This window comes from Accumulibacter sp., assembly GCF_023806635.1.
In the GTDB taxonomy this organism is placed as follows: Bacteria; Pseudomonadota; Gammaproteobacteria; order Burkholderiales; family Rhodocyclaceae; genus Accumulibacter.
Map to the genome: position 1 here is coordinate 1 of NZ_JAMTDQ010000118.1, position 43728 is coordinate 43728.

Sequence of the window (43728 nt, forward strand, 5' to 3'; positions counted from 1 at the left end):
CACCCCGGAATAGCTCGGGACGGAGAGGCTTGAATAGGGCGGGACGTAACACCCGGCTGCTCGCTGTGCATGGGCAACCAGGCGCAGATCCGCAAGGGCAGCACGGCGATGTCGACCTCGACGCGCAACTTCCCGAACCGTCTCGGCATCGACACCAACGTGTATCTCGGCTCGGCCGAACTCGCCGCCGTCTGCGCGCTGATGGGCCGCATCCCGACCCCTGCCGAGTATCTCGAGCAGGTACAGGCGGTCAACGCCAAGGCGGCCGACGTCTATCGCTACATGAACTTCGACCAGATCAGGGAGTTCAGCGAGGTGGCGGATACGGTGGCGGTGTAGTCGTCCGCGCAGAAGAGCGGCAGCGCAAACGCCCTGCCGGGCGACCGGTGGGGCGTTCGCGTTCCTGCGACGCCGCCGCTGCGGCGGCGGTGAATCAGCCGCTCACCGGCGCCTCGCCGCCGAGGGCGGTCAGCAGGTCGGCCAGGAGCTGTGCCCCTTCACCGGTCATCAGCGTGAAGTCGATGTCGAAGCGTTCGTCGGCGTCGTCCGTCTGGCTCTCCGACTGCTCCCTGAGGATGTCGAGGAACGCCAGCCGCTTGATCTGCAGCAGGTCGTTGAGAACGAACGAGATACGGTCGTTCCAGGTCATCGCCAGGCGGGTGACGACCTTGCCGTCGGCGATGTGCTGCCGGATCTCCTCGCCCTCGAGCGAGTGGTTGGCGTAGCGCACGCTCGCCTTCTCCGCCGAGCGCAGCTCGAGGTCCTGGTCGAGGGTGAAACCGGCCGGCGCTTCGCCCGCAGCGACCCAGGCGGTCATCGCCGCCGACGGCGACTGCAGCGGCTTCACCACCTTCGCCGGCAGGCTGTCGAGCGAGCGTCGCAGGTGCTCGAGGAGTTCCTCGGCCTTCGCCGGCGAGGCGGCATCGACGACCAGCCAGCCGCTGCCGCGGTCGATCCAGCCGAAGGTCGTGCGGCGGCGGACGAAGGCGCGCGGCAGCAGTTCGTGGGTCATCTGTTCCTGCAGTTCGCGCAGCTCGCGGCGGCCGATGCGACGCCCATCGGCTTCCTCGACTTCCCTGGCACGCTCGCCTGCCAGCCGCCTGACGATCGAAGCCGGCAGCAGTTTCTCCTCGACTCCGAGAGCGATGAGCCACTGCTGATTGACGGCATGCAACAGCGACCCGCCGTCGCGTGGTGCCACCCAGCCCAGGCTGCGCGGATCGCTGGCGCCGCAGCCCAGCAGCGGCAGTCGGGCAAGCTGTTGCTCGAAGCTCTCGGCTTCGGCGTCCCAGCCCTGCGGCAGACGGTAGAGTTGAAGGTTCTTGAACCACATCGGCTTGGGCCTGCAAAAAGCTCGGCATTATAGGGCGGAAAGCGGCCGTTGCCGTGACCGGCAGAGGCCCGTCCCTGTCACCCATTCCGGGGCGCCTGGCGAAGCCACGCAGCAAGGTGGAATGTGCCTTGACCCGTCGCCCGGAGAAGGCGCGTGCCGCGCGATTCTTCTCACCTTCCGGCTGCGGTGGAATGACGGAAAGCCGGCGCGGCCCGTCGCTGAGGCTCCGAGAGCCCACGGTCGTCGGCGAGGGTTCGCGTCGATGACACGCGTGCGATCGTCTTGGCATCGCCCTCCGGCTGCGCTCTGTGGCAATATCCGCTGCCAGAAGCCAGGCGGGCAGCCGCTTGCAGCGACCGCACAGCACACCCTCCGGAGCCCGCCTTGACCACCAGTCTTTCGCTCAGCAGCATCACGTCGGCCGCTGGCATTCCGCGTCCGGCCTGGGAGCGGCTGGGGCCGGCCGGCGACCCTTTCCTGAACGCGGATTTCCTGACGATCCTCGAAACGCACGGGGCCGCCGCCGTCGCATCCGGCTGGACTCCGTGCCATCTCGTGGCGACCGATGCGGACGGGCGCATCGTCGGGCTGCTGCCGATGTATGGCAAGCGCCACTCGCATGGCGACTTCATCTACGACTGGGCGTGGGCCGCCGCCTGGCGCCAGCTCGGCCGTGCGTACTATCCGAAGCTGATGAGCTGTGTGCCGCACACGCCGGTCGGCGGGCCGCGGCTGCTGGTCGCCGACGGCGCGTCGCCGCCCGCTGTGCGGCGGCTGCTGCTCGCCGGGGCGAAGGCGCTGGTAGGTCGGCTTGGCGCTTCCTCATGGCACGTCGCGCTGCCGACCGACGACGAAGCGGAGTGGCTGCAGGGCGAGGGCCTGCTGCTCAGCCACGATGTCCAGTTCCACTGGACCGATCCGGGATGGGGAGACTTCGACGGCTATCTGGCGAGCTTCAGTGCTGCCAAGCGGCGCAAGGTTCGCGCCGACCGCCGACGCGTGGCCGAGAGCGGACTGCTGCTCGAGACGCGCCACGGTGATCAGGTCGAGGCCGCCGAGTGGCCGCTGCTCCATGCCCTGTATGCCAGCACCTTCGAGCGCTTCAGCAATCACGCCGCCTTCTCCGCCAACTGCCTTGCCGATCTCGCGCTGGCGCTTGGCCGGCGGATGGTCGTCTTCATTGCCCGCGCGCAGCGCATCCCGGTCGCCGTGGCGATCTGCTTTCGCAGCGATGAGGCCCTGTTCGGTCGCTATTGGGGGTGCAGCGGCAACCATCCCGGACTGCATTTCGAGCTTTGCTTCCATCAGGGAATCGAATACTGTCTGCGCCACGGGTTGCGGCGCTTCGAGCCGGGCGCCGGAGGCGAGCACAAGCTGGCACGAGGCTTTCAGCCGACCGTCGTCCGCTCGGCGCACTGGATTGCGGATCCCGGGATGCGCCGGCTACTGGCCCGCCACCTGGCACTGCAGAAGGAAGCGGTGGTCGACTACCATGATGCCGCGGCCGACCATCTGCCGTTTCGCCGCGACGCCACGGTGCGGCGGGAAGATTGAAGGATGCGCGAATGGGGGCAGGTCAGCGTTCATCTCGATCGGCAATGGATCATGGTTTGCGCGTGTACCGCCGCCGGCCGGAAACCCGGCGCTCGACGGCTGCCTTGATGCTGGCGATGACGAGATTGTAGCGGCTTTCTGCTCGCGATTCGCCGTACATGCCTGGGCAGGGGCCAGCAGGGGCCACCGTCCGCCCTCCGGGTCCGGTGTTTTCGCATTAAGATCAGTCCCTGCCCGCGGGCGGGGCGCGTGTCGCAGGCCAGCCCGGATCTCGCGAAAGGAGTTCAACCGATGCCGCAGACAAGAGTCCTGGCCGCCATCGTGCTGGCCATCGTCGTTGCCCCCTGGACGCTGGCGCAGACCAGCCTGAAGCTGCCGAGCGGTGACGATGATTTCCGCGAGTTGATCGAAGAGCCGCGCGGCGGGCCATGCGAGCGCTGCGGTGTCGTGACGGCGATTCGCCAGCAGACGCACGAAGGGCCACGGCAGCGCCCGCCGGCGCCAGCGATCGCACCCAGCCTGGTGACCGCGCCGATCATCGGCACCGGCACCGTCGTCGAGGATGCGCGGCAGGTGAATGCGCCGCTGCTCAGCTACGTCGTCACGGTGCGCTACGAGGATGGCACCTACGCCTTCATCGAACAGCACGACGAGCCGACCGTCCGCAAGGGCGACCGGGTGCGGGTCGTCGAAGGGCGCGTCGAGTTGCGCAACGACTGACTGGCTGCGGCAGGCAGCGCGGGCGCGGCTTCATTCCCGGTGTGCGCGATCGCGACCGCCATCTCTGCCACGTCGTCGGCACGGACAGCGAGGGCGCGAAGCGCGATCCGTTTGCACGCGGGCTGGAGGTGCCGCCTCCCGGCGAGTGCGTCGTTCGCAGCAGCGATTTCCCGTGGCACGAGACCGGCTGCGTGACGCCGCGCTGCCGCGATTTCGTCATCTACCACTTGCACGTCGGCGCCTTCCACGCGCCGCGCCTGCCCCGTCAGCACGGCACCTTCCTCGATGTCGCACCGCTTCTCCCCTGCATCGTCGAACGCGGGGTGACGGCGATCGAGTTGCTGTTGATCCAGGAGTTCCACAGACCCGCTTCAGCCAGCGCTGCAACGGCACCGACTGCTTCTCCCGGAGATGGAAGTCGCCGTCGGCGATGCCGAACTGGCGCCGTACGTCGCCGCCCTCAACGGACTGGTCGAAGCGCGGCAGCTGATGCCCTGTCAGGTGGCGGAACTGCGCGGCGAGATGAACAAGTGAAGGCGCTGATCGGCCTTTGTCACGTTGGTGGTGTGCAGGAGGGCCAGGATTGCCTCATTGATCAGTTTCCACTGCGAGTCCGCAAGGGCGTGAAGGGCGTACGCGTGTTGTCGCAAGGTTGCCTCGATGCTGGCGAATGCATCGTTGATCTGCCGGCGATGGCGCTGGCTTGCGATGGCTGATGTCACGCGCAGCGTCGCGACAGCGGCAGCGCGACCGGGCGCGCGCCGGGCGTGGCAACCGTCCGCGGCTCAGTGACGGGCAAACACCTTCGCCTGGCCGTCGCTGCCGATCAGCAGCACATCGTACGGTTCCTTCCGCGCACTCTCCATGCCGGGTGAACCACCGGGCATTCCCGGCGCAGCAAGGCCGACGGCCTTCGGCTTCTCGCGCAACAGGCGCTGCACGTCGGTGGCCGGCACATGACCCTCGATCAGGTAGCTGCCGACTTTCGCCGTATGGCATGAGCCGTAGCGCTCGGGCATGCCGAGCCTGGCGCGGCTCGCCGGTACGTCCTCGACCTTGATCGACTTCACCCGGAAGCCGTGGTCGCGCATGTGCTTTTCCCATTCCGCGCAACAGCTGCAATGCGGGCTCTTGTAGACCTCGACCTCGGGCAGGTCGGCGGCGCCAAGCGGCGTGCTGGCGAGGGTGGTGGTGGCGAGCAGCGCGACGAGCAATGCTTTCATCGTGGACTCCTCAAAGCCTTGCAGGGGTGTCGTCGAGCGCGAAGCGCAGCGTCTTCGGCGGCTTGCCCGGCACATCGAGCGCGGCGACGACCTTGGCGCCCTTGATGTCGAAGCTGCCCTTCGCCTCGAAGCGGTTGTTGCCGGCCGGTACCAGAGTGAGCTCGGTCTTCTTGCCGCCGACGAGCAGCGTCAGCCTGGCCGAGCCACCGGCGGTCGGCAGCGGGTTGCCGTGCTCGGTGACATGGATGGTCAGCGTGTCGCTGCGGGCGACCAGTTCCGCCTGATAGTGACCGGCTTCGGCGACGACACCGCCGAAGCGTGGCTTGCCGTGGTCCTCGTGGGCGACGGCAGGGGTGGCCGCGAAGAGCGCGGCGCAGGCGAGGGGAAGCAGTGTTTTCATTCTGGGGCTCCTTTCGTCAGGAAGTTCACAAGGTTTCAGAAGCTTTCGCCGCGAGGCGCTGCGAGCAGCTGGCCGAGGGGCTTCTCGCCCAAGGTGAGGAACAGCGCCGGCGTCACGAAGGCGTCGAGCAGGGTGGAGGAGATCAGGCCGGAGAAGATGACGACCGCCACCGGGTGCAGGATCTCGGTGCCCGGCGCCTCGGCCTCGAAGAGCAGCGGCGCCAGCGCGAAGGCGGCGACCAGCGCCGTCATCAGCACCGGCGTCAGGCGCTCCAGCGAACCGCGGATGACCAGTTGGCGGCCGAAGGTCTCGCCCTCGAAGCGCATCAGGTTGGCGTAGTGCGAGAGCTTGAGGATGCCGTTGCGCGTCGCGATGCCGGCGAGTGTGATGAAGCCGATCAGCGTCGCGATGGAGAGCGGCTGGCCCGAGAGCCACAGGCCGATGACGCTGCCGATCAGCGCCAGCGGCACGTTGGCGATCACCAGTGCGGCGAGGATTGCCGAGCGGTAGCGGCTGTAGAGCACGACGAAGATCAGGCCGAGCGAGATCAGCGCCAGCACGGCGATGATGCGGGCGGCTTCCTCCTGTGCGCGGAACTGGCCATCGATGGTGATGAAGTAGCCCGCGGGCAGTTTCGTCTCGGCAACCGCGCGACGCACGTCCGTGACCACGTCGGAGAGCGGTCGTCCCTGCGCGTTCGCCGAGACGACGATGCGACGGCGGCCGTTGTCGCGGCTGATCTGGTTCGGGCCGTCGCCGTCCTCGATGTCGGCGACGCGCGCGAGCGGCACGCGGCCATTCGGCGTCTCGATCATCAGGCTGGCGAGACCCGAGAGCCCGCGCGCCTCTTCCGGCAGGCGCAGCACCAGCGCGAAGCGCCGCGAACCCTCGATCACCTGGCCGATCTGCTCGCCATCGATCAGCGTCTGCAGCTGACGCAGCAGCATCGCCGGCGAGACGCCTGTCTGTTCGGCGCGCGCATAGTCGACACGCACCTTGATCTGCGGCGCCAGCACCTGCTTCTCCAGATCGAGGTCGGCGAGCCCCGGGATCGTCGCCAACCGGTCGCGCAGCGCTGCGCCTTCGCCGCGCAGCACGTCGAGGTCGTCGCCGACGATGCGGACGGCGATCTGCGCGCGCACGCCGGAGAGCATGTGGTCGATGCGGTGCGAGATCGGCTGGCCGATGCTGACCCCAGCCGGCAAGGGCGCGAGCCGCGCGCGCAGGTCGGCGTGGATTTGCGACGGTGGACGACCGGGCTCGAGGCGCATGTCGAGTTCGGAGACGTGTACGCCCTCGGCGTGCTCGTCGAGTTCGGCGCGGCCGGAGCGGCGCCCGACGTAGGTCACTTCCGGCACCTGGCGCACGAGCTGCTCGGCGAGCGTGCCGATCTTCACCGACTCGGCGAGCGTGATGCCGGGGTTGAGGCGCAGGCCGACGAAGGCGGCGCCCTCGTTGAAGGGGGGCAGGAAGCTGGTGGCGAAGAAGGGCACGCTCGCCGCCGCCAGCAGGGCGGCGACGGCGGCTGCGCCGATGACCCGCCGACGCTGCGTCAGCGCCGTTTCCAGCCAGCGCCGGTAGTGCGACTTCAGCCAGGCGACGAAGCGTGTGTCGCCGTCGATCGACGCCTCGCCATGGCGCAGCAGGTACCAGGCCATCACCGGCGTCAGGGTGATCGAGACGACGAGGCTGGCGAGGATCGCCGTCAGGTAGGCGATGCCGAGCGGGATGAAGAAGCGGCCTTCGAGCCCGGGCAGGGCGAAGAGCGGCACGAAGACGAGGGCGATGATCAGCGTCGAGACGACGATTCCCGAGCGCACCTCGTTCGAAGCACTGACGATGACCCGCAGCGGGTGTTCCGGTGCGGGCTTCTGCCGGTTCTCGCGCAAGCGGCGGATGATGTTCTCGAGATCGACCACCGCGTCGTCGACCAGCTCGCCGATGGCGATGGCCAGACCGCCGAGCGTCATCGTGTTGATCGACAGCCCGAAATAGCGGAAGACCAGCGCCGCGGTGAGGATCGAGACGGGGATCGCGGTCAGCGAGATCAGTGTCGCGCGCAGGTTGCCGAGGAAGAGATGGAGCACGGCGGCAACGAAGACGGCGGCGGCGGCCAGTTTCCACTCGAGGTTGCTGATGCTGGCCTCGATGAAGTCGGCTTGGCGGAAGGTGACGCGCGGCGCCGCCATGCCGACCGGCAATCCGCCCTTCAGCTCGGCAAGCGCCGCTTCGACCTGTCGTGTCAGCGCGACGGTGTCGGCAGCCGGTTGCTTCTGCACCGAGAGGATCACCGCCGGCTGGCCGTTGAGGCCCGCGTCGCCGCGTCTGATCGCCGGCGCGAAGCCGACCGACGCCACCTGCGCGAGCAGGATCGGCTGGCCGTTCCGGGCCGTGAGCGGCAGGCGCTGCAGGTCTTCCAGCCGACTGGTGCGGCCAAGGTTGCGGATCAGGTATTCGCGCGAATTGATTTCGAGGAAACCGCCGCTGGTGTTTGCCGCGAAGCCGCGCAGCGCGCTCTCGACCTGGTCGAGCGTGATGCCGAGCCCGGCCATGCGCACGGTGTCCGGCTGCACCTGGAACTGCCGCACCTCGCCGCCGATCGGGATCACCTGGGCGACGCCGGGGATCGTCAGCAGGCGTGGGCGCAGCACCCAGTCGGCGTACTCGCGAGCCGCCATCGCCGGCCGCTGCGAGGCTGCCGGCGTGACACCTGGCGCGGGCTCGATCGCTGCCGCGCCGGGCGCAGTGATCGGGATCGCGATGAGCAGGATCTCCCCCATGATCGACGCCACCGGCCCCATGTGCGGCACCACGCCCGGCGGCAGCTGCGACTGGACCAGCGACAGGCGCTCGCCGATCATCTGCCGCGCGCGGTAGATGTCGACCTGCCAGTCGAACTGCACGTAGACGATCGACAGCCCGGCCGACGACACCGAGCGCACCGCGGCGACGCCGGCCATGCCGTTCATCGCCGTCTCGATCGGGAAGGTGATCAGTGCCTCGACTTCCTCCGGCGCCATGCCGCCTGCTTCGGTCATCAACGTGACGGTCGACTTGTTCAGGTCGGGGAAGACGTCGACCGCCGTCTTCTGCACGACGAGCGCGCCATAGAGGATGAGGACGACTGCCGCCGCCAGCACCAGCAGGCGCTGCGACAGGCTCTTTTCGACGATGGTCCTGAACATGGCGTTCTCAGCGCACCTGGTTGAGCAGTGCCGCGCCCTGGACGACGACGCGCACGCCGGCCTCCAGCCCGCCGACGACGGCGATGCGCGTGCCGTCGAGCGGCTGCGTGCGCACCGGGCGCGGTGCGAAGCGTTCGGCGCTCGTCTTCACCCAGACGATTTCCTGGTTGGCGGAGTTCTTCACGATCGCCGCAGCCGGCAGCGGCACGCCGGTGATCGGCGAACGCGTCTGGGCGATCACGCGCAGCGGTTGGTTCAGTGCCAGCGTCGCCGTGCCGCCGTCGACGCGGAAGAGCAGCGGGATCGCCTGCTCGCGCAGCGAGCGGCCGGCGCCGACGAAGGTGAGCAGCACCTCCTGTCCCGGTCCGGCGCTGCCGTAGGCACCGGCAATCTCGGCCGCCAGCCGCGGGTCGTAGGCGAGTGCTTCGACGCGCAGGTTGGCCGGATCGATGATCTCGAACAGGAGTTCGCGCGCCTCGACCACCTGGCCGGCAACGACGCTGGCCGAGGCGACGACGCCAGCGACTGGCGAGCGCAGATCCTCGGGCTGCGAGATGCTCGTGGCGATGGCGGCGAGGCGCTCGCGCAGGCTCTGCACGTCGGCCTCGGCGGCATCGACGTCCTTGCGCGCAACGGTCGCTTCCAGCTCGCGCAGTCGCGCCAGGCGCCTCTCGGCGACGCCGAGCGCAGCGCGCAGTTCGGCCGCCTGCGCCCGCTGTCCGCCCAGTTCGAGCGGCGAGACGGCCGGGTGGACGCGGGCGAGCAGCTCGCCCTTCTTCACTGCCTTGCCGAGCGACGGAATGCCTCCGGCCGGCGCTTCGACGCGGCCGGTATTCATCGCTTGCACGCGGCCGCCGCTCCCCGGATCGAGGACCACCTTGCCGGCAAGTTCGACGGTGACGGGGTGCGCGCCGCTCGCGCTGATCTGCGTGCGCAGTGCGAGCTGGCGCTGGGTCGTCTTGGGCAGGAAGACGCTGCCGTCGGCAAGTCGCTGCGGGCCGTCGCCGCGGGTCAGCGCGGGCGCCGGCTCGTCGCCGTGGACGTGGCCCTCGTGCGCCTGGATGGTGCCGGCGACCAGGCTGGCGGCGAAGAGCAGGGGCTGGAGCGTGCGTTGCACAAGTGCCGGGGCGTTCATGCGGGTTCTCCCTTGCGCCGGCTCAGCCGGACCGCGACGACGGCGGCAAGCAGTGCCAATGTCGCGGCGATGCCGATCTCCCTGATGCCGATTCCGGCCACAATGGCGCCGGTCGCGGCGGAATCGCCGACGACGAGGTCGGTCGCGAGCAGGTCGCTTTGCTCGCCAGCGGTGACGGTGATCGTCAGTGGGTAGGTGGCCGCTCTGGCGAAAGGGGTGGCGTCGAGTGTGTACGTACCGTCGGCCAGGGGCTCGGCAACGAGGGTCTGGCCGGCGAGGTCGACCTCGATCCGCGCGCCGCTGATCGGCTCGTTGCTCGCCCAGTCGTCGAGCGTCAGTGCCAGGCGACCGTCCCTGATGCGGCCGACCAGTTCGAACAGCTCGCTGTGTGCCTCGAAGGAGGGTCGAGCCGCCTCGGCGGCGGATGCAGGCGGGGCCGGCAGAAGCAGGGCAGTCGCGCAGACGAAGGTGGCGATGGCGTGTCGCAGGGGGTTCATGGCAGGACTCCGATGGCCTGGTTGTAGCGCGAGACGGCACGTGCGCCTTCGAGGCGGGCGCGCGCGGCGGCGAGTTCGGCGGCGAAGGCGTCCGCTTCGACGCGCAGGCGCTGCGGCAGGTCGATCTGGCCGAGCGCGAAGGCGCGGGCGTACTCGCGGCGCATTTCGACGGCCAGCGTACGCCTGGTCTCGGCGAGGGCGATGGCTTCGTCGGCCCGCTGCAGTTCGCGCTCGGCGGTATCGCGTTCCGCTTCCACGCGCTGCCGCTCGTAGAACAGCAGCGCCTCGGCCTCGACCAGCTCGGCGTTTGCCGTGGCAACCCGCGGGCGATTGCGCGTGTCGCTGGCGAGCGGAATGCGCACGCCGACAATGGTCGAGTTCTGCCAGTCGGCGTCGGCGACCGGGCGTTCGCGGCGCATGCCGAGCAGGATCTCCGGCAGGTCACGTGAATTCCTGGCTGCCACTTCCAGCCGCGCGCGGGCGGTGGCGATGGCGGCTTCGAGTGCCGCAAGCTGCGGGTGGGCGGTCGCCGGAGCCAGCCGGCGCTGCTCGTTCATCCCGCCCGGGTCTGGCAGCAGCGGCAAGCCGGTGAGCGCGAGGAAGCTGCGCTCGGCGCGGTGGGCGCGCCCGTCCGCCTCGGCGACCACCGCCGCCGCAGCGGCTGCCGTGGCGCGCGCCTGGTTGGCGTCCATGCGCGGCACCTCGCCGGCCCGCACGCGGCGCTCGACGTCGTTCGCGAGTTGCCGGGCGGCATCGCTGCGCGCTTCGGCAACTGCGCGTTCGTGGGCGGCAAGCATGGCCTGCCACCAGCGTTCGCGCACCTCGCCGGCAAGCTGCCAGCGCGCCAGCTCGAGCAGCGTCGCGTAGGCGGACTGCTCGCGCCCGAGCAGCGCCAGGGTCCGTTCCTGATAGCCAGGCAGCCACAGCGGAAGCGCGATGCCGGCCTCCCATTCGCTCTGCCCGGCATCGCGCTGCAGGCGGTCGTTGCGGTTGGACAGCGTCGCCGTCGGTGCTCCGGAGAGGACGCTGTCGGCGGCATCGCGGCGGGCGGCGAATTCGTCGTGGCGCGCAGCCGCGGTGCGCGCCGTGGGATGGCGCTCCCAGGCGGCGGCGAAAGCCTGTCCCATCGTCGGGGTTTCGGCGGCTGCTGGCGGACCGCTCAGACTTGCGGTGACGAACAGGATGGCGGTGAACAGCCGCGACTGTGTCGATCGGGTGTCGTGCATCGGACTCTCCGTTGCTGCATGGAAGAATCCGGCGGAGCGCGGGAAGGCAGCCGCCGTGCGTACGGCGACGGAGATGAATCAGTCTGCAAGGCCCCGCCGGTCAGGCGAGGCCGGTCCATTTCGGCCGTTCAGGCCGGGCGAGCGTGGCGGAGGGCTTGCCGCGCACGGCGGCGAGGATCATGGCGTCGCTCAGTTGGGCGATCGTCGATGGCAGTACCGACCGGAGTGGCGCGCAGCAGCAGCCATGGCAGTCGCTGCAGTGGTCGTCGGGCTCCTGGCACTGGCTGTGGTCGGCGGCTTCCGCCAGGCCGGCACACGCCTCGACCGAGTGGTGGTCGTGCTGGTCCTGGTTTGCCGCGATGCGCGGCAGCAGCTGGTCGGCCACCGTGCCGACGAGCGCCGACGCCGCCTGGAGCGGCAGAAGGGCGATCAGCAGGATGGCAACGAAACGACGCATGGTGCCACGGGGGATACAGTGGTCGACGCCCGGACTCTAAAGCCTCGCGGTGTCAGGCGTCAAGCGTGTTGGCCGTCCTGTTCAATCGGCAAGGATCCGGAAGCGGGCAAAGGGCAGACCGCGGCTTGTCGCAGCCTGGCGTCGCGTCCCCTGACGCAGCGGCGGGGCGGCATGCGGGGGGCGTGGCAGTGGGTGTGCGGCAGTATCCCGCTTGCCGGCTGGCAGACCAGCGTCCCTCTGGTCGACAGACGCAGGCTGTAGCGCTGGTCCAAAGGCTTGACCCAGGCTGCTGGACGCATACAATCTCCTTGAGGGAGGGCCGCGCCACACCAACGGTTCGACCAGGCGCCTGCGGCGCGGCAGATCAACGGTGTTTTGAGGAACTGCCCCGGCAGCAAGATGGATGGAAACAATGATGGTGTTCCATGCGAGCAGCAGTGGTGCAAGTAGTGGTCCAGAGCTGTCGTGGCCTGATGTCGTGTTCCAACCGGTGGCGCGAGTGCATCGCAGACTGGCGGCTGAGAGCGGCCAGGCTTCTGTTTGCGGGCCGCCACACCTGAAGCGGTTGCAGCACCGGGGCGACTCGACTTGCCGGCCCGAGCGGTCGAACCGCCGTGTACCTGAACCGTCCGCACGGTGGTGCGGGGGGGGCGCGCCGTGAGTCTCTTTCCCCTCCCGGTCATGCAACCCGTCGATTCCGCCCGGAGCATGGTCGCGGTTCTGCGTGCCAACTCCGCGATGGTCCGGGCGCATCGGTTGCAGGCACGCGGCAAGCTGGAGGCGGCACTGGCGCTCGCCCGGAGCGGCTTGGCGGTTCTCAGGAAGCCGTATGTTCGCCGCCGCAACCCAATGGAAGGGCTGGCGCTTGCTTCGCTGACGATCCTGGCAGAGGAGATTTCATTGCAACTGCAAACCAGCGGCGCCACGGCCGACGATCTGGCCGACGCCATTGCATACCTCAAACAGCTCAGCGATGACCCACCGCCCGATCTGTGTTCATCGATCGCGTTCCTCGAGACGCGTCGTGCGGCCGCATCACGACAGCCAAACGCGTGACGGGGCGCTGGCAGCGTCCCGAAGCGGTTTCTCAGTGGCTCTCGGCGTGGCGGATAAGCGTCATTCGTTCCATGGACTAGGCGACACAAATGTTCGGACTGTTCGAGACCCCATCGTTCCCGGATCCAGTGCTCGGGGAGCTTCGCCGCAAGCGAGGCATGTGGCGTGGCGAGATTTCGCTTGGCGGGATCACGGCAGCGCTGGCACTTCCCGGATCCCGCGCGGCTCCCGATCCGCAGGCGCTCGACATCGCTCGCTCGATTCCGACCGACTATCCGGGCTGGCGCGGGCGCATCGCGGCGTCGCTGTTCGAGCATTACGCTCCTTACGCAGAAGCCGTCGCCGCGGGTGAGCCCGAGGGTTCCGCAGAAGATCTGCCTCGCATCGCCCAGCCGGACCAGGTCTGGCAGCACGCCTCGGTCGAATTCGTTGCGGTCGTCACCCTCGATCGCGAGTTGAGTGTCGAGATCGGCTACCGAGTGGCGTGGGACGAAGAACACACTCTCGGCGCGCGGCTGCGGAACGGACGACTGCTTGAACTCAACGGCAGCGTTCTGCCGCCATGACGATGGCGGCCAACACGGCGCGCGGGACGAGCCGGCCGGTGAGCGCGAAGACCTCGATCTGCGGCAGCAGCAAGCAGCGACGATGCACGGAGCCCTGCACGCCATAGCGACGGCAGTCGCGCTGCCGTACGCGCTGCTTGCCGCGTGCTTCGCCATGGTTGGCGAACTGGCTCGGGCACGTGGTTTGTGGGCGGTCGTCGATGCCCTCTTCGCACATGCTGCGTGGTTTGTCGGCTGGGGCATCTACCTCATTCCCCTGGCCGCACTCTCGCTTGCCGCCGCTGGCTTCTGCTCGAGGCTGCGCCGGGTCGCTGCGCTGAGCCTCGCGCTCGTGTCGGGCTCGAGTCTTCTGACGATCGTCCTCCTGCACGCCGGGCCGCTCGAATCAGGTCACCTGCTCTTCCTGTTCCCTTGCGTCGCGGTGCTGCTCGGCAGTATCTGGCTCTTTCATCGGGCAGATCAACCGGCCGGCGCGCCAGCTGCCTGAGCCCGAGCTCGAGTCGACCGGCTGCGACCGGTTCTGCCGCCGCGTTCGCGACGGCGCGAACGGTAGCCCGCACGATCCGGCGGCGAGGACCGCTTTCCGCTCTGAGATTGTGAATAAATCTACTGCGCGACCGATCTGCTGCGTTGCTCAGTCGCTCACTCCTCGCCTATTCACTTGATATGTCTCGTCGTTCGCTCCATCGCGCCTTGCATTTCGGCCTGCTCGCGACGATTTCTTCACAACCTCTCTGCTCGTCGCCGCACGGGCGGTCAGTCGAAGTAGGTGCGCGCGGTCTCGAAGCGCTGTGCGTAGTAACGGGCGCCGAGCTGGTCGATGCGCACGCGGCCGCTGCCCGATGGCGCGTGCACGAAGCGCTCATCGCCGATGTAGATGCCGACGTGCGAGAAGGGTGCGTTGCGCGTGTTGAAGAAGACCAGATCGCCGGGGCGCAGGTCCGAGCGGTCGACCTCGCGTCCGCGGCGGGCGATGTCGGCGGCACTGCCGCTCACCCGGATGCCGGCGGCCCGGTCGTAGATATACGAAACCATGCCGCTGCAGTCGAGACCGGCTTCGGGGTTCTTGCCGCCGAAGCGGTAACCGGTGTCGATCAGGCCAAGGGCGAACATCACCACATCGTGCGCCCTGTCGCTGCTCGCCGGCCGCGCTGCTGGCTGCTGTGGCGTCCGCCCGGGCGCTGGCGGCGTGCTGCTGCAGGCCAGCAGCAGCAGCGGGACGAGACAGGCGAGCAGGGTCCGGACGTGCATGGTGCTTAGTATAAACTGCGGCTTTCGGGATATTGGAGGGAAGAAACATGGATCTGGTCGATTCACGCCTGCTGCGCGCCGAATGCTACCTCGACGGTCGCTGGCAGGCCGCCGACGATGGCCGCACGCTGGCGGTCAGCGATCCGGCGAGCGCGCTGGTCATCGGCGAGGTGCCGCTGATGGGCGCCGTCGAGAGCGGGCGGGCGATCGCCGCCGCTGCTGCCGCGCTGCCTGCCTGGCGGGGGAAGACGGCCAGGGAGCGGGCCGCCGTCCTGCGCCGCTGGCATGATCTGATCGTCGCCAATGGTGGCGACCTGGCGCAACTGATCACCGCCGAGTGTGGCAAGCCACTCGCCGAGGCGGCTGGCGAAGTCGCCTATGGTGCCTCTTTCGTCGAATGGTTCGCCGAGGAGGGCAAGCGCGTTTACGGCGAATCGATCCCGTCGCCGGCGAGTGATCGTCGCCTGCTGACGATCCGCCAGCCGGTCGGCGTCTGCGCCGCCATCACGCCGTGGAACTTCCCGCTGGCGATGATCACGCGCAAGGTCGCGCCGGCGCTCGCCGCCGGCTGCACGGTGGTCGTCAAGCCGGCCGAGCAGACGCCGCTGACCGCGCTGGCGCTGGCGCTGCTGGCGCACGATGCGGGCTTGCCGGCGGGCGTGTTCAACGTGCTGACCGGCGATCCGCTGGCGATCGGCGGCGCGCTGACCGCCAGCCCGCTGGTGCGCAAGCTGTCGTTCACCGGCTCGACCGAGGTCGGCCGCCTGCTGATGGCGCAGTGCGCGGCGACGATCAAGAAGATCTCGCTCGAACTCGGCGGCAACGCGCCGTTCATCGTCTTCGACGACGCCGATGTCGCGGCGGCGGTCGAGGGAGCGATCATCGCCAAGTATCGCAATACTGGCCAGACCTGCGTCTGCGCCAACCGGCTGCTGGTTCAGGACGCGGTGTACGATCGCTTCGTCGAGCGACTCGCCGAGCGCGTGCGCTCGCTGCAGGTCGGGGCAGGCAGCGAGGAAGGCGTCACGCAGGGACCACTGATCGACGATGCCGCGCTGGCCAAGGTCGAGGAACATGTCGCCGACGCGCTGGCACACGGCGCACGCGTGGTCACCGGCGGCCGCCGGCATGCGCGTGGCGGCACCTTCTTCGAACCGACGGTGCTTGCCGACGTGACGCCGGCGATGCGTGTCGCCCGCGAAGAGACCTTCGGCCCGGTGGCGCCGGTTTTCCGCTTCAGCGACGAGGCGCAGGCGGTGGCGATGGCCAACGACACCGAGTCCGGTCTCGCCGCCTACTTCTACTCGCGCGATGTCGCGCGCTGCCTGCGCGTCGGCGAAGCCCTCGAGTATGGCATGGTCGGCATCAACACCGGGCTGATCTCGAACGAAGTGGCACCCTTCGGCGGCGTCAAGCAGTCGGGGATCGGCCGCGAGGGATCGAAGCACGGCATCGACGAGTATCTCGAGATCAAGTACCTGTGCTTCAGCGCCGTCTGACCCGATCCGTGGAGGAAGCGGGATGAAGCTGCTCGTTGGCCTGCTGTTCGTCGGTCTGGTCGCCGCGATGATCCTCTGGTGGCGGCGCGCCCTGCACCGTCAGCGCGTCGATTTCATCGAGAACTACCCGTACGCGAAGTTCCTCGACGCGCGCCTGGCGGCGCGCCGGCCGGAGCTCGGTGCGGCGCAGCGGAGGCAGGTCTTCGAGGCGCTGCGCGATTACTTCCAGCTCTGCCATCAGGCGAAGAAACGGCTGGTGGCGATGCCGTCGCAGGTGGTCGATGACGCCTGGCACGAGTTCATCCTGTTCACCCGCCAGTACCAGCAGTTCTGCCAGCGCGGACTCGGCCGCTTCCTGCACCACACGCCGGCCGAGGCGATGCGCTCGCCGACCGACGCGCAGGAGGGAATCAAGCGCGCCTGGCGGCTGGCCTGCCGGCGCGACGGCATCGACCCGCGCGCACCGCAGTCGCTGCCGCTGCTCTTCGCCCTCGACGCGATGCTCGGCATCGCCGGCGGCTTCACCTACCGGCTCGACTGCCTGGCGGCAGCGCAGGCGGGCGCCGGCAGCGCCTACTGCGCCGGCCACATCGGTTGCGGCGGCGGCTGCAGCGGCAGTTCGGGCGACGGCGACTCGTCGTCGGGCGACGGCTGCGGTGGCGGAGGTTGTGGCGGGGACTGAGGCCGCCGGCCGCGGCGGGCGACCAGGAGGCTAGGCCGCTAGGCGGAGTCGGTTCGGGACGATGTGACGCCGGACCGCAAGCTCCCAAGCAGCATGATCGGCCCACGGGCGCGCCCGGTCGTTGCGGAAAACGACATCCATGCCCCAGTGCAGACTGTCTTCGACACGCAAGAGCTGACGACCGACGCGGTTCATTCGTTCGGCGCCCGGAGCGAGGTTGCCGAGACAGCGGCGACGTGCGACGGAGGTCTTGTCACCGATCGTCCGCTCGCTGGTGATCATCGCGAAGGATTTCAGCCCTGGCCAGGGTTGCGGCGCATGCAGGCAGTCGATCTGGTCGAAGACTTGGCAGCGCAGCGCCAAAGGCGCTGACCAGATCCCCGATCGACCCGGCCCGGGTCGGCTGATTGCCCTCGACCGCCGGAAAATCGTCGGCCCCGCTATGACGAATGGCCTGCGCGATGTTGGGCCGAGTACCGATGACCTTGATCGAGACGGGGAAGCCAACAGGCCATGCCGTCACGAGCCGATCCATCGCCGGCTCCGCCCGGTCGAGAACAGGCCCTGCTTGCCGTCGATGCCGGCCGGCGTCCTGCGGATCGTCCGGCCGAGGATTTCGCAAAGCAAGCGGGCGATGCCGGGAAGGCTGGCGGCATCGTAGGCGACGATGCCCCAGCGTTCGCGGCGGTGGCTCATCCACGCCTGCTTGTACGGGTCGTCGCCGATCAGGTAGTCCACCTCGGCGACGTGATCGACGTCGATGACCTGCTCCATCAGGTGGGCGGTCAGCAGCGTGCCCGGCGCGTGGATCGCCTGCGCCTCGTCGTAGGCCATCTTGTTCTTGTAGATGCTGGCCTTGCCGCCGCTGACGATCCACAACTGGGCGGCGATCGCCCTGCCGCCGATGCGCGCGATGCCGAGACGCAACTTGCCGCTGCCGGCGAGCCAACGCAGCAAGCCGGGAATGAAGGCGGCGTAGGGCTCGTTCCTTTTCCAGCGCTGGCGGTACAGGGCGTTGAACTCGGCAGTGGCCGACTCGACTTCCGCCATGCCGGTGACGATCTCGAAGCTGCCGCCGGCGGCGAGAAAGCGCCGGCGCTTGCGCCGAATGGTATTGCGCAGGACGCCGTCGCGCTGTTCCAGATAGGCGCTCCAGGACCGGTCGACCTTCAGATACCAGTTGCCGAAGCAGTAGTAGCGGAACGGGATGCAGCCGATGCTGCGCAGGGCGACGACCATTGCCTCGTACACGCGCGAATCGACGGCCATCGGATGGAAGTTCAGCACGCGCGCGCGCGCAGTCGGCACGGGCGGCCTGCAACAGCCGGGCGAGGTCGGTCGGGTCGGCGCTCGGCCCGACGAGCGGCGCGTACAGCGAGGTGTAGAAGTTGGCGAGCGACTCGATCTCCGGCACCCTGCGCCCGTCTCCACGAGTGGCGTGCACGGGCAGGATGGCGGTCGGCGAGCCATTCAGCTCGGCGGCGTAGTAACGGACGGAGTCGTCGTCGCCGAAGACCGTGGCCTGCAGGTTGGCGAACCATTCCGGTGACAGTTCCGCTTCGCGACCAGCGGCTGCGTCGAACAGCGAGCGCATCGCCGGCGGCATCTCGGCCGGGTTGCGGTAGGCGGCGACGCTGGTGGCATCGAAGGCTGCAGAAGGCTGTGCCGCTTCGCCACCGGCGAACCGGCAGCGGAGCGCGCGCGCGATGCCGTGGACGTTGGCGACGGTCGTATTGCGGTAGAGCTCGTGGTGGCAGACATGGCGCAGATGCGTCGCCCACTCGGTCTGGTCGCGCGTCGCGTTGGTGTAGAACTCGACCGCGCCGGCCGGCATGTCGGCAAAGGCGACCTGCAGGGCTTCGTAGAGGAGTTGCCGCTCCGGCGCCATGGCGGCGAGCGACTCGTCGTAGGTGGTCTTCAGCATGATCCACATGCGCTCGTGGCAAACCACGAGCCGCGAGGCGGCGAGCCTGTCGTCGAACCAGAGTTCGACGACCAGAGCCTGGCCCGAGCGGACGAAGTCGTGGAGCAGTTGCTCGTAGAAGCGTCCCTGCGGGTTGTCCGTGCCGATCGCCGTGCCGGTGGCGGCCTTCCAGCCGACGCTTTCGACTTCGGCGTAGCGGCTGACCGCGGCACCGATCTCTCGCGGTTCGCGGGTGACCCGCACGCTGACCGCATGATCGCCGCTCCTGCGCTGGTAGCGGCGCAGGTTGCCGCGCAGCTTGCTCGGGCGAGCCTGCCAGTAGTCGGGGAAGTCGCCGCCGGTTGCGACCGCCATCGTCAGTTGGTGGCGAACCATCGTGCGCGGCAGGAGGAGACGGCTCCAGTCAGGCTCGAACGCGGGGTCGATGGCGAGCAGATCGATCGTCCACGCGTACCCGGGCAGCGCCGGCATCAAGGTATCGAGGCAGCGCGCGTCCTCGATGAGCAGTGCGCCGACCGGCGCCTGCGCGGGCAGGAAGAGTGCCCAGCGCCCGACGCCGCGACGGCTGAGGATCAGCGCGCCATCGACAGCCTCGCCGCTGCGGTGGATGCACAGCAATTCGTTGCCGCTGCCGAAGTGGGCGAGCAGTGCGCCGACGAAGCGGCTGTCGAACGCAGGGTGGCCACCATGGAGCGCGTCGTTCAGGCGGTTCCAGTCTCTGGCGAAATGCGGAAAGGCGTGGCCGGCGAGGCGTATCTCCCAGGTCATGCTGGATACTGGCGGCGGTTGCAGGGCATCACCACGCGCCCGGTCCTGATCATGCCTTCGCGCGCCGCGACCCAGGGCGTCGAGTGGCGCGGCCGTTGCAGAAGTCGCGGGCGATGACCGGGCAGCATCGGACAGGGGGCAACTGCCATGCCGTCCCGGGTCCCGGCGACAGCGCCGAGAGGCCTGTGCTGCAAGGGGTACGGGCCGACCCGCTTCACCGCCGGCCACCCTGCTGTGTCGCCGAACCCACTGCATCCCACACTTCCTCGAGCGTGGCGCGCATTGCGGCCGTGTGATCCCGCGGATAGGCCGCAAAGATGGCGATCACCAATCGGCGATCAAAATCGATGTACAGGCTGTTGCCGTACGGACCCAGAACGGCGATTCGGTTCTGTGCTCCGCCAAGGTGGACAAAGCCGTACCGGAATTCGCTGCCTTTTCTCAGACCCGCCAGTTCCAGAGCCTTCTCTGTGCGCAGCCCGGCGGAGGCGGTCAGCGTCTCGATGAACCAGTTCGGAATCCCGCTCCGTCGGCTGCCGTTCCTGGCGTCGATCAGCCATTGTCCGAAACGGGCAAAGTCACGCAGCGAGAGTGCCAATCCGGCGGACAGTTCCGTTCCCTGGACGTCGGTCAGCCAGAGGGCGGCAGTCTCGGGCCGCAGCTTGCGATACATCTGTTCGCAAAAGACCTGCGCCAGCGGCAAACGGTGACTTTCGGCGATTGCCCAGACGAGGAGATCGCCATCAGGTCCGACTTCGCCGAGCGTGGGGACGCTGGAAAAGTCCCTTTCCCAGCGTCCCGGCTGGGCAAGCCAGGCCCGAATCCCGCCGGGGTTCGCGCCGGAGCGCCATCCACCGGCAGCCAGCCAGTCATCGACCTCATGTGACGACCAGTCGAAGCGAGCTTCGCCTTCGAGCAGGCGCCGGGTGGACAGCTTGCGCAGCCCCGTCTGAGCACCAAGGGCTGGTATGTGGCGAATGATCGACCGGTCCGGTGAAATCTTGCCCTGGGCAACAGCCATGGCCGCCATCAGGGAAAGGAACGGCCGCGTTGCACCAAGCAGCAGTCGCTGGTCTTTCGCTTCCAGTCCGTTCCAGTAGCGCTCGCCCGCGATCCTTCCGTCACTCAGCACCACCACGCCATCAGCATACAAGCGGGTGACCAGCAGGAACCCGGCATCGCGCTGTTGCCGATCGAGCGGATCGCGGGCCTTGATCCTTTCGAGATCGACCTGTCGGGACGCGGGGCGGAGGACCCGCGCTGCTGTCATCGGACTGATTCTCAGCAACGGCATGAAGCTGCCGGCCGACTGCAGGCCGACGCGTAGATTCTCGGGTGCCAGCCAGTTGTCCTGGTTGATCCATGGGCCAAGACCGCTTGCACTCCTCGGTACCGTCTCGATGACGCACTCCTCTGCCGCATGCACTGGCAACGCCAAAGACAGCATCAGTGACAGCATCGGCAGCCTGTACTTCATCGTCTCTCCTCGGCGAAATTGATGCCCCCATTCTTGCCAAAGCGCATCGCCGCCTCACGGACGACGTCGTTCAGGTTTCCGTGGATGGCCTGACGCCTGCGCAACCATCCGGCGTCGGAGATCTCGCTGGCCCAGGAGGCGTCGAGAAGCTCCAACCATGCGCTACAGCCCAGCTCGTGCGCATCCTCGGCCAGCGCGCCGAGCAACTCACGGGCGATCTGCCGCAGAGGGACCTGTCGCAGGCCGATCGGATCCGAGATCTGGGCGTCGAAACCATGGCGGCAAGCCTGAAACTTGTTGTACCGGGCGACATGAAGCTGCCGTTGGGTGTTGAGGACCGGTCGCGTACGCAGAAGTCGGCGGACCAGGCTTTGCGCCAGCGCTGCCAGTGCCGCGGCGCGCTCGACGGTCAGTGGCGTGTCGCAGACGCGGATTTCCACGGTACCGAATTCGGGCTTGGGACGAATGTCCCAGTAGAGATCCTTGATGCTGCGAGCGATGCCACAGGCCTGCAGCAGGGAAAAGTGTTCGCTGAACTCGGCCCAGTCGCGCAACGCCGGGCATTGCCCGCTCAACGGGAAAGCGGACACGGCATTCAGGCGAGCAGACTGGAAGAGGGTGTCTTCGCCATCGACGAAGGGCGACGAAGCCGACAGCGCGATGAAGACCGGCACATAGGCTCCCAGGGCCTGCGTCAACCAGATCGCATCGTCGCCCGACGGACAGCCGACATGAATGTGCTGGCCGAACACCGTGAATTGCTTTGCCAGGTAGCCATAGCGATGGTGGATCTCATGGAAGCGGTCACCCGGACAAATCCGGCGCTCCGACCAGCGATGGAATGGATGCGTGCCACCACCGCAGACGGCGATATGGTTGCGCGCGCATTGACTGACGATCGCTTGTCGCAGGCCGAGAAGATCGGCAGCGATGCCATCGACCAGCGTCCGCGGCAATGTGCTGACCTCGATCATGCTTTCGGTGATTTCAAGCTTGATCTCACCAAAGCGACCATCGTAGTCCATGCTGCCGAGGAGATCCGTCGCCCCACGCGTCAGGTCGAAGTCGCGCACGGAAAGCAACTGCAACTCAAGCTCGACGCCCAGGGTCAGCGGCTGGCTCTGTTTGAATTCGGCGATTGGCTGGCTCATCCCACTCCCTCCCTGCTGGCGTCCGTCGGCGCGGTCTCGCCCGCTCGCACCAGCGCGAAGCGGCAAAGCACTGGGCCAGTGAGTTCCATGATCGCGGCGGTAAACAGCGGCAATGACAGTGACGAACGGCCAACTTCCGGATAGAGTCCGGCGATTTCATAGGCCATGAAGACGGCGGTGGCTGACAGCGGTTGAATGCCGACTCCCACCAGAACCCGCGCCCTGACCGCTTTCAGGCCATCCCCGGCCCAAGCCAGGGCGGCCACCTTGGCCACCGCCCGAACCAGCAACAGACCTAGCGCCTGCAATCCGATCAGCCAGGTGAAGTCTTGCCAGGGCAGCGAGGCGCCGACGACGACAAAGAGGATGATCGCCAGAAACCAGTGTCCTTCGGGCAAGTTGGTATAGCTGAGTGTTCTCTCCTGATCGCCGAACGACAGGATCGCCCCCATGAGGAAGAGTGTCAGGAACACCGGCACTGCCAGCATGCGGGCAGTGCCGACGGCGAGCAAGGCCGTGGCGACGAGGATGAAGACCTGTGGCAGCGAGCGCTTCGGCAACCTGGACGCGACCAAGAGCGCCAGCCGCGTCATCAGCCAGGCGACGATCAAGGCACCGATCACCACCCACAGCGGATGCACGACGGCATTGAGCCAGTCGTCGCTGTACTCCGCATGTACCACCCCGACGACGAAGGCAAACACGACGAATGACGCAGCGGCACTCAGCGCCGTATGCATGATCATTCGCTCGGTGACCTGCCCCTGCGCGCGGGACTCCTCGACGATCAGCAGGACGACGGCCGGCGCCGAAGCCATGGTGACGGCCGCGGCAGCGGCCGCCCATGCCGGGATCAGCCCGACCACTCCCCACGCAAAGAGGAAGATGGCCGTGAAGGAGAGGGTGATTTCCGCGATCGCTGCCCGGAGCAGTCCGCGATGATGACCGAGCCAGCGCAGATCAAGGCGTCGCCCGATCTCGAGCATCAGCAGTCCGAGTGCGGCATCGGCAACTGGTCGTGTCTGGGCCAGCGCCTCGATGCTGATCCAGCCGAGAACGGAGGGACCGAAGAGCGTCCCTGCCAGCACGTAGCCAACGACCTTCGGCCAGCCCAGTCGAGCGCGCAACCACTCGCCGACCAGCAAGCCGACGACCAGAAGCATGCTGAACAAGGCCAGGGAATCGACTTCATCGGGGAACGGTGGCAGGAAGAAGAGGCGTTCCTGCAGGTCTTCCCAACTGGCTCTTGCCAACGACAGAACATCGTTCAGCATCGTGCCCATCCGCTCACCAGAGTCAGTCGCTGGCGGCAACGAGAAATTCGTCCGGTTGGAGATTCGCCGAGCCGGACCTGGCGGCGCACTCGACCGCATTGCTGTGCCCGTCCCGATTCCCACGAACATCCTTGCCCGCCGCCTTGCCGCGATACGGCAGGGATTTCGACTGCAGAACCCGTCGCATTGAGCGCCGGATGGTCGATGCGCGCCGGAATACCGATGCGCCAAGGCCGTCTGCTCATCGATCTCCGCCCCAGGAACTCGGTTTGGCGGCCGGCTGGTCTGCCGCCGGGTCGAGCGATGCCAGACGGGTCGCCTCACCGAAGCCTTTGATCGCCGTCTGTGTCGCCAGGGGGCCGAACAACTGCATCAGGAGAATCGTCGCCAGCAGGGCACCCGTCAATCTTGGCTCGAGACCGGCGTAAAGCGTCTGCTCGTTGGCGAGGAGAACCAGGGCAACGCTCGACATCGGCTGCAATCCGAGCGACAGGTAGACTGCCGATTCAGTGTTCAAGCGCAGGCAATGCCGATTCCACAACACGCCGGCGAACTGTCCTGCGGCGCGGGCGATCACCAGCACGAGGGCTTCCAGCCAATGGCCCATGAGTACGCCAACATCCAGGACCGCACCGGCAAGAACGAACGTGACGACGAGAAAGATCCTGGCATCACGGGCAATGCGGATGGCGACGACCTGCTGCTTCCGGTCAAGCGCTCGTGTCAGGCAGCCGCAGAGCAGCATCGGCAGCAGCACCGAGATCTCCAGGTGGATGGCCGTTCCCACACCGAGAAGGATGCTACCGAGAACCAGCAGGTGCTGGTGTTCTGACCGCCGTCCCAGAAGTCGGGCGCCGATCAGTACCAGCCCGGCGCAGGAACCGCCCAGTACCACGGCCGCGGTCAGTCTCCGTGTCGCCGCCCAGACGCCGGCCAGCTTGCTGATCGCCTCGTCCTGAACCAGGAACGGCATGGACCAAGTGGAGGCCACAAAGGCAACGCATCCATTGATCGCCACCATGGTGAACAGCAGGTCGGTCTTGTCTCCTCTGGCACCGACATCGCCGCAAGTCGCTATGGTGATCGCTGGCGAAGTGGCGAGACAAAGTGCTGCCGCGAAAACGGCGGAACTGGCGGGGAAGTCCAGAGCCAGGATCGCCAGGGCGATGGCCGATCCCGTGGCAAGGGAGATCAGTATCCCCGCGCGCAGTCGTCTCAAGCCTTCGCTGACAGTGACTGGCGGGACCTGGTGGCCGAGCTCGAACAGGATCAGACCCAGTGCCAGGTCGATGAACAGCTGGTTGGACTCGATATCGTAAGGCGCTATCCAACCCAGTCCACTCTGCCCGACCAGCAGCCCGAAGACAACGTAACCGGTCGTGCGCGGCAAACGCAACGCGCGACGCGCAAGCTCGCCTGCAGCCAGACCGCCGAGGAGAGCCATGCCGAGAATCTGGATCGAATTGAACATCGAGTCGTGAGTCCTCACAGCTTCTCTCGGCGTGGCGGCGACGCGCGACCAGCCGCTTCCGCGCAGGATCATCGCCAAACACGCATGCTCAAAAAGCCACCGCCGGTACATTGACAGGCAATATAATTCGCTTTCCCGACCAACACAACAGCTGACGCATGATGACGCTCCCTCTGTCAACGGCCACGCCGCAGGTTCCCTTGGCGGTTCTGCAACAGTTCCGCGTGATCTACGGCACGATGCGCCAGTATTTCCGCGAGGTGGAAGAACGCTGCGGGCTTCCCGGTTCGCAGATGTGGATTCTGCAGGAGGTCCAACGCCTCCCGGGACTCGGAGTGACGGACCTCGCGGCACTTCTGGCCATACATCAGTCCACCTGTAGTCAGCTCGTTGAAAAGCTGGTCGCTCGCGGATACCTCATCAAGACGCGCCGACACGAGGATCAGCGCCGCGTTGGCCTCCATCTTGCCTGGTGCCGTCCAGGTCATCGCGGCGCTACCCGGCCCCGCCGAAGGCGCTCTTCCTGAAGCGCTGTCGGCCATGCCGGAGGTCGCACTCCAAACATTGCATATCAATCTATCTGAGTTGATACGGCACCTCCCCGGACGAAACGATGCCTTCGCCAGTGTCCCGCTGGCCGACATCGTAAGGAATCCGCAGTGAAGCCTGAACAGAAGCGGCGCATGCGCTCGTGCCTGTCGCTGGTGACCCTTGGCCTCATGCTTCTGGGGTGCAGTACTTCGGCGACAGCACCGTCAGAAGGCGTGCCGACACGGTCGCTCGGTCCTTCCGCGGCCGCCGATTTGCCGTTGGATGAGCCCCCACCAACCCGGCACACGACCGCGGTCGTTCCTGACGAAGCAAACAGCATCTACTTCGCCGGACGTGCCACCCGCATCGATGCCACGGGACAAGGCAAGTTGCGGCTGCATGCGGCACGCTTGAAGGAGAATCCGGAGCAGGTCGTTTCCCTGGCTGTCTACACCTACGGCCAGGGCAGTGACTCCTACAATCTGGCGTTGGCGGACCAGCGTCTCGACGCCGTCGCCAAGCTCCTGCGCAACCTCGGCGTTCCCAGGAAGCAGATTCATCCGCTGCGTCGCTATGGCGTTGGGCCAGAGGGGTCCAGGCCCACCTGCAGGATGGCGGATTGCCGCCGGATCGGGCGCGTCGAGTTGATCTACGCCAATCGGTAGAGCCGCCCACGTCGGAGGCGACCAATTTCCGTGTAGGGTAAGCCCAGGGCGTGCGCGGTCTGCCTTGCCCGCTCGGCGGGACTGGCGAGCATCCTCGCTTTGCTCAATCGGTGCGCCATAAGCCACTCGGCCATGTGCTCCGCCTGCTTCCTGCCCCGGGCAGCGAGTCGACACTTGCTGTCAGCGATGCCCCCCTTTCCCCCGGCCGCGTCCGCGTGCCGCCAAGGGATCAGGTCCATCGCCACTCCGTCCTTTACCCTATTTTCCTCAGTTGACGCTCGCCAAACCTGCCGAGACCGTGGTGTGATGCGGGTTTCAGCCGAGACAGGGGGATCACCCAATGGGTGAAGAGCGCTTCGAGCAAAGAGCGGTGGTGGTGGCGGTTCAGAACGCGCTGAGCGCGCCGGAGGCGATCGTGGCAGAGGCCTTGCGGGTGACCACACCGGGGGGCCGCTTTCAGGTTCGCTGGGACGAGGGTGGCAGCGCCACGGCGCTGGGGCAGCTCGCGTTCTTCGCGGAGTTCCTGGAGTTCTCGGGTTTGTTCGAGCGTTGGCTGGAAGGCTGCCCGATGGCCTACACGAGCCCGAATGCGCCGTCTGTGCGCAATGTCCTGGGCACTTGGCTGCTGTCGATTCTGGATGGACAACGCCGGTATGCGCATGTGACGGGACTGCGCAGCGATGGCGTGGCGCCGGAGATCCTCGGTATGAGCGCGATCATCAGCGATGAGAGTCTGCGGCGAGCGCTCGCGCACTTGGCCCCGGCACCGAAGCGCTGTTCCGAAGCGGAGCGTCTGGAGCGAGAAGCTCGTTTGGCGCGGACTGGCGCCTGGATGGAAATGGCGTTGAGCGAGAGCATTCGAGAAGCCTTGTGGACGCAGTGGATTCTCGACATCGACACGACGGTGAAGGTGCTTTATGGTCATCAGGCCGGGGCGGAGATCGGTTACAACCCCGTGAAGCCCGGTCGGCCAAGCCATGTCGTACACACGTACTGGATCTCCGGGATGCGTCTGGTACTCGATGCCGAAGTCCAGAATGGCAAGGCCATCGCAGGGTGCCACGGCTTGCCGCGACTGCTCGAAATTCTCGGCCGCCTACCGCCCGAGTCGCGTCCGCGCCTGGTACGCGGCGACATCGGCTTCGGGGTCGAGCGGATCATGAAGGAACTGGAAGCGATCGATCAACCCTACCTCTTCAAGCTACGGCAAAGCGCGGGAGTGGTTCGCTTGATCGAGCGTCTTTGGAAGAACGGTGACTGGCGGGATGTCGGAGCTGGCGAGCAAGCCGTGGAGGCCAACCTCCAGCTGATGGGTTGGACCTGCGCCCGACGGGTGGTGGTGGTCCGGCGCGCCCGCCAGAAGCCGGAGACGACCGTCAAAGCGCGCGCGCGAAAAGCCGGCAAGGGCCAGCACAGACTCCCGTTCGGCAACAGCGAGGAACTCGCGAAGAACTGGGAGTACGCCGTTCTGGTGACCCACAGCGAGTACGATCTCGCGGCGCTCGGACAGTTGTATCGTGATCGGGCCGACTGCGAGAACGGCTTTGACGAGCTGACCAACCAGTGGGGATGGGGTGGCTATACGACGCAGGATCTCGAGCGCTGCAACCTGTCGGCCCGAGCCGTCGCTCTGATTTACAACTGGTGGAGCTGGTACGTTCGCCTCGCCCATCCGAAGACTCGTCGGGAAGCCATCACCTCCCGTCCGCTACTCCTCGCCGGCGTCGCACGCCTCACTCAGCATGCCGGGCAATCCCGTCTCCTGATCACGCTGACCCATGCCGCCGGCGACCAGATCAAAGCCATGATCGCCAGTGCCCGCAGGGCTTTCGAGACGATCAAGACAAATGCGCCACAGTTGACCAAACCAGACCGCTGGACCGCTTTGGTACGTTACATCATCGAAAAAATCCTGGCCGCCAGGCCGCGCAAAGAGGCGCTTCTTGCGTTGCCAACCCAGCTCTTACCGCTTCCCGACAGCGGCTAACAGAGGAAAATAGGTTTACTGATCAGACGGCAGACAGTAGCCCGTGTTGAAGCGCGACAACGGCAGGTGCAGGAACATGCGGGCAGTGTTGAACTCCGGTTTCCAGGCCAGGTCGGCGCACACCCACGCGCCGGCGCGCAGGTAGCCCTTGATCCAGGGTGGCATCAGCACCCGTGCGCCATTGACCAGCCGTTCGTACGGCAAACGATCGGCGAGAGGACGCGACAGGCACCGACAATTTCTTGCGATGTGCCTGCCCGGACAACGAGATACTCGCAGTAGTGGTCGAAGTGGAAGCGCTGCTGGAATCGCCCCTGGGGCAGGCACTGGTGGCCTGACTGATGCAGCCACGCAGCCTCGTCAGCGACGGCGTTCGGGGTGGCACGATCCCCGTCCAGAGTGCGGGAGGACGGCTGGGCAACCCCGCGTCCTGCCCGCTGCTTGACGCATGGGTCGGGTCACTGCACCGTTGTTCGCCTGCGGGTGCCGAAGCCGGTGGATGCCACCGATGATGGAAGGCGTCGACCTCGTCGCTGCACCGGCGGTCGCTGCCATCGACGCCAAGGATCAGCGTACGCGCCCTGCCTTGGACAAGCACCAGCGCGCGGCCAGTGCAGCCGCGGTTGTTGATCTCCAGTGCCAACAGGGCGTCGATCCGGACGACGTGGAAGCGCTCGCTACCGTACCGCTCGGCAGGGAGCGCAATCAGCTCGGCCGCCCGCCTAGCGCGCTAGGCTAGTAGACCGCCTGCCAGCCGCCATCCGTCGCGCGCACGACGACCATTCGCGGCGGGAAGGCGGCAAACAGCGCCAAGCCGGCGCAGGCGCGGGCGTCCTCGCCCTTGATCCTCTCGAACTTCGCCGGATCGGCCGGACGGAAGAGGTCGCCGTTGGTCCGGCGCAGTACCACCTCGGCGTTGCCGGTGAGCGTCACCTCGAGCTGGTCGGCAGCCGGTGCGTCGATGCGCACGCCTGCCGACCAGGCCTTGTCGAGACACTTCATCTTCCGGATTTCGTCGACCCGGATCTGCGGGTTGCCCTGCAGCGCCGCGTAGATGCCGTCAAAGTTCGGTTTGAAGCTGTCGGCGCGCGCCTTGACCAGCTTCGCGAGTTCCTGCCGGTCGGCGTCACTGAGCGAGTTCACCGCTGCGGCACGATGCCAGGGATGTTCGCTGGCGAATGGCGCATCGAACTGGCGCTCGATCCGCAGCCTGCCGGTGGCCGCCTTTTCCTCGACGCCTTCGCCGCTCTGGTTGGTCGACCTGAACTGTCCGCCGCTGCGCTCTTCGGTCACCTGGTCGTTGACCTCGGCCCAGCGCAACTGCGCGCGGTAGCTGGCCTGCGCATCGGCTGGCTCGAAGTCGATGCGCAGCGTATTGCGGCCCTTGCGCACCGCCGGTCCGGCGGAAGCCACGGGCAGCCACACCGCGGGGGCGATCTCGCGCGCCTCGAAGAGCACCGGTACGGTGCCCTTGCGCACCTCCTGCTCGGCGAAAAAGATGTTGTTGATGTACAGCCGCGCCTTGCCGGCGACGGTCGTCACCTGCTCGTTCTTCTGCGGGTCGCCGACGAAGGGGGTGAACTTGAACTCGACGTTGATCACCGCCGCCGAGGCCAGCGAGCTGCCGAGGCAGACGAGAACCGCCAGGATCGCCTTGCGCATGGATCGTCCTTTCGTGAAAGGGGGGCGAGTCGGCCGGAGATGCCGCCGCCGCCAACAGTATAGCGACGACTGCCGGGAACCGGGGGCGCAGGTAGCCGAGGTCGGCGGCACGTCGACCGCTGCGGCTTGCGGGCGCGGGTCGTGCGTGCCGTTGACCGGTCGCCACGGTACAGCGACCGTTGTTCATCCGCCTGCGGGCGGCGCGGCGTTCAGCGTAGAATCCTGCCTTCGCCGCCACCGCCTTCTGTTCGCCTGCCGTGTCTTTCCCCTCGTTCTTCGCTGCCGACAGCGCGACCGTGCTGCTGCTGCCGCTGGCAGCGGTCGCCGGTGCGGTGCTCGACCGTCTCTTCGGCGAACCACGCCGCGGGCACCCGCTGGTCGCCTTCGGCACGCTGGCGAACGCCTGCGAGCGGGTGCTGAACGCGGGCCGTGGACGTCGCCTGCGTGGTCTGCTGGCGTGGACGCTGCTCGTCGTGCCGTTTGTCGGTCTGGCGCTGTGGGCGATTCCCGGCGGGTTGCCGGGCGCGATCGTCGACGCGCTGCTGCTCTACCTGGCGCTCGGCGCCCGCAGCCTCGACGAGCATGCACGACGCGTCGCCGACGATCTGGCGGCGGGCGATCTGGCGGCGGCGCGCGAGCATGTCGGCTGGATGGTGTCGCGCCAGACGGCGGAACTCGATGCCGACGCGGTCGCCAGCGCCTGCGTCGAATCGACGCTCGAGAACGGCAACGATGCCATCTTCGGCGCGCTGTTCTGGTTCGCGCTGCTCGGTGGTGCCGGCGCCATCCTGTTTCGTCTCGGCAACACGCTCGATGCGATGTGGGGGTACCGCAACCAGCGTTTCGCCGCCTTCGGCTGGGCCGCGGCACGCATCGACGACCTGCTGAACCTCGTTCCCGCGCGCCTGACGGCGCTCTCCTACGCGCTCGTCGGCGATACGCGCAGCGCCCTGCGCTGCTGGTGGCGGCAGGGTGCGCAGTGGAAGAGCCCGAACGCCGGGCCGGTGATGGCCGCCGGCGCCGGCAGCCTCGGTCTCGCGCTCGGCGGCGCGGCGACCTACGACGGCCAGCGGCAGCAGCGGCCGCCGCTTGGCGAGGGCCGGCCGGCGACACCTGCCGACATCGCGCGGGCTTTGACCCTGGTCCGGCGCAGCCTGCTGCTGTGGCTCGCGCTGTTCCTGTTCGGCGGCTGGCTGCGGTTCTGATCTGTCGACATCAGGGCCAGCGGCAGTCGCGGATGAACGGGTCGCCGCGCCGCCCGCAGGGCGCCGTGCTGCCGGCCAGCGGCCGCGGCGTGCCGTCGTCGTCGATGTCGGCAGTCACCGTGTCCCAGGCCAGCAGGCCACTGCCGTCGAGCGTCAGGCGCAACATCCAGCCGCTCCGCGCAGCCGCGAAGTCGAAACCGTCGAAGACGAAGTTGCCGAGGCTGTAGACGATCAGCCGATCGCGGTAGTACTCGACCCCCTGCGTGACGTGCGCGTGGCCGCCGACGACCACGTCGGCACCGGCATCGATCATCAGCCGCGCCAGCCGTCGCTGCCGCGCACTGGCCTGCGCTTCGCGTTCCCAGCCCCAGTGCATGAAGGGGATGACCAGATCGGCACCGGCTGCGCGCGCCGCGCGGATGTCGGCGACGACATGGCTGTCCTCGCTCCAGGCGATTCCCGGCCAGTCGGCACCGGCCTCGAAGGAACGTGGCTTGAATTCGTTGTAGGCAAGGACGGCGACGCGCAGGCCACGGCGTTCGATCCACAGCGGCCGGTGCGCCTGCGCGAGGTCGCGACCGCCACCGATGGCGGCGATCCCCTGCGCCGCCAGGAGATCCAGGGTTTCGACGAAGGCCTCGCGGCCGTAGTCGCCGGAATGGTTGTTGGCGACGGCGAGCGCGTCGAAGCGTCCAGCCAGAACCGGCAGCACGCGCGGGTGGGCGCGGAAGGTGGCGATCTTGTTCGCCAGCGGCGTGCCGCTGGTGGCGATCGGGCACTCGAGGTTGCCGATGCGGTAGTCGGCGTCAAGCAGCAGCGTGGCAAAGGGTGCCAGCGGATCGCCGCCGGCGGCGACCAGCCGGCCGGGTCCGTCGTCGAGCATGATGTCGCCGACGAACAGCAGGCGCAGCGGTTCGCCGGCGAGGGCAGGGCCGAGAGCGCAGCAGAACGCGAGGAGCAGCCAGCGCAGGTGGCGCCTGCCGCTCATGGTGTGCGCCCGGCTGCCGGCGACAGCTCGCACCAGTACTGCAGTTCGCCGTCCCGCACCGGCTCGTACACGCTGTTCAGGCCGGTGAATCCGTAGCCCGGGCGCGCGGGCGCCGGCGGCGGGTAGGGATGGCTGAGCTGCTGGATCGGCGCTGCGCCGCCGTCGCGGTCGGCGAAGACATAGACCTTGATCGTGGCGAGATCGGCAGGTTCCTTCTGCCAGACCATGCGGAAGAGGAAGTAGGAGCCGATCGCCTGCACCGGCACGGTGTAGGGTGAGGCGACCGGCCCGGTCCGCAGGCTGCGCGTCTCGCCACCGTAGCTGACGTGACAGACCAGCGTCTCGGCGTGGCAGGCGCCGGCGAGCTGCAGGGCAGCGGCGATGAAGCAGGCAGCGCAAAGGCGTCGGCCGGCAACTGCGGCGAGGTGATGCGGCATGGGCGTCGGGAAGGAGCAGTCGACAGGGAACGGCTGCCAGTATCGCGGCCGCCGCCGCCGCGGTCAATGCGCGTCAATGCGCTGCCATCGCTTCCGGCGCTGCGCCTGCTCTGCTATATTGCCTGCCGCCGGCAGCGCGTCGTTCGCGGCGGCGGATGAGTGCAGGGGGGCGGGGGAGCAGCGCGATGAGCCAGGCGGAAAGCGTTCGGGACGTACTGCGGCGCGTGCTCGCCAGCCAGCGCTACGCGGTCCTGGCGACCGACAGCGCGGGCCAGCCCTATACCAGCCTGATGGCCTTTGCCGCCAGCGACGACCTGCGCGAGTTCACCCTGATCACCGAACGGGGCACGCACAAATACGCCAACCTGCGTGCCAATCCGCGCGTCGCGCTGTTCATCGACAACCGCGAGAACGTCGGCACGGATACCCGTGACGCGGTGGCGGTGACCGCTCTCGGCGAGGCGCAGGAGGTCGATGGTGAAGAAGGGGCACGCCTGCGTCGTGGCTACGTTGCCCGGCATCCGTACCTCGAGTCCTTTGCCGGTTCCGCCTCGTCTGCCGTGCTGCGTGTCAGGCTGAAGTCCTGTCTCGTCGTCCGCCGCTTCGAGGAGGTTCTGGAGTGGCGTCCCGATGACTGACGGCAACCGCCGGCCGCCGCCGGCGGCACCCGCCCGAGTGCCGGCGTCGCCGGCACCCGCGGGAGGGTGCCGATGAGCGCCGTACGCGCGCCGCTCCTCGTCGTCTTCGACTGCGATGGCGTGCTCGTCGATAGCGAGCCGATCGCCAGTCGCGTCCTCGCCGAAGCACTCAGCGAGATCGGTTTTCCGCTGACGGCGCAGCAGGCGATCGATCGCTACACGGGCATCAGCCTCGGCGCCGTCCTCGCGCGGGTCGAGGCCGAGTGGGGACGGCAGCTGCCGGCCGGTTTTGCCGCTCGCCTCGGCGAACGCGACCAGGCAGCCTTCGCCGCCGAACTGCAGCCGGTCAGCGGGGCGGCTGCGATGCTCGCCAGCCTCGGGTTGCCGCGCTGCGTCGCATCGTCGGGAACGATTGCGAAGATCCGCGGCAACCTCTCGCTCACCGGCCTGCTGCCGTATCTCGAGCCGCATCTGTTCAGCGCGACGATGGTCGCGCGGGGCAAGCCGGCACCCGACCTGTTCCTGCATGCGGCGGCGATGATGGCGGTGCCGCCGGCCGAGTGCGTCGTCATCGAGGACAGTATCGCCGGCGTCCAGGCGGCACGCGCTGCCGGCATGCGCGTCTTCGGCTTTTACGGTGGCGGCCATGCCCGCCCGGAGTCAGCTGCGGCGCTGCAGGCGGCCGGTGCGACCCGTGTCTTCGACCGCCTGCGCGACCTCCCCGGCCTGCTTGGCAGGCAGGCCCCAGCGGGGGGCTGAGCGAGTCGCGCCACTGGCGCCGGGTGGTCGGGTCAGGGGCTCTCGCCGCCGGGCCCCGCGGCGCGACTTTCGGCCGCAGCTTCGCGCCGCTGCCGCCCGCGTCTCAGCCTTGCCGCCGGATCCAGGCGGCAATCGCCTCCGCTGCCGCCTGCCAGTGTGCGTCGAGCATCAGCGTGTGGCCGGCGCGCGGAATCACGGCCGTCTCGGCCCGCCAGCGGGCAGCGGTGAAGCCGAGGATCGCGGGCGGAAACACCGCGTCCGCCTCGCCGCCGACGACGAGGACCGGCAATGCCGGCAACCGGCGGCCGAAGCGCATCGCCAGCAGGCTCAGATCGAGCAGCGCGCGGCGTGACTCGTCCTGGAACAGCGGCGCGAAGCGCAGCAGGTCGTCGGTGCTCGTCTCGGCGGAGTAATAGACCTCGCGCAGCGTGCGCAGGCTCTCGGTCGCGTACTCGCCGCGCGTGCTGCGTGCCTGCTGGTCGAAGAAGGCGGGTCGGGTGAGGGCGATCTTCATCGTTGCACCGAGGATGCCGCCCGGCGGCACCGGCGCCATCAGCACCGCAGCCGGTGCCGCCGCGCGTTCGAGGTGGCGCTCGACGACGACGCAGCCCATCGAGTGGCCGATCAGCACGGGCTGCCGCGCGAGTCCGCGCACCACCTGCGCGAGATCGTCGGCGTAGTCGTCGATGCCGAAGCCGTGCAGGTTCTCGCGGCCTTCGCTGTGGCCATGGCCGGCGAGGTCGAGGGCATGGCACGCGAAGCCCTGGCGGCTGAACCAGGGAAGGAAATACTCGTCCCAGCAGGCGGCCGTGGCGTAGCCGCCGTGGACGAAGAGCAGGGGCGGCAGGTCGTTGCGGCCGGCGGCCGGCCGCTGCAGGGTATGGATGCGTCGCAGCTTCATGGTCGACGGAAGATGGGTGTCGGAGTGGTCGCCGGGTTTGCGTCGCCGTCTCGGGAAAACGTGCCGACGCCGCCGGCAGGAGTATCGCAGGCTCGGCCGGCGTGGGGCAAGACCGACGGACCCGATCGCGGCCGCGGACGGATGGTGCGCTCGTCGCTCCCCGCAACGGCGGGCCCACCTGCGCGCCGCGATCGGTGTCCGGATGGGCGGCGCCATAGCCCGCTGCCGGCGGACAGGCACTGGCGATGCCGCTTCTACGGTAGAATCGGCGTCGCCCGGCAGGAAACGAGGTGCCGGTCCGGGCGACACAGTCCCAACGGTTGAGCGAGTCTGGAGAAAGCGATGCCACAGCAACCATTCGATCTGAATGACATCATCCACGAACCCTCCGACGAACAACTCGACGACCTGATGGAAGCCGTCGCCGCAGCGGCCCGCCGGCACGCCGATGCCGCACGGGCGCAACTGCTGCTCCGCCTGCGGGCCGAGATCTCGGCCATCAATCCCCCCTTCCGCCGCGAGGCATGACCGCCGGGGCGAGACCCCGTTTGATCGTCGTCGCCGGCCCGAATGGCTCGGGCAAGACCTCGATCACGCAGCAACTCCTGATGCACGAGTGGATGGGCGGCTGCGTCTACGTCAATCCCGATTTCATCGCGCGCGACGAATTCGGCGACTGGAACTCGCCGGCGGCGGTCGTCCAGGCGGCGCAGCGGGCGACCGAGATTCGCGAACAGTGTCTCGAGCGGGGCGTCAGCCTGGCTTTCGAAACGGTCCTCTCGGCAGCGGACAAGCTCGACTACCTTCGCCGTGCCCGCGACGCCGGCTTCTTCATCCGCCTTTTCTTCGTCGGCACCGACGACCCGTCGATCAACGCCAAGCGGGTTGCCATGCGCGTCATGGAGGGCGGGCACGATGTGCCGATCCCGAAGATCATCGCCCGCTACACCCGATCGCTCGCCTACTGCTATTTCGTCGCCTGGCTGGCCGACCGCACCTACCTCTACGACAATTCGATCGACAACGCCCGCGCCCGGCTGCTGTTCCGCGCCTCGGAGGGCCGCATCGTCAAGACCTATGGCGAAATCAACCCGTGGGCGCGGGAGATCGCGCAAAGGCTCCTGCCAGCGGTTTCGGACGACCTGTCGGCTGCGCCCGCCGGCATCACCCCTCCGGCCTGAGCGAGTCGCGCGGCGCCCCGGGCGACTGCGGGAACTGGCGCGCGTGCGTCGATTTGCCACATTCCTGCCGCCGGCGGCGCTGCCTAGAATGCCGCCTGTCAGCAATCAGCGGGAGAGGACGTCATGGAGTCTGGCCGGAAAGCCGCTGCGCGGGCCGTTGCCGCTCGGCTGCCGGCAAGTGTGCCGCCGATGAAGCCGGTTCCGGACGTGGCAGCGGCGGCGGATCACATGTGCCGTGGACGCTCGCGGACGAGCGGCGGCAACGGCCGCGGCGTCTCCTTCGCCTGCGGCCAGAGGATCCATTCCGGCGGCGGTCGTGGTGGCGCCTGGCGGGTGCTGAGCGGATCCGTTCGCCTCGACCGCGAGGAACCGACCGGCGAGCAGAGCTTTGCCGGTCTTGCCGTCAAGGGGGACATCATCGGCGCCGAATCGCTGCTCTTCGACCGCTACAGCTTCAGCGCCACCGCGCTCGCCGAATGCGTCCTCGCGCCCTGGCCGGAGGCACGTTCCGCAGCTGCCGGCGAGTCGCTCTCGCGAACGCTCGCCAGGGCCGAGCAGCGGGCGGCGGAAGTCATCGCCCTGCGTTGCGGCCAGGCTGCCGAGCGCGTGCGCCGTCTCGTACTGCTGCTCGCCCAGGCGCCCGAAGATGCCGCCGCCGCTCAGGGTGACTTGCAGGTCGTCCTGCCTTCGCGCCAGGACATGGCGGAGATAACGGCGCTGACGCTCGAGACCGTCTCGCGCATGGTCAGCCAGTTGCGCCAGACGGGGATGCTGGCGCCGCAGCGCTTCGGCCGCCACCGCTCGCATCGCCGCTTCAGCGTCCGCAGCCCGGCGGACGAGCCCTGCTGAGTGCCGTCCCGCTTCAGATGCGCTCGGCGCGCACCTTGGTTGCCGTGCGCGCGTCGGCTTCGATCACCGTATAGCGGTAAGTCTGTTCGACCACCGTATCGCCGACCTGCGGGATGCGCCGCAGGCGGTTGATCAGGAAGCCGGCGATGGTATGCGCGTCGCCGACCGGCAGGCCGAGCTTGAGCGAATCGTTGAGTTCGGAGATCGGTGCGCGGCCGCTGATCAGGTGCGCATCGTCGCTGATCGCCTCGATGCTGATGCGGCGGGTCTTCATGCCGTCGAAGTCGAAGCCCGAATCGACCGGGCCGACGACCTCCTCGAAGATGTCTTCCATCGTCAGGATGCCGATTGCCGAACCGAACTCATCGACGACGACCGCCATGTGGTCACTGCGCGAGCGCAGCAGCGGCAGGACCTGGTCGAGGCTCTGCCGCGGCGAGAGATAGAGCGCCGGCTTGACGAAGTCGCTCACTGGCCGCTGCTCGATGTCCGGCAGCAACAGGTCCCAGGTGCTCAGCGTCATGACGCCGGTGACGTTGGTGATGTTGCCGCGGAACACCGGCAGGCGGTTGAAGCCGGAAGACCAGACGCGGCGCACCGCTTCCGCCATCTCGCGCGTCTCGTTGAAGCCGATGACCTCGGCCAGCGGCGTCATCACCTCGCCGACGGTGGTGTCGGCGAAGCGGAAGATACGCCGGATGCGCTGCTTGCTGGTCGCGGCACTGTCGGAGGCGGTCTCGGAGAGGTCGATCAGCACCCGCAGTTCGTCCTTGCTGATGAAACCGCTCGACGCCGAACTGGCGCCACCGAAGAGGCGGGCGGCGAAACGGGCGACGCGGCTGAAGACGAAGATCACCGGGTAGAAGACGTAGGAGAAGAAGCGCAGGCCGTAGATGATGCGGGTGACGATCGTGTCCGCCTTCTGCTGGAAGATGCTCTTCGGCACGATCTCGCCGAAGATCAGCAGGAAGGGCGTGAACACGAGGACCGAGACGAGGTCTCCGGCGTCGCCGAAGAGCCGGACGAAGATCAGCGTGCCAAGGGTGGTGATGGTCACCGTCGCGATGTTGGTGCCGACCAGCGTCGTGCCGAGCATGACGTCGGGCGTGCGGAACAGGTTGAGAACCAGCTTGGCTCCCTGATTGCCCATCCGCGCCTCGTGGCGCAGGTGGATCTTGTCCGAATTCACCATCGCCAGCTCGGAGCCCGAGAAGAAGCCCTTGAGCAGTAGGAAGACCAGGATCACGAGCAGTTGCAGAATCAGGTCCATCGTCTTCTCCCTTCCTAAGCCGCGGCCCGCGGCGCGTCTTTCGGCGCCGCTCTGCCCGTGCCCTCGCCGGCGCCCTCGCCGGTGGTCGCTGCGCCGGCCGGCGGCTGTCCCTCCTCCGGCTCCGCTTCTTCGGGCGGCGTCTCGTGCAGCAGATCCGCCTCCTCGTACTCCTCCTGCGCCTGCTGTTGCTGATCCTCGACCGAAACGTCGGGCAGCGGCGCGGCGATGCTTTCGACTTCCTCCGGCTCCTCCGGCGTTTCCTCGGGCTCGTCGGGTGTGCGGCCACGCGTCACGCGCAGCTTGGTGATGCGCATGCCGACCACCTCGCGCACGGTGATCTCGTAGTCGGCGTAGAACACCTTCTCGCCGACCCGCGGCAGGCGCCCGAAAAGGACCAGCGTGACGCCGCCGATGGTGTTCATCAGCGGGTCGTCGATGTCGAAGTTGGTCAGCGTGCGCAGATCGGCCAGCCGCATGTAGCCAGGGACCGTATAGCTGTCGTTGTCTTCCTCCTGGAAGTGCTCCTGGCCGCGCAGCTTGCCCGAGATCTCGCCGAAGATGAAACTGAGCACGTCCTTCATCGTGACGATGCCGAGCACCTCGCCGTACTCGCCGATGACCACCGCGGCGCGCGTGTTGAAGCGCTGGAAGTACTCGAGCATTTCGTCGACCTTCTTCGTCGGCGGAACGAAGTGCGCCGGCCGCAGGATCTCTCGCAGCTCGATCCGCGCAGAGCCGCCGCTGCGCACGCGGCGCAGCAGATCCTCGGCCTGCAGGAAGCCGATGACGTTGTCCCAATGGCCGCGGTAGACGGGAACGCGCGGGTGGCGGTAGCTGCGGAAGCGCTCGATCAGTTCGTCGACCGGCAGGTCGCCGTCGAGGAAGCGGATGCGCGGCCCGGGCGTCATGATGCGCGCGACGTCGGTTTCCGCCGCCTCGAGCACCTTGTCGATCAGCACCCGTTCCGATGCCTGGATGACGCCGGTTTCCTCGCTGTCGGCCATCAGCGTACGCAGTTCGTCGGCCTTCAGGATGTTCTCGCGGCTGACGTGCTCGCCGACGACGAAGGTCGTGACGCGGTCGGCGACGAGCCGCACGACGTTGCGCAGCGGCGTGACGATGAAGATCCATTTCGGCAGGAAGCGCGCCGAGAGCAGCGTGGCGAACTTCACCGGGAAGTTCACCGCGATCGTCTTCGGCGTCACTTCGCCGAAGAGCAGCAGCAGCGGCACCATGACGACGACGTTGATCCAGCCGGCGTCGGCTTCGCCGAAGGCGCTGATCAGGATCATCGTCATGTTCGCCGCCGCGGCGATGTTCACCAGTTCGTTGCGGCAGAGCAGCGAGACGATCAGGCGGCGCGGCTCGTCGAGCATCGCGTGGATGCTTTCGGAATGAGGATTGCGCGAATTCCGCAGTTTCTGCAGATCGATCCGGCTGAGCGAGAAGAGGGCGGTTTCCGATCCCGAGAAAAAGGCCGACATCGAGAACAGGCAGCACTGCACCAGGATGCGGATCAGCAGTTCCCAGTCCACCGAAGCCAGGCTGCCCAGGACGCCGGACATGCTCAATCCTTCCATCCACCTCCCCCCTTCAGGAAATCGCGTTGATGTTCGCGGACCTCGCTGCCCACTGCGGATCGTATCCGACGTTGCTGCGGGCATCTCGCCGCTCGCCCGCGGGCGCCGCACGCAGCCGTGAAGGATAGGCGCATTGCCTCGCCGAAACAAGCACTTTCGGCCGCTTTCTGCTGTTTCTCCGCGGCCTTTCCGCTGCTGCCCGCTGGCCAGGAAAGCCTTGATGCGCGCGGAATTTATTGTATCTTTGTCGGCTGAGCCTGCGGCTTCCGCCAGGAATCGGCAATTTGCGCACCCGATCCCGTGTGTGGCAGGGCGCCGGTACGGTTGTCCGGGCGCTTTCGCCGTGGTGACCGCCAGCCTGGGCAGGTGGTCGCGGGCGCGTGGTCGAACAAATCCTTTCCGAGGAGTACCAGCAGATGGCTGAAAACAGGCAAGGTGAATCCCGGGCTGCAGGCCACGGGCGCGGGCCAATTCTCGTCGCGGTAGATTTCTCGGCGCATTCGGAGGCGGCCCTGCTGCTTGCCAGCGACCTCGCCGACGGTCTCGGTGTGCGCCTGGTGGTGCTGCACGTCGTCCACGACCCGCTGAACATGCCGGGTTACTACGCGCGCATGGCGCGCAAGAAGACGCTGACGCGCATGGAGGACATCGCCGGCGAGATGCTCGACGCCTTCCTCGCCGAAGCCAGGAAGAAGCACCCGCAGCGGCAGGCGCTGCAGAAGCCCGAAGTGCTGCTGGTCAAGGGCATTCCGGTGACGCGCATCCTGCAGGTCGCGCAGAAGCAGAAGGCGGGCCTGCTCGTCCTCGGCAGCAAGGGAATGACCGGGCTGCGTCACCTGCTGCTCGGTTCGGTGGCCGAGCAGGTCGTCAGCCTGGCGCGGCTGCCGGTCACCATCGTCAAGGATCTGGCCAAGGATTGATCTGCAACGACAGGAGGAGACACAAGAATGAATCTCGAACAGTTCCACCGCCGGCAGCCGGTCGTGTTGCCGCTCGCGGTCTGTGTTTTCGCGCTGCTGTCGGCGCTGCTCGCGCGCTCGGCGCTGGCGGCGGAAGCCGCTGGCAGCGACCCCGACTGGCTGATGATGACCGTCGAGCTCCTCGGCGGCCTGGCGATCTTCCTCTTCGGCATGATGCAGATGGAGGATGGACTGAAGGCGGTTGCCGGCGAGCGGATGAAGGCGATCCTCGCCAAACTGACCGTCAATCGTTTCATGGGAGTCGGCACCGGCGCGCTGGTCACCGCAGTCATCCAGTCGTCGTCGGTGACCACGGTGCTCGTCGTCGGCTTCATTTCCGCCGGGCTGATGTCGCTGTCGCAGTCGGTCGGCGTCATCATGGGTGCCAACATCGGCACGACGATCACCGCCCAGATCGTCGCCTTCAAGATCACCAAGGCGGCGCTGGGGATGATCGCCATCGGCTTCGCGATGCTGTTCATCGCCAGGAACGACAAGATCAAGCACTACGGAACGATGCTGATGGGCCTCGGCATGGTCTTCTTCGGCATGCACGTGATGAGCGAGGCGATGCATCCCTTGCGCAGCTACGAGCCGTTCCTCAACCTGATGAAGACGATGGACAACCCGATCGTCGGCGTGCTGATCGCCACGGTGTTCACCGCCATCATCCAGTCGTCGTCGGCCTCGACCGGCATCGTCATCGTCATGGCGAGCCAGGGCTTCATCAGCCTGCAGGCGGGCATCGCGCTGGCTTTCGGCGCCAACATCGGCACCTGTGCGACGGCGCTGCTGGCGGTGATCGGCAAACCGCGCGAAGCCGTCCGCGCCGCCATCGTCCACCTGCTGTTCAACGTCTGCGGAGTGCTGATCTGGCTGCCGTTCATCGGCTTCATCGCCGCTTTCGTCACCAGCATTTCGCCCTCGTATCCGGATCTCGACGGCGCCGCGCGGCTGGCGGCCGAAACGCCGCGCCAGATCGCCAACGCGCACACCTTCTTCAACGTCGCCAACACGCTGATCTTCATCTGGTTCACGCCGCAGATCGCGCGCCTGGTCGAGTGGCTGGTGCCCGACAAGGCGCTCGAGGAGGAAGCGCTGATCGTGCGCACGAAGTTCCTGCAGGATGAACTGCTGAGCACGCCGTCGCTGGCGCTCGACCAGGTGCGGATGGAAGTGATGCACATGGGCGAGACGGTCAACCGGATGCTGCAACGGATCATGCCGGCGATCATCAAGGGCGACCGCGAGGCGCTCGAGGAGATCCGGAAGATGGACGACACCGTCGACATCCTGCACGCCGGGATCATCGACTACCTCGGCCGCATCAGCAAGCAGCAACTGAACGACGAGCAGACGCGCGAGTTGCTGCAGTTGATGGAGGCGGTGAGCAACCTCGAGAACATCGGCGACATCGTCGAGACCAATCTGGTGGTACTCGGCTACGACCGCATCAGGGACCAGATTCAGATCAGCGAGGCGACGCAGGGGGTGCTGAACGGCTTCCAGCAGGCGATCACGCGCGCGGTGACGGCTGCCGTGCAGGCGGTGGCGCAACGCAACCAGCGGGCGGCGCAGGTGGTCACCGGCATGAAGGAGGAGATCAACCAGATCGCCGATTCGGCGGCGCTGCACGAGGCGCGCCGCCTCGTCGCCGAGGAACCGAACCGGATTCCGGCGTACACGATGGAGATCGACCTGATCGAGAAGCAGAAGCGGATCTATTACTTCGCCAAGCGGATGGCGCGGACGGTGCTGCCGGCGGCGATCCTGCAGCGCGAGTAGGCGGCGGGTGGCCGACAGCGGGGGCGCGATGCGCCGGCGCTACGTGGGCGACGGACTGTCGTCGCCTTCGCGGCTGCCGGCTGCGCTCGCCGACGGGCGCCTGATGCGCACCTCGTGGATGCGGCGCCGTGAGGCACGCTCGATCTTCACCTCCAGCCCCTCGATCTGGAAGCTCTCGCCGGGGGCCGGAATCCGTTCCAGGCTGCGGATGATCCAGAGGTTCACCGAGTCGTAGGGTTTGCCGGCGAAGTCCTGCTCGAAATGCGCTTCCATGATGCGCAGTTCGGTCGTCCCGTCGACGACCAGTTCGCTGCCGTCCGGCTGCATCAGCAGGACCTGCTCGCCCGGCGGTGCTTCCTGGTCGTCGTAGATCTCGCCGACGAGCTCCTCCAGGATGTCCTCGAGCGTGAAGATGCCGAGCAGACCGCCGAACTCGTTTACGACGACGATCAACTGGTCCTTGTTCGCCCGCAGCACGTCGAGCAGCCGGTCGACCGGCTGGTTCGGCGGCACGAATATCGGTTCGCTGCCCGTTTCGGCGAGCGTCCTGTCGAGGTTGCCCCGCGCGACTTCCCGGAGGATCTCGGGCAGCGTCACGACGCGGCTGATTTCTTCCGGATTGCCGGCGAAGAGCGGAATCCGGTAGTGCGACTGGCCGGCGATCTCGGCCAGCGCATCGCCGATCGTCCGTTGGCCGTCGAGCGAGAAGATCTGGTGGCGGTGAACCATGATGTCGCCGGCACGCAGCGTGCTGAAGTCGAAGATGCGGCGAATCATCTGGTGCTCGCCGGCCTCGATCGATCCCTCCTGCGTGCCGTGCTCCGCCATCGCGATCAGTTCGCTTTCGGTTACCGTCGGATCCTTCGGCGGGCTGGTCAGGCTGTGCATCCAGCGAATGAAGCCCTCGATCGTCCACACCAGCGGCAGCATCAGCCTGCCGAGCAGTTCGAGTGGGCCGGCTGCCAGTAGAGCGATGGCGATCGCGTAGCGCGAGCCGAAGGTCTTCGGCGTGATCTCGCCGAACATCAGCAGCAACAGGGTGATCGCGCCGACCGCGAGACCGGGACCGAGATGCCCGAAGTATTCGGTCGCGACGACCGTTCCGAGGGTCGCGGCGGCGGTGTTCACCAGGTTGTTGCCGATCAGGATGATCACCAGCGTGCGGTTGAGATTCCCCTTCATCCGGTGCAGCGCCTTCGCGCCAAAGCGCCGTTCGGCCAGCAGCGCCTCGACACGCGCTCGTGAGAGCGAGGTGATCGCCGTCTCGGAGCCGGAAAAGAAGGCCGAGAAAGCCAGCAGGATGAAGAGCAGGAAGCCTTCGAGCATCTGGGGACCGTTTGCAGGCGGCGGCCTGGCCGGGTGGAATGGGGGACGAATCGCCTATTTACACGAGAACCTGCCTCCGGACAACAAGCGCTCGCCGTTGCCAGCCCTGACGCATGACCCTGCCGAATCGGTCCCGTTTGCCGGGAGCCCCGTTTT

General features: G+C 67.5%; 47 protein-coding genes and 2 pseudogenes. 23 read left to right on the forward strand and 26 right to left on the reverse strand.

The window, feature by feature from the left end:
• Nucleotides 1-51: 51 nt before the first annotated feature.
• Nucleotides 52-339: pseudogene (locus tag NFW30_RS19735) on the forward strand (aconitase family protein); the annotation flags it as partial.
• A 94-nt stretch (nucleotides 340-433) separates the two neighbouring features.
• Here the strand turns inward: NFW30_RS19735 and NFW30_RS19740 are convergent.
• The gene (locus NFW30_RS19740; protein ID WP_295352950.1) at nucleotides 434-1333 is read right to left on the reverse strand and encodes a recombination-associated protein RdgC; all 900 of its coding nucleotides are present in this window, start codon (nucleotides 1331-1333) and stop codon (nucleotides 434-436) included.
• A gap of 384 nt (nucleotides 1334-1717) precedes the next feature.
• On the opposite strand from NFW30_RS19740, the gene NFW30_RS19745 reads away from it, so the two are divergent.
• The 4 genes from NFW30_RS19745 (at nucleotide 1718) to NFW30_RS19760 (ending at nucleotide 4323) form a co-directional block, all read left to right on the forward strand.
• Nucleotides 1718-2887 (forward strand): GNAT family N-acetyltransferase, encoded by a 1170-nt coding sequence (locus NFW30_RS19745; protein WP_295352948.1) that lies wholly within the window; start codon nucleotides 1718-1720, stop codon nucleotides 2885-2887.
• A gap of 291 nt (nucleotides 2888-3178) precedes the next feature.
• Nucleotides 3179-3607, forward strand: a complete 429-nt coding sequence (locus tag NFW30_RS19750) for a hypothetical protein (RefSeq protein WP_295352945.1) — start codon at nucleotides 3179-3181, stop codon at nucleotides 3605-3607.
• Between the two features lie 411 nt (nucleotides 3608-4018).
• Entirely contained in the window at nucleotides 4019-4141 is a 123-nt protein-coding gene (locus tag NFW30_RS19755; RefSeq protein WP_295352942.1) for a hypothetical protein, read from the forward strand.
• On the forward strand, nucleotides 4138-4323 hold the full coding sequence (locus NFW30_RS19760) for a hypothetical protein (protein ID WP_295352939.1): 186 nt from the start codon (nucleotides 4138-4140) through the stop codon (nucleotides 4321-4323). The genes NFW30_RS19755 and NFW30_RS19760 overlap by 4 nt, the downstream gene beginning before the upstream one ends.
• Before the next feature lie 69 nt (nucleotides 4324-4392).
• Here the strand turns inward: NFW30_RS19760 and NFW30_RS19765 are convergent, their stop codons facing one another.
• From NFW30_RS19765 to NFW30_RS19795, 7 genes are all read right to left on the reverse strand, one after another.
• Nucleotides 4393-4830, reverse strand: coding sequence for a DUF411 domain-containing protein (locus NFW30_RS19765; RefSeq protein ID WP_295352936.1), 438 nt, complete (start codon nucleotides 4828-4830; stop codon nucleotides 4393-4395).
• A gap of 10 nt (nucleotides 4831-4840) precedes the next feature.
• The gene (locus NFW30_RS19770; RefSeq protein WP_295352934.1) at nucleotides 4841-5230 is read right to left on the reverse strand and encodes a hypothetical protein; all 390 of its coding nucleotides are present in this window, start codon (nucleotides 5228-5230) and stop codon (nucleotides 4841-4843) included.
• 35 nt (nucleotides 5231-5265) lie between these two features.
• Complete coding sequence (locus NFW30_RS19775; protein WP_295352931.1) at nucleotides 5266-8415, reverse strand: efflux RND transporter permease subunit; 3150 nt, start codon at nucleotides 8413-8415, stop codon at nucleotides 5266-5268.
• 7 nt (nucleotides 8416-8422) lie between these two features.
• Complete coding sequence (locus NFW30_RS19780) at nucleotides 8423-9550, reverse strand: HlyD family efflux transporter periplasmic adaptor subunit (RefSeq protein WP_295352928.1); 1128 nt, start codon at nucleotides 9548-9550, stop codon at nucleotides 8423-8425.
• On the reverse strand, nucleotides 9547-10047 hold the full coding sequence (locus tag NFW30_RS19785; protein ID WP_295352925.1) for a hypothetical protein: 501 nt from the start codon (nucleotides 10045-10047) through the stop codon (nucleotides 9547-9549). The genes NFW30_RS19780 and NFW30_RS19785 overlap by 4 nt, the downstream gene beginning before the upstream one ends.
• A complete protein-coding gene (locus NFW30_RS19790) occupies nucleotides 10044-11273 on the reverse strand; it encodes a TolC family protein (RefSeq protein ID WP_295352923.1) in 1230 nt (409 codons plus the stop codon). The genes NFW30_RS19785 and NFW30_RS19790 overlap by 4 nt, the downstream gene beginning before the upstream one ends.
• A gap of 100 nt (nucleotides 11274-11373) precedes the next feature.
• On the reverse strand, nucleotides 11374-11730 hold the full coding sequence (locus tag NFW30_RS19795) for a hypothetical protein (RefSeq protein ID WP_295352920.1): 357 nt from the start codon (nucleotides 11728-11730) through the stop codon (nucleotides 11374-11376).
• Nucleotides 11731-12093: 363 nt separating this feature from the next.
• Between NFW30_RS19795 and NFW30_RS19800 the strand changes: the two genes are divergently transcribed.
• From NFW30_RS19800 to NFW30_RS19815, 4 genes are all read left to right on the forward strand, one after another.
• Nucleotides 12094-12180, forward strand: coding sequence for an excalibur calcium-binding domain-containing protein (locus NFW30_RS19800; protein ID WP_295352955.1), 87 nt, complete (start codon nucleotides 12094-12096; stop codon nucleotides 12178-12180).
• 306 nt (nucleotides 12181-12486) lie between these two features.
• Nucleotides 12487-12786, forward strand: a complete 300-nt coding sequence (locus NFW30_RS19805) for a hypothetical protein (protein WP_295352917.1) — start codon at nucleotides 12487-12489, stop codon at nucleotides 12784-12786.
• A gap of 89 nt (nucleotides 12787-12875) precedes the next feature.
• On the forward strand, nucleotides 12876-13352 hold the full coding sequence (locus NFW30_RS19810) for a hypothetical protein (RefSeq protein ID WP_295352915.1): 477 nt from the start codon (nucleotides 12876-12878) through the stop codon (nucleotides 13350-13352).
• The gene (locus NFW30_RS19815) at nucleotides 13321-13839 is read left to right on the forward strand and encodes a hypothetical protein (RefSeq protein ID WP_295352912.1); all 519 of its coding nucleotides are present in this window, start codon (nucleotides 13321-13323) and stop codon (nucleotides 13837-13839) included. Before NFW30_RS19810 ends, NFW30_RS19815 begins: the two co-directional genes overlap by 32 nt.
• Nucleotides 13840-14108: 269 nt before the next feature.
• Here the strand turns inward: NFW30_RS19815 and NFW30_RS19820 are convergent, their stop codons facing one another.
• Nucleotides 14109-14603, reverse strand: coding sequence for a C40 family peptidase (locus tag NFW30_RS19820; RefSeq protein ID WP_295352909.1), 495 nt, complete (start codon nucleotides 14601-14603; stop codon nucleotides 14109-14111).
• A gap of 47 nt (nucleotides 14604-14650) precedes the next feature.
• On the opposite strand from NFW30_RS19820, the gene NFW30_RS19825 reads away from it, so the two are divergent.
• Together NFW30_RS19825 and NFW30_RS19830 are read left to right on the forward strand one after the other, a co-directional pair.
• On the forward strand, nucleotides 14651-16102 hold the full coding sequence (locus NFW30_RS19825) for an NAD-dependent succinate-semialdehyde dehydrogenase (protein WP_295352906.1): 1452 nt from the start codon (nucleotides 14651-14653) through the stop codon (nucleotides 16100-16102).
• A gap of 22 nt (nucleotides 16103-16124) precedes the next feature.
• Nucleotides 16125-16784 carry a hypothetical protein gene (locus NFW30_RS19830; RefSeq protein ID WP_295352903.1) on the forward strand — a complete coding sequence of 220 codons (660 nt, stop codon included), beginning with the start codon at nucleotides 16125-16127 and terminating at the stop codon, nucleotides 16782-16784.
• Between the two features lie 30 nt (nucleotides 16785-16814).
• Here NFW30_RS19830 and NFW30_RS20150 read toward each other — a convergent pair whose 3' ends face one another.
• From NFW30_RS20150 to NFW30_RS19865, 8 genes and pseudogenes are all read right to left on the reverse strand, one after another.
• Nucleotides 16815-17066 (reverse strand): hypothetical protein, encoded by a 252-nt coding sequence (locus tag NFW30_RS20150; RefSeq protein ID WP_363322133.1) that lies wholly within the window; start codon nucleotides 17064-17066, stop codon nucleotides 16815-16817.
• Nucleotides 17038-17319: a hypothetical protein gene (locus NFW30_RS19835; protein ID WP_295352900.1), complete on the reverse strand. Its 282-nt coding sequence runs from the start codon at nucleotides 17317-17319 to the stop codon at nucleotides 17038-17040. The genes NFW30_RS20150 and NFW30_RS19835 overlap by 29 nt, the downstream gene beginning before the upstream one ends.
• Nucleotides 17304-18092 carry a GNAT family N-acetyltransferase gene (locus NFW30_RS19840; RefSeq protein ID WP_295352899.1) on the reverse strand — a complete coding sequence of 263 codons (789 nt, stop codon included), beginning with the start codon at nucleotides 18090-18092 and terminating at the stop codon, nucleotides 17304-17306. Before NFW30_RS19840 ends, NFW30_RS19835 begins: the two co-directional genes overlap by 16 nt.
• Nucleotides 18093-18678: 586 nt before the next feature.
• Nucleotides 18679-19731, reverse strand: a pseudogene (locus tag NFW30_RS20155) (GNAT family N-acetyltransferase); the annotation flags it as partial.
• Nucleotides 19691-20953: a hypothetical protein gene (locus NFW30_RS19850; protein ID WP_295352895.1), complete on the reverse strand. Its 1263-nt coding sequence runs from the start codon at nucleotides 20951-20953 to the stop codon at nucleotides 19691-19693. The pseudogene NFW30_RS20155 and the gene NFW30_RS19850, both read right to left, overlap by 41 nt.
• Nucleotides 20950-22104 carry a YbdK family carboxylate-amine ligase gene (locus tag NFW30_RS19855; protein ID WP_295352893.1) on the reverse strand — a complete coding sequence of 385 codons (1155 nt, stop codon included), beginning with the start codon at nucleotides 22102-22104 and terminating at the stop codon, nucleotides 20950-20952. The genes NFW30_RS19850 and NFW30_RS19855 overlap by 4 nt, the downstream gene beginning before the upstream one ends.
• Nucleotides 22101-23378, reverse strand: a complete 1278-nt coding sequence (locus NFW30_RS19860; protein ID WP_295352891.1) for a cation:proton antiporter — start codon at nucleotides 23376-23378, stop codon at nucleotides 22101-22103. The genes NFW30_RS19855 and NFW30_RS19860 overlap by 4 nt, the downstream gene beginning before the upstream one ends.
• 241 nt (nucleotides 23379-23619) lie before the next feature.
• Entirely contained in the window at nucleotides 23620-24849 is a 1230-nt protein-coding gene (locus tag NFW30_RS19865; RefSeq protein ID WP_295352889.1) for a cation:proton antiporter, read from the reverse strand.
• A 293-nt stretch (nucleotides 24850-25142) separates the two neighbouring features.
• On the opposite strand from NFW30_RS19865, the gene NFW30_RS19870 reads away from it, so the two are divergent.
• Both NFW30_RS19870 and NFW30_RS19875 read left to right on the forward strand, forming a co-directional pair.
• On the forward strand, nucleotides 25143-25376 hold the full coding sequence (locus tag NFW30_RS19870) for a helix-turn-helix domain-containing protein (RefSeq protein WP_295352952.1): 234 nt from the start codon (nucleotides 25143-25145) through the stop codon (nucleotides 25374-25376).
• A gap of 282 nt (nucleotides 25377-25658) precedes the next feature.
• On the forward strand, nucleotides 25659-26045 hold the full coding sequence (locus NFW30_RS19875) for an OmpA family protein (RefSeq protein WP_295352887.1): 387 nt from the start codon (nucleotides 25659-25661) through the stop codon (nucleotides 26043-26045).
• On the opposite strand, the gene NFW30_RS20160 is transcribed toward NFW30_RS19875, so the two are convergent.
• Nucleotides 26030-26284, reverse strand: coding sequence for a histidine phosphatase family protein (locus NFW30_RS20160; protein WP_363322134.1), 255 nt, complete (start codon nucleotides 26282-26284; stop codon nucleotides 26030-26032). The two genes, NFW30_RS19875 and NFW30_RS20160, sit on opposite strands and share 16 nt — an antisense overlap.
• Nucleotides 26285-26385: 101 nt before the next feature.
• On the opposite strand from NFW30_RS20160, the gene NFW30_RS19880 reads away from it, so the two are divergent.
• Nucleotides 26386-28032, forward strand: coding sequence for a transposase (locus NFW30_RS19880; protein ID WP_295372558.1), 1647 nt, complete (start codon nucleotides 26386-26388; stop codon nucleotides 28030-28032).
• Between the two features lie 15 nt (nucleotides 28033-28047).
• On the opposite strand, the gene NFW30_RS19885 is transcribed toward NFW30_RS19880, so the two are convergent.
• Nucleotides 28048-28236: a hypothetical protein gene (locus NFW30_RS19885; RefSeq protein ID WP_295355259.1), complete on the reverse strand. Its 189-nt coding sequence runs from the start codon at nucleotides 28234-28236 to the stop codon at nucleotides 28048-28050.
• Nucleotides 28237-28540: 304 nt separating this feature from the next.
• On the opposite strand from NFW30_RS19885, the gene NFW30_RS19890 reads away from it, so the two are divergent.
• Entirely contained in the window at nucleotides 28541-28771 is a 231-nt protein-coding gene (locus NFW30_RS19890; RefSeq protein ID WP_295355261.1) for a hypothetical protein, read from the forward strand.
• Here NFW30_RS19890 and NFW30_RS19895 read toward each other — a convergent pair.
• Nucleotides 28768-29694, reverse strand: a complete 927-nt coding sequence (locus NFW30_RS19895) for a hypothetical protein (protein WP_295355263.1) — start codon at nucleotides 29692-29694, stop codon at nucleotides 28768-28770. The genes NFW30_RS19890 and NFW30_RS19895 overlap by 4 nt on opposite strands.
• A gap of 257 nt (nucleotides 29695-29951) precedes the next feature.
• On the opposite strand from NFW30_RS19895, the gene cbiB reads away from it, so the two are divergent.
• Entirely contained in the window at nucleotides 29952-30899 is a 948-nt protein-coding gene (cbiB, locus tag NFW30_RS19900) for an adenosylcobinamide-phosphate synthase CbiB (protein WP_295355265.1), read from the forward strand.
• Between the two features lie 10 nt (nucleotides 30900-30909).
• Here the strand turns inward: cbiB and NFW30_RS19905 are convergent, their stop codons facing one another.
• The gene (locus NFW30_RS19905; RefSeq protein ID WP_295355267.1) at nucleotides 30910-31887 is read right to left on the reverse strand and encodes a CapA family protein; all 978 of its coding nucleotides are present in this window, start codon (nucleotides 31885-31887) and stop codon (nucleotides 30910-30912) included.
• On the reverse strand, nucleotides 31884-32324 hold the full coding sequence (locus NFW30_RS19910) for a hypothetical protein (protein WP_295355268.1): 441 nt from the start codon (nucleotides 32322-32324) through the stop codon (nucleotides 31884-31886). Before NFW30_RS19910 ends, NFW30_RS19905 begins: the two co-directional genes overlap by 4 nt.
• A 185-nt stretch (nucleotides 32325-32509) precedes the next feature.
• On the opposite strand from NFW30_RS19910, the gene NFW30_RS19915 reads away from it, so the two are divergent.
• Nucleotides 32510-32962, forward strand: a complete 453-nt coding sequence (locus tag NFW30_RS19915) for a pyridoxamine 5'-phosphate oxidase family protein (RefSeq protein WP_295355269.1) — start codon at nucleotides 32510-32512, stop codon at nucleotides 32960-32962.
• 72 nt (nucleotides 32963-33034) lie between these two features.
• Nucleotides 33035-33721, forward strand: a complete 687-nt coding sequence (locus tag NFW30_RS19920; protein WP_295355271.1) for an HAD family hydrolase — start codon at nucleotides 33035-33037, stop codon at nucleotides 33719-33721.
• A 103-nt stretch (nucleotides 33722-33824) separates the two neighbouring features.
• Here the strand turns inward: NFW30_RS19920 and NFW30_RS19925 are convergent, their stop codons facing one another.
• Complete coding sequence (locus NFW30_RS19925; RefSeq protein WP_295355273.1) at nucleotides 33825-34622, reverse strand: alpha/beta fold hydrolase; 798 nt, start codon at nucleotides 34620-34622, stop codon at nucleotides 33825-33827.
• A gap of 342 nt (nucleotides 34623-34964) precedes the next feature.
• Here NFW30_RS19925 and NFW30_RS19930 point away from each other — a divergent pair, with 342 nt between their 5' ends.
• The 3 genes from NFW30_RS19930 (at nucleotide 34965) to NFW30_RS19940 (ending at nucleotide 36652) form a co-directional block, all read left to right on the forward strand.
• Nucleotides 34965-35150: a hypothetical protein gene (locus NFW30_RS19930; protein ID WP_295355275.1), complete on the forward strand. Its 186-nt coding sequence runs from the start codon at nucleotides 34965-34967 to the stop codon at nucleotides 35148-35150.
• Nucleotides 35147-35803 (forward strand): zeta toxin family protein, encoded by a 657-nt coding sequence (locus NFW30_RS19935; protein WP_295355277.1) that lies wholly within the window; start codon nucleotides 35147-35149, stop codon nucleotides 35801-35803. Before NFW30_RS19930 ends, NFW30_RS19935 begins: the two co-directional genes overlap by 4 nt.
• Nucleotides 35804-35992: 189 nt before the next feature.
• Nucleotides 35993-36652 (forward strand): Crp/Fnr family transcriptional regulator, encoded by a 660-nt coding sequence (locus tag NFW30_RS19940; protein ID WP_295355279.1) that lies wholly within the window; start codon nucleotides 35993-35995, stop codon nucleotides 36650-36652.
• Nucleotides 36653-36665: 13 nt separating this feature from the next.
• Here the strand turns inward: NFW30_RS19940 and NFW30_RS19945 are convergent, their stop codons facing one another.
• Both NFW30_RS19945 and NFW30_RS19950 read right to left on the reverse strand, forming a co-directional pair.
• Nucleotides 36666-37922 carry a hemolysin family protein gene (locus NFW30_RS19945; RefSeq protein ID WP_295355284.1) on the reverse strand — a complete coding sequence of 419 codons (1257 nt, stop codon included), beginning with the start codon at nucleotides 37920-37922 and terminating at the stop codon, nucleotides 36666-36668.
• A 14-nt stretch (nucleotides 37923-37936) separates the two neighbouring features.
• The gene (locus NFW30_RS19950) at nucleotides 37937-39487 is read right to left on the reverse strand and encodes a hemolysin family protein (protein WP_295355286.1); all 1551 of its coding nucleotides are present in this window, start codon (nucleotides 39485-39487) and stop codon (nucleotides 37937-37939) included.
• A gap of 431 nt (nucleotides 39488-39918) precedes the next feature.
• Here NFW30_RS19950 and NFW30_RS19955 point away from each other — a divergent pair, with 431 nt between their 5' ends.
• Together NFW30_RS19955 and NFW30_RS19960 are read left to right on the forward strand one after the other, a co-directional pair.
• A complete protein-coding gene (locus NFW30_RS19955; protein WP_295355287.1) occupies nucleotides 39919-40422 on the forward strand; it encodes a universal stress protein in 504 nt (167 codons plus the stop codon).
• Between the two features lie 27 nt (nucleotides 40423-40449).
• The gene (locus tag NFW30_RS19960; protein ID WP_295355289.1) at nucleotides 40450-42246 is read left to right on the forward strand and encodes a Na/Pi cotransporter family protein; all 1797 of its coding nucleotides are present in this window, start codon (nucleotides 40450-40452) and stop codon (nucleotides 42244-42246) included.
• Nucleotides 42247-42285: 39 nt separating this feature from the next.
• On the opposite strand, the gene NFW30_RS19965 is transcribed toward NFW30_RS19960, so the two are convergent.
• On the reverse strand, nucleotides 42286-43572 hold the full coding sequence (locus NFW30_RS19965) for a hemolysin family protein (protein WP_295355290.1): 1287 nt from the start codon (nucleotides 43570-43572) through the stop codon (nucleotides 42286-42288).
• Nucleotides 43573-43728: the final 156 nt, after the last annotated feature.

Excerpts from the sequence above, each read along its gene's own strand:
- NFW30_RS19740 (WP_295352950.1), bottom strand. The coding sequence starts at position 1,333 with ATGTGGTTCAAGAACCTTCAACTCTACCGTCTGCCGCAGGGCTGGGAC.
- NFW30_RS19750 (WP_295352945.1), top strand. The coding sequence starts at position 3,179 with ATGCCGCAGACAAGAGTCCTGGCCGCCATCGTGCTGGCCATCGTCGTT.
- NFW30_RS19755 (WP_295352942.1), top strand. The coding sequence starts at position 4,019 with ATGGAAGTCGCCGTCGGCGATGCCGAACTGGCGCCGTACGTCGCCGCC.
- NFW30_RS19765 (WP_295352936.1), bottom strand. The coding sequence starts at position 4,830 with ATGAAAGCATTGCTCGTCGCGCTGCTCGCCACCACCACCCTCGCCAGC.
- NFW30_RS19770 (WP_295352934.1), bottom strand. The coding sequence starts at position 5,230 with ATGAAAACACTGCTTCCCCTCGCCTGCGCCGCGCTCTTCGCGGCCACC.
- NFW30_RS19775 (WP_295352931.1), bottom strand. The coding sequence starts at position 8,415 with ATGTTCAGGACCATCGTCGAAAAGAGCCTGTCGCAGCGCCTGCTGGTG.
- NFW30_RS19780 (WP_295352928.1), bottom strand. The coding sequence starts at position 9,550 with ATGAACGCCCCGGCACTTGTGCAACGCACGCTCCAGCCCCTGCTCTTC.
- NFW30_RS19785 (WP_295352925.1), bottom strand. The coding sequence starts at position 10,047 with ATGAACCCCCTGCGACACGCCATCGCCACCTTCGTCTGCGCGACTGCC.
- NFW30_RS19790 (WP_295352923.1), bottom strand. The coding sequence starts at position 11,273 with ATGCACGACACCCGATCGACACAGTCGCGGCTGTTCACCGCCATCCTG.
- NFW30_RS19795 (WP_295352920.1), bottom strand. The coding sequence starts at position 11,730 with ATGCGTCGTTTCGTTGCCATCCTGCTGATCGCCCTTCTGCCGCTCCAG.
- NFW30_RS19810 (WP_295352915.1), top strand. The coding sequence starts at position 12,876 with ATGTTCGGACTGTTCGAGACCCCATCGTTCCCGGATCCAGTGCTCGGG.
- NFW30_RS19820 (WP_295352909.1), bottom strand. The coding sequence starts at position 14,603 with ATGCACGTCCGGACCCTGCTCGCCTGTCTCGTCCCGCTGCTGCTGCTG.
- NFW30_RS19825 (WP_295352906.1), top strand. The coding sequence starts at position 14,651 with ATGGATCTGGTCGATTCACGCCTGCTGCGCGCCGAATGCTACCTCGAC.
- NFW30_RS19830 (WP_295352903.1), top strand. The coding sequence starts at position 16,125 with ATGAAGCTGCTCGTTGGCCTGCTGTTCGTCGGTCTGGTCGCCGCGATG.
- NFW30_RS20150 (WP_363322133.1), bottom strand. The coding sequence starts at position 17,066 with ATGATCACCAGCGAGCGGACGATCGGTGACAAGACCTCCGTCGCACGT.
- NFW30_RS19835 (WP_295352900.1), bottom strand. The coding sequence starts at position 17,319 with ATGGATCGGCTCGTGACGGCATGGCCTGTTGGCTTCCCCGTCTCGATC.
- NFW30_RS19850 (WP_295352895.1), bottom strand. The coding sequence starts at position 20,953 with ATGAAGTACAGGCTGCCGATGCTGTCACTGATGCTGTCTTTGGCGTTG.
- NFW30_RS19855 (WP_295352893.1), bottom strand. The coding sequence starts at position 22,104 with ATGAGCCAGCCAATCGCCGAATTCAAACAGAGCCAGCCGCTGACCCTG.
- NFW30_RS19860 (WP_295352891.1), bottom strand. The coding sequence starts at position 23,378 with ATGCTGAACGATGTTCTGTCGTTGGCAAGAGCCAGTTGGGAAGACCTG.
- NFW30_RS19865 (WP_295352889.1), bottom strand. The coding sequence starts at position 24,849 with ATGTTCAATTCGATCCAGATTCTCGGCATGGCTCTCCTCGGCGGTCTG.
- NFW30_RS19870 (WP_295352952.1), top strand. The coding sequence starts at position 25,143 with ATGTGGATTCTGCAGGAGGTCCAACGCCTCCCGGGACTCGGAGTGACG.
- NFW30_RS20160 (WP_363322134.1), bottom strand. The coding sequence starts at position 26,284 with ATGGACCTGATCCCTTGGCGGCACGCGGACGCGGCCGGGGGAAAGGGG.
- NFW30_RS19880 (WP_295372558.1), top strand. The coding sequence starts at position 26,386 with ATGGGTGAAGAGCGCTTCGAGCAAAGAGCGGTGGTGGTGGCGGTTCAG.
- NFW30_RS19890 (WP_295355261.1), top strand. The coding sequence starts at position 28,541 with ATGATGGAAGGCGTCGACCTCGTCGCTGCACCGGCGGTCGCTGCCATC.
- NFW30_RS19895 (WP_295355263.1), bottom strand. The coding sequence starts at position 29,694 with ATGCGCAAGGCGATCCTGGCGGTTCTCGTCTGCCTCGGCAGCTCGCTG.
- NFW30_RS19905 (WP_295355267.1), bottom strand. The coding sequence starts at position 31,887 with ATGAGCGGCAGGCGCCACCTGCGCTGGCTGCTCCTCGCGTTCTGCTGC.
- NFW30_RS19910 (WP_295355268.1), bottom strand. The coding sequence starts at position 32,324 with ATGCCGCATCACCTCGCCGCAGTTGCCGGCCGACGCCTTTGCGCTGCC.
- NFW30_RS19915 (WP_295355269.1), top strand. The coding sequence starts at position 32,510 with ATGAGCCAGGCGGAAAGCGTTCGGGACGTACTGCGGCGCGTGCTCGCC.
- NFW30_RS19920 (WP_295355271.1), top strand. The coding sequence starts at position 33,035 with ATGAGCGCCGTACGCGCGCCGCTCCTCGTCGTCTTCGACTGCGATGGC.
- NFW30_RS19925 (WP_295355273.1), bottom strand. The coding sequence starts at position 34,622 with ATGAAGCTGCGACGCATCCATACCCTGCAGCGGCCGGCCGCCGGCCGC.
- NFW30_RS19930 (WP_295355275.1), top strand. The coding sequence starts at position 34,965 with ATGCCACAGCAACCATTCGATCTGAATGACATCATCCACGAACCCTCC.
- NFW30_RS19935 (WP_295355277.1), top strand. The coding sequence starts at position 35,147 with ATGACCGCCGGGGCGAGACCCCGTTTGATCGTCGTCGCCGGCCCGAAT.
- NFW30_RS19940 (WP_295355279.1), top strand. The coding sequence starts at position 35,993 with ATGAAGCCGGTTCCGGACGTGGCAGCGGCGGCGGATCACATGTGCCGT.
- NFW30_RS19945 (WP_295355284.1), bottom strand. The coding sequence starts at position 37,922 with ATGGACCTGATTCTGCAACTGCTCGTGATCCTGGTCTTCCTACTGCTC.
- NFW30_RS19950 (WP_295355286.1), bottom strand. The coding sequence starts at position 39,487 with ATGTCCGGCGTCCTGGGCAGCCTGGCTTCGGTGGACTGGGAACTGCTG.
- NFW30_RS19955 (WP_295355287.1), top strand. The coding sequence starts at position 39,919 with ATGGCTGAAAACAGGCAAGGTGAATCCCGGGCTGCAGGCCACGGGCGC.
- NFW30_RS19960 (WP_295355289.1), top strand. The coding sequence starts at position 40,450 with ATGAATCTCGAACAGTTCCACCGCCGGCAGCCGGTCGTGTTGCCGCTC.
- NFW30_RS19965 (WP_295355290.1), bottom strand. The coding sequence starts at position 43,572 with ATGCTCGAAGGCTTCCTGCTCTTCATCCTGCTGGCTTTCTCGGCCTTC.